This is a genomic window from Streptomyces sp. NPDC046727 (assembly GCF_040645635.1).
Lineage (GTDB): Bacteria > Actinomycetota > Actinomycetes > Streptomycetales > Streptomycetaceae > Streptomyces.
Window position 1 is genome coordinate 170,096 of sequence record NZ_JBEYYR010000012.1, and the last position, 57,091, is coordinate 227,186.

53 protein-coding genes, 1 tRNA gene and 1 pseudogene (1 of these 55 only partly in view) are annotated in these 57,091 nt (G+C 71.5%); 47 read left to right on the forward strand and 8 right to left on the reverse strand.

The window, feature by feature from the left end; translation table 11 throughout:
• From ABZ937_RS17745 to ABZ937_RS17765, 5 genes and pseudogenes are all read left to right on the forward strand, one after another.
• Nucleotides 1-453, forward strand: the 3' portion of a protein-coding gene (locus tag ABZ937_RS17745) for a Tat pathway signal sequence domain protein (RefSeq protein ID WP_361692757.1). Its footprint begins 2,292 nt before the window's first position; 453 of the gene's 2,745 nt are visible here — the last part of the coding sequence; its start codon lies off the left edge, out of view; the stop codon is at nt 451-453.
• A gap of 118 nt (nt 454-571) precedes the next feature.
• Complete coding sequence (locus ABZ937_RS17750) at nt 572-1,018, forward strand: SRPBCC family protein (RefSeq protein WP_361692760.1); 447 nt, start codon at nt 572-574, stop codon at nt 1,016-1,018.
• A 39-nt stretch (nt 1,019-1,057) separates the two neighbouring features.
• A tRNA-Val gene (locus ABZ937_RS17755) sits at nt 1,058-1,129 on the forward strand.
• Between the two features lie 247 nt (nt 1,130-1,376).
• A pseudogene (locus ABZ937_RS17760) lies at nt 1,377-1,901 on the forward strand (DUF2207 domain-containing protein); the annotation flags it as partial.
• An 82-nt stretch (nt 1,902-1,983) separates the two neighbouring features.
• A complete protein-coding gene (locus tag ABZ937_RS17765; protein WP_361692762.1) occupies nt 1,984-2,934 on the forward strand; it encodes a hypothetical protein in 951 nt (316 codons plus the stop codon).
• Nucleotides 2,935-2,988: 54 nt separating this feature from the next.
• Here ABZ937_RS17765 and ABZ937_RS17770 read toward each other — a convergent pair whose 3' ends face one another.
• Nucleotides 2,989-3,714, reverse strand: coding sequence for a 3'-5' exonuclease (locus ABZ937_RS17770; protein WP_361692765.1), 726 nt, complete (start codon nt 3,712-3,714; stop codon nt 2,989-2,991).
• Nucleotides 3,715-3,882: 168 nt separating this feature from the next.
• Between ABZ937_RS17770 and ABZ937_RS17775 the strand changes: the two genes are divergently transcribed.
• The 3 genes from ABZ937_RS17775 to thrS all read left to right on the forward strand — a co-directional run bounded on the left by ABZ937_RS17775 (nt 3,883) and on the right by thrS (nt 7,754).
• Nucleotides 3,883-4,449 carry a DUF4365 domain-containing protein gene (locus ABZ937_RS17775; RefSeq protein WP_361692768.1) on the forward strand — a complete coding sequence of 189 codons (567 nt, stop codon included), beginning with the start codon at nt 3,883-3,885 and terminating at the stop codon, nt 4,447-4,449.
• Nucleotides 4,446-5,678, forward strand: a complete 1,233-nt coding sequence (locus tag ABZ937_RS17780) for a hypothetical protein (RefSeq protein ID WP_361692771.1) — start codon at nt 4,446-4,448, stop codon at nt 5,676-5,678. Before ABZ937_RS17775 ends, ABZ937_RS17780 begins: the two co-directional genes overlap by 4 nt.
• Before the next feature lie 99 nt (nt 5,679-5,777).
• Nucleotides 5,778-7,754 carry a threonine--tRNA ligase gene (gene thrS, locus ABZ937_RS17785; protein WP_361692774.1) on the forward strand — a complete coding sequence of 659 codons (1,977 nt, stop codon included), beginning with the start codon at nt 5,778-5,780 and terminating at the stop codon, nt 7,752-7,754.
• Nucleotides 7,755-7,781: 27 nt separating this feature from the next.
• Here the strand turns inward: thrS and ABZ937_RS17790 are convergent, their stop codons facing one another.
• Nucleotides 7,782-8,444, reverse strand: a complete 663-nt coding sequence (locus ABZ937_RS17790) for an ion channel (RefSeq protein ID WP_361692777.1) — start codon at nt 8,442-8,444, stop codon at nt 7,782-7,784.
• Between the two features lie 67 nt (nt 8,445-8,511).
• Here ABZ937_RS17790 and ABZ937_RS17795 point away from each other — a divergent pair, with 67 nt between their 5' ends.
• Nucleotides 8,512-9,069 (forward strand): HIT domain-containing protein, encoded by a 558-nt coding sequence (locus ABZ937_RS17795; RefSeq protein ID WP_361692780.1) that lies wholly within the window; start codon nt 8,512-8,514, stop codon nt 9,067-9,069.
• A gap of 33 nt (nt 9,070-9,102) precedes the next feature.
• On the opposite strand, the gene ABZ937_RS17800 is transcribed toward ABZ937_RS17795, so the two are convergent.
• Both ABZ937_RS17800 and ABZ937_RS17805 read right to left on the reverse strand, forming a co-directional pair.
• Nucleotides 9,103-10,749: a hypothetical protein gene (locus ABZ937_RS17800; protein ID WP_361692783.1), complete on the reverse strand. Its 1,647-nt coding sequence runs from the start codon at nt 10,747-10,749 to the stop codon at nt 9,103-9,105.
• Nucleotides 10,750-10,960: 211 nt separating this feature from the next.
• Nucleotides 10,961-13,162 carry an elongation factor G-like protein EF-G2 gene (locus ABZ937_RS17805; RefSeq protein ID WP_361692786.1) on the reverse strand — a complete coding sequence of 734 codons (2,202 nt, stop codon included), beginning with the start codon at nt 13,160-13,162 and terminating at the stop codon, nt 10,961-10,963.
• A 264-nt stretch (nt 13,163-13,426) separates the two neighbouring features.
• Here ABZ937_RS17805 and pgsA point away from each other — a divergent pair, with 264 nt between their 5' ends.
• The 18 genes from pgsA (at nt 13,427) to ABZ937_RS17895 (ending at nt 31,640) form a co-directional block, all read left to right on the forward strand.
• The gene (gene pgsA / locus ABZ937_RS17810) at nt 13,427-14,146 is read left to right on the forward strand and encodes a phosphatidylinositol phosphate synthase (RefSeq protein WP_361692883.1); all 720 of its coding nucleotides are present in this window, start codon (nt 13,427-13,429) and stop codon (nt 14,144-14,146) included.
• Complete coding sequence (locus tag ABZ937_RS17815; RefSeq protein ID WP_361692789.1) at nt 14,143-15,051, forward strand: phosphatidylinositol mannoside acyltransferase; 909 nt, start codon at nt 14,143-14,145, stop codon at nt 15,049-15,051. Before pgsA ends, ABZ937_RS17815 begins: the two co-directional genes overlap by 4 nt.
• On the forward strand, nt 15,048-16,211 hold the full coding sequence (locus tag ABZ937_RS17820; protein WP_361692792.1) for a glycosyltransferase family 4 protein: 1,164 nt from the start codon (nt 15,048-15,050) through the stop codon (nt 16,209-16,211). Before ABZ937_RS17815 ends, ABZ937_RS17820 begins: the two co-directional genes overlap by 4 nt.
• A 59-nt stretch (nt 16,212-16,270) precedes the next feature.
• Nucleotides 16,271-16,813, forward strand: coding sequence for a hypothetical protein (locus ABZ937_RS17825; protein WP_361692795.1), 543 nt, complete (start codon nt 16,271-16,273; stop codon nt 16,811-16,813).
• A 118-nt stretch (nt 16,814-16,931) separates the two neighbouring features.
• Complete coding sequence (gene pdxS, locus ABZ937_RS17830; RefSeq protein WP_361692798.1) at nt 16,932-17,837, forward strand: pyridoxal 5'-phosphate synthase lyase subunit PdxS; 906 nt, start codon at nt 16,932-16,934, stop codon at nt 17,835-17,837.
• 13 nt (nt 17,838-17,850) lie between these two features.
• Nucleotides 17,851-18,456, forward strand: coding sequence for a pyridoxal 5'-phosphate synthase glutaminase subunit PdxT (gene pdxT, locus ABZ937_RS17835; protein WP_361692801.1), 606 nt, complete (start codon nt 17,851-17,853; stop codon nt 18,454-18,456).
• 48 nt (nt 18,457-18,504) lie between these two features.
• Entirely contained in the window at nt 18,505-19,257 is a 753-nt protein-coding gene (locus ABZ937_RS17840; protein WP_361692804.1) for a YebC/PmpR family DNA-binding transcriptional regulator, read from the forward strand.
• 148 nt (nt 19,258-19,405) lie between these two features.
• Complete coding sequence (gene ruvC, locus ABZ937_RS17845) at nt 19,406-19,945, forward strand: crossover junction endodeoxyribonuclease RuvC (protein ID WP_059248256.1); 540 nt, start codon at nt 19,406-19,408, stop codon at nt 19,943-19,945.
• A complete protein-coding gene (gene ruvA / locus ABZ937_RS17850) occupies nt 19,942-20,547 on the forward strand; it encodes a Holliday junction branch migration protein RuvA (protein WP_361692807.1) in 606 nt (201 codons plus the stop codon). Before ruvC ends, ruvA begins: the two co-directional genes overlap by 4 nt.
• 27 nt (nt 20,548-20,574) lie before the next feature.
• Nucleotides 20,575-21,645: a Holliday junction branch migration DNA helicase RuvB gene (gene ruvB, locus ABZ937_RS17855; protein WP_361692810.1), complete on the forward strand. Its 1,071-nt coding sequence runs from the start codon at nt 20,575-20,577 to the stop codon at nt 21,643-21,645.
• Between the two features lie 175 nt (nt 21,646-21,820).
• Complete coding sequence (gene yajC / locus ABZ937_RS17860) at nt 21,821-22,321, forward strand: preprotein translocase subunit YajC (protein ID WP_361692813.1); 501 nt, start codon at nt 21,821-21,823, stop codon at nt 22,319-22,321.
• Nucleotides 22,322-22,463: 142 nt separating this feature from the next.
• Nucleotides 22,464-24,254 carry a protein translocase subunit SecD gene (secD, locus tag ABZ937_RS17865; RefSeq protein WP_361692816.1) on the forward strand — a complete coding sequence of 597 codons (1,791 nt, stop codon included), beginning with the start codon at nt 22,464-22,466 and terminating at the stop codon, nt 24,252-24,254.
• 3 nt (nt 24,255-24,257) lie between these two features.
• Complete coding sequence (gene secF, locus ABZ937_RS17870; protein ID WP_361692818.1) at nt 24,258-25,367, forward strand: protein translocase subunit SecF; 1,110 nt, start codon at nt 24,258-24,260, stop codon at nt 25,365-25,367.
• Nucleotides 25,364-25,903: an adenine phosphoribosyltransferase gene (locus ABZ937_RS17875; protein ID WP_361692820.1), complete on the forward strand. Its 540-nt coding sequence runs from the start codon at nt 25,364-25,366 to the stop codon at nt 25,901-25,903. The genes secF and ABZ937_RS17875 overlap by 4 nt, the downstream gene beginning before the upstream one ends.
• A gap of 261 nt (nt 25,904-26,164) precedes the next feature.
• The gene (locus tag ABZ937_RS17880) at nt 26,165-28,702 is read left to right on the forward strand and encodes a bifunctional (p)ppGpp synthetase/guanosine-3',5'-bis(diphosphate) 3'-pyrophosphohydrolase (protein WP_361692822.1); all 2,538 of its coding nucleotides are present in this window, start codon (nt 26,165-26,167) and stop codon (nt 28,700-28,702) included.
• Between the two features lie 26 nt (nt 28,703-28,728).
• Nucleotides 28,729-30,081: a serine/threonine-protein kinase gene (locus ABZ937_RS17885; RefSeq protein ID WP_361692824.1), complete on the forward strand. Its 1,353-nt coding sequence runs from the start codon at nt 28,729-28,731 to the stop codon at nt 30,079-30,081.
• Nucleotides 30,074-30,520, forward strand: a complete 447-nt coding sequence (locus ABZ937_RS17890; protein WP_361692826.1) for a hypothetical protein — start codon at nt 30,074-30,076, stop codon at nt 30,518-30,520. Before ABZ937_RS17885 ends, ABZ937_RS17890 begins: the two co-directional genes overlap by 8 nt.
• Nucleotides 30,504-31,640, forward strand: a complete 1,137-nt coding sequence (locus tag ABZ937_RS17895) for a caspase family protein (RefSeq protein ID WP_361692828.1) — start codon at nt 30,504-30,506, stop codon at nt 31,638-31,640. Before ABZ937_RS17890 ends, ABZ937_RS17895 begins: the two co-directional genes overlap by 17 nt.
• Nucleotides 31,641-31,732: 92 nt before the next feature.
• Here the strand turns inward: ABZ937_RS17895 and ABZ937_RS17900 are convergent, their stop codons facing one another.
• Both ABZ937_RS17900 and ABZ937_RS17905 read right to left on the reverse strand, forming a co-directional pair.
• Nucleotides 31,733-32,962, reverse strand: a complete 1,230-nt coding sequence (locus ABZ937_RS17900; RefSeq protein WP_361692830.1) for a DUF349 domain-containing protein — start codon at nt 32,960-32,962, stop codon at nt 31,733-31,735.
• Nucleotides 32,963-33,165: 203 nt separating this feature from the next.
• The gene (locus ABZ937_RS17905; protein WP_361692832.1) at nt 33,166-33,990 is read right to left on the reverse strand and encodes a peptidylprolyl isomerase; all 825 of its coding nucleotides are present in this window, start codon (nt 33,988-33,990) and stop codon (nt 33,166-33,168) included.
• A 179-nt stretch (nt 33,991-34,169) separates the two neighbouring features.
• Here ABZ937_RS17905 and ABZ937_RS17910 point away from each other — a divergent pair, with 179 nt between their 5' ends.
• From ABZ937_RS17910 to rpsD, 5 genes are all read left to right on the forward strand, one after another.
• The gene (locus ABZ937_RS17910) at nt 34,170-34,877 is read left to right on the forward strand and encodes an MBL fold metallo-hydrolase (RefSeq protein ID WP_361692833.1); all 708 of its coding nucleotides are present in this window, start codon (nt 34,170-34,172) and stop codon (nt 34,875-34,877) included.
• A 13-nt stretch (nt 34,878-34,890) separates the two neighbouring features.
• On the forward strand, nt 34,891-36,153 hold the full coding sequence (hisS, locus tag ABZ937_RS17915) for a histidine--tRNA ligase (RefSeq protein WP_361692835.1): 1,263 nt from the start codon (nt 34,891-34,893) through the stop codon (nt 36,151-36,153).
• Nucleotides 36,154-36,349: 196 nt separating this feature from the next.
• Nucleotides 36,350-37,006 (forward strand): vitamin K epoxide reductase family protein, encoded by a 657-nt coding sequence (locus tag ABZ937_RS17920; RefSeq protein WP_361692837.1) that lies wholly within the window; start codon nt 36,350-36,352, stop codon nt 37,004-37,006.
• Between the two features lie 43 nt (nt 37,007-37,049).
• Entirely contained in the window at nt 37,050-38,405 is a 1,356-nt protein-coding gene (locus ABZ937_RS17925) for a replication-associated recombination protein A (protein WP_361692839.1), read from the forward strand.
• A gap of 294 nt (nt 38,406-38,699) precedes the next feature.
• Nucleotides 38,700-39,314 carry a 30S ribosomal protein S4 gene (gene rpsD, locus ABZ937_RS17930; protein ID WP_055705441.1) on the forward strand — a complete coding sequence of 205 codons (615 nt, stop codon included), beginning with the start codon at nt 38,700-38,702 and terminating at the stop codon, nt 39,312-39,314.
• Between the two features lie 21 nt (nt 39,315-39,335).
• On the opposite strand, the gene ABZ937_RS17935 is transcribed toward rpsD, so the two are convergent.
• Nucleotides 39,336-41,558 carry a regulator gene (locus tag ABZ937_RS17935; RefSeq protein ID WP_361692841.1) on the reverse strand — a complete coding sequence of 741 codons (2,223 nt, stop codon included), beginning with the start codon at nt 41,556-41,558 and terminating at the stop codon, nt 39,336-39,338.
• A 153-nt stretch (nt 41,559-41,711) separates the two neighbouring features.
• On the opposite strand from ABZ937_RS17935, the gene ABZ937_RS17940 reads away from it, so the two are divergent.
• From ABZ937_RS17940 to nusB, 13 genes are all read left to right on the forward strand, one after another.
• Nucleotides 41,712-42,170 (forward strand): DUF948 domain-containing protein, encoded by a 459-nt coding sequence (locus ABZ937_RS17940; protein WP_361692843.1) that lies wholly within the window; start codon nt 41,712-41,714, stop codon nt 42,168-42,170.
• Between the two features lie 14 nt (nt 42,171-42,184).
• Nucleotides 42,185-42,532, forward strand: a complete 348-nt coding sequence (locus ABZ937_RS17945; protein ID WP_361692845.1) for a hypothetical protein — start codon at nt 42,185-42,187, stop codon at nt 42,530-42,532.
• Nucleotides 42,532-45,204 carry an alanine--tRNA ligase gene (gene alaS, locus ABZ937_RS17950; protein WP_361692847.1) on the forward strand — a complete coding sequence of 891 codons (2,673 nt, stop codon included), beginning with the start codon at nt 42,532-42,534 and terminating at the stop codon, nt 45,202-45,204. The genes ABZ937_RS17945 and alaS overlap by 1 nt, the downstream gene beginning before the upstream one ends.
• Nucleotides 45,205-45,213: 9 nt before the next feature.
• Nucleotides 45,214-45,678, forward strand: coding sequence for a Holliday junction resolvase RuvX (gene ruvX / locus ABZ937_RS17955; protein WP_361692849.1), 465 nt, complete (start codon nt 45,214-45,216; stop codon nt 45,676-45,678).
• Between the two features lie 122 nt (nt 45,679-45,800).
• Nucleotides 45,801-47,459, forward strand: coding sequence for an endolytic transglycosylase MltG (gene mltG, locus ABZ937_RS17960; protein ID WP_361692851.1), 1,659 nt, complete (start codon nt 45,801-45,803; stop codon nt 47,457-47,459).
• Nucleotides 47,440-48,279: a shikimate dehydrogenase gene (locus tag ABZ937_RS17965; protein WP_361692853.1), complete on the forward strand. Its 840-nt coding sequence runs from the start codon at nt 47,440-47,442 to the stop codon at nt 48,277-48,279. The genes mltG and ABZ937_RS17965 overlap by 20 nt, the downstream gene beginning before the upstream one ends.
• Before the next feature lie 163 nt (nt 48,280-48,442).
• A complete protein-coding gene (gene aroC, locus ABZ937_RS17970) occupies nt 48,443-49,627 on the forward strand; it encodes a chorismate synthase (RefSeq protein WP_361692855.1) in 1,185 nt (394 codons plus the stop codon).
• A 32-nt stretch (nt 49,628-49,659) separates the two neighbouring features.
• The gene (locus ABZ937_RS17975; protein WP_361692885.1) at nt 49,660-50,142 is read left to right on the forward strand and encodes a shikimate kinase; all 483 of its coding nucleotides are present in this window, start codon (nt 49,660-49,662) and stop codon (nt 50,140-50,142) included.
• A complete protein-coding gene (aroB, locus tag ABZ937_RS17980) occupies nt 50,139-51,230 on the forward strand; it encodes a 3-dehydroquinate synthase (RefSeq protein WP_361692857.1) in 1,092 nt (363 codons plus the stop codon). Before ABZ937_RS17975 ends, aroB begins: the two co-directional genes overlap by 4 nt.
• A gap of 163 nt (nt 51,231-51,393) precedes the next feature.
• Complete coding sequence (locus tag ABZ937_RS17985) at nt 51,394-52,296, forward strand: Pro-rich N-terminal domain-containing protein (RefSeq protein WP_361692859.1); 903 nt, start codon at nt 51,394-51,396, stop codon at nt 52,294-52,296.
• Between the two features lie 79 nt (nt 52,297-52,375).
• A complete protein-coding gene (locus ABZ937_RS17990; protein WP_361692861.1) occupies nt 52,376-53,482 on the forward strand; it encodes an aminopeptidase P family protein in 1,107 nt (368 codons plus the stop codon).
• A gap of 49 nt (nt 53,483-53,531) precedes the next feature.
• On the forward strand, nt 53,532-54,098 hold the full coding sequence (efp, locus tag ABZ937_RS17995) for an elongation factor P (protein WP_067312407.1): 567 nt from the start codon (nt 53,532-53,534) through the stop codon (nt 54,096-54,098).
• Between the two features lie 2 nt (nt 54,099-54,100).
• Nucleotides 54,101-54,532 carry a transcription antitermination factor NusB gene (gene nusB / locus ABZ937_RS18000; protein ID WP_361692863.1) on the forward strand — a complete coding sequence of 144 codons (432 nt, stop codon included), beginning with the start codon at nt 54,101-54,103 and terminating at the stop codon, nt 54,530-54,532.
• A gap of 154 nt (nt 54,533-54,686) precedes the next feature.
• On the opposite strand, the gene bldD is transcribed toward nusB, so the two are convergent.
• Nucleotides 54,687-55,190, reverse strand: a complete 504-nt coding sequence (bldD, locus tag ABZ937_RS18005) for a transcriptional regulator BldD (RefSeq protein ID WP_014671524.1) — start codon at nt 55,188-55,190, stop codon at nt 54,687-54,689.
• Between the two features lie 252 nt (nt 55,191-55,442).
• Between bldD and pyrR the strand changes: the two genes are divergently transcribed.
• Nucleotides 55,443-56,024, forward strand: a complete 582-nt coding sequence (gene pyrR, locus ABZ937_RS18010; protein ID WP_361692865.1) for a bifunctional pyr operon transcriptional regulator/uracil phosphoribosyltransferase PyrR — start codon at nt 55,443-55,445, stop codon at nt 56,022-56,024.
• Between the two features lie 92 nt (nt 56,025-56,116).
• Nucleotides 56,117-57,088, forward strand: a complete 972-nt coding sequence (locus tag ABZ937_RS18015; RefSeq protein ID WP_361692867.1) for an aspartate carbamoyltransferase catalytic subunit — start codon at nt 56,117-56,119, stop codon at nt 57,086-57,088.
• Nucleotides 57,089-57,091: the final 3 nt, after the last annotated feature.

The window sequence follows — 57,091 nt, forward strand, 5'->3', positions numbered from 1 at the left end:
GACAAGCCCGTGGTGTCCGTCTCCCACCTCTCGGCCGTCTTCGGCCTGAACGAGCTGTGCGCCGAGCTGATCCACCTCGTGGACATGCCGAAGTTCAAGGAGGCCTACCTCGACTACTGCCGCTACTTCAACGCCACCAAGGCCGAACAGGCCGCCCGCTACGGCTCCCACTTCGGCACGCTGCTGCTCTTCCAGGGCCACTCGCGTCTCGACGCCTACGCCGCCGTACAGACCGGGGACGCGGCCCTCGCCAAGCGCGCCTGGGCCAAGTTCTACAGCTCCGACGGCTACACCGAGTCCTCGCCGTGGAAGACCGAGAAGCTGACCGGTCCGGCCACCCTGGTCGAGGGCAGCGAGGCGACCTGGGTGTCCACCAACGACACCGCCCTCTACGGGCTCGCCGCCATCGAGAACCTGGCCCTGCTCGGCGACAGGATGCCCGGCCAGCGGTGATGGGGGAGCGCCGTCGCACGGGCGGCGGCGCTCGTCCCCCGAGTCTGACCCGGGTGACCGCCCGGCGCATGAGTACGCGTACTCAGATTTATGCACGTGTTCGCGCCACACTCGGTGCATGGACCGCAACCACTACCGCTTCCGCAGCGTGTGGTCCCTGCCCGCCCCGCCGGCCGCCGTGTACGCGGCACTGGCCCGGGCCGAGGACTATCCGCGCTGGTGGCCACAGGTGCGGGCGGTGACCCGCCTGGACGACGACACCGGCGTGATCACCATCCGCTCCCTGCTGCCCTACGGCCTCACGTGCACCGTGCGCCGGACCCTCCGGGACCCGGCCGCCGGCGTCCTCGAAGCCGAGCTCTCCGGCGACATCGACGGCTGGGCCCGCTGGACGGTCACCGCCGACGGCCCCGGCACGCTCGCCCGGTACGACCAGGAAGTCGAGGTCACCAAGGCGCTGCTCCGACTGCTCGCCGTACCCGGACGGCCCCTCTTCCGTCTCAACCACCGCCTGATGATGCGGGCCGGGCGGCGCGGACTGCTGCGCCGTCTGCGAGCGGTTTGAACGAACGGCGCCCGGACCTGTATTGTTCAGTGCGTTCCCGGGCGATTAGCTCAGTGGGAGAGCGCTTCGTTCACACCGAAGAGGTCACTGGTTCGAACCCAGTATCGCCCACCGGGAGAGAGCCGGTCCGCACAGCGGACCGGCTCTTTTGACATACCTGCTCATGTGACGCAGCGGCTGTTGTGATGCCACGGGGGGTGCCGTGACCGGAACAGGAAGCAAGGCGAGACAGGCAGTTGGCGCATGGCTGCGCCGGCGCGGGGTGCGGAGCCTGGCCGGGCTGCTCGCCCTCGTGCTGCTGCTGGGCTGCGCCGTGGCGAAGGCCCGCACCGACGGCAACGAGGAACGGGTCACCCGCATGTGGGTCGGCGCCCGGATCTCCGCCGCCGGCACCGCCCAGGTCACCGAGGTCATCGACTACGACTTCGGACACCCCGGCACCGCCCGGCACGGCATCTACCGCGACCTGCCCGACCTGCCCTTCGACGCGGACGAGGCCGAGGTCGCCGTCACCCTGGACGGCCACCGCGTCCCCTGGGAACTCACCGCCGGCGACCACTACCTCGAACCGGACGGCCGCCGGGAGATCGCCACCCGCATCAAGGTGGGCGACCCCGACCGGACCGTCACCGGGCTGCACCGCTACCGGATCCGGTACACGCTGGAAGGCGTCGTGAAGAAGGGCCGGCTGGCCTGGGACGCGGTGGGCACCGGCTGGCAGGTCGACCGCTCCCACGTCGAGATCCACGCCGTCGCCCCCTACCGTCTCACCGGGCAGCGCTGCGTCCAGGGCACCGAGGGCACCCGCGGCAGCTGCACGGTCGGCCGGCCCGAGGCAGGCCACCTCACGATCCGGGCCGACCGGCTGGGGGGCAGGGAAGGCCTCACCGTCTTCGCCTCCCGCGACCCGGGCCCGGCCGTGGCGCGGCCCGCCCTGCCGGCCCCGCCCACCGGGAAGGCCGCCGGTGCCACCGTGGCCCGCCCGGCGCCGGCTCACCGCCGGCCTCACCCCGAGCCCCACACCGCCCGACGGGCTGACCCCCGCCCAGGGCGGCGTCCTGCTCGCCGAGCGGGTCGAGCCGCACCACCAGATCGCCTGGCTGCTCGGCGCCGCCGCCGACCGTCACCTCGCCGTCTACGGCTCGGAGCAGCAGCCCACCGTCCGCCGCTCGCGCAACGCCCCCACCGCGCCCGACCCGGCCACCAAGGACGTCCTGCACACCATGTTCGCGGGCCGCTCCGAACTCCGGCTCGGCGGCTCCTACGACCCGAGGTTCCGCGCCGGCTGGGACAAGCTCGCCGGCCACCTCAAGGCATGGCGGGCCGACAGCGGGCTGTGGACCGAGGGCTCCGGCAAGCGCGTCCGCGCGGTGCGACTGGCCGGCCTCGCCGTCACCGTGCTCGGGCTCGTCGGGGCCGTGGCGGGCGCTCTTCTCGGCGCCGGCCACGACCCCGCCGGCGACCCCGTCCTCACCGCGGGCGCGCTCGCCACCGGCGTCGGCGCCGCGCTCGCCTGCTACGGCTGGGAGCTGCACTCCCGCACGCCCCGGGGCACCGCCCACTGGCTGCGCACCGAAGCCTTCCGGCGCTACCTCGCCGACCCCTCCACCGTCCCGGACGCCGAACCGCTCGACGACCGGGAGGTCCAGCGGTACACGGCGTGGGCGGTGGCCTTCGGCATGGCCGGCCGCTGGCAGCGGGCCCTGGAAGCGGCCACCGTGCCCGTCCGGCACCCCAACTCCCAGGCGGTACGCCTCGGTACCGCCATGGCCGCCGGACTCTTCGTCGCCTCGGCGGCCTCCCGCCGGAGCCCGGCCTCCAGCGGCTCCACCAGCTCCGGCGGCAGCTCGTCCGGCGGCGGCTTCTCGGACAGCGTCGGCGGCGGAGCGGGCGGCGGCGGAGGCGGCTCCTGGTGACCGGCGCGCCGCCGGACACCGCCGAGCCGCGTCCGGCACCGGCGCGCCCCGCCGCTACGCCGCCGCGGGCAGCTCCGGGCGCAGCGGCCACTCCGTGCTGACGACCTCCTCCGAGCCACTGCGCGCGAACCACGCCTGCAGCCCCCGCGCCTGCGCCGCATGCCAGTTCGCCTGCAGCGTGTGCAGCTCGGCGGGGGAGAGGCGCTCCAGCCGGGTCGCGAAACGGCGGCCCAGCGCCCGTACGACATCCATCGCGGCCAGCGCGTCCTCCGCCGCGTCGTGCGCGCCCTGCAGCGTCACGCCGTAGTGCGTGCACAGGTCCGTCAGCGTGCGCCGGCCCTTGCGGTATCGGTCCAGGTGCTTGTCCAGCACCCGCGGGTCCAGCACCCGCAGCGGCACCGACTCGAACCAGCGGTCCAGCGAGGACGCCCGGTGCCGGCGCAACTCCCGGTCCAGCAGCGTCAGATCGAACGGCGCGTTCATCACCACCAGCGGACGGCCCAGCGCCGCGTGCTCCGCCAGCTGCTCCGCTATCTCGTACATCACCGGAGCCGGCCAGCGCCCGTTGTGCTGCAGGTGCTCCTCGGTCAGCCCGTGCACCTCCGTCGCCGCCTCCGGCACCGGCACACCCGGGTTCACCAGCCACCGGGTGACCCGAGGCCGGGTCCCCGGCGCATCCTGGACGACGACGGCGGCCGACACGATCCGGTCGGTCTCGACGTCGACGCCCGTCGTCTCCGTGTCGAAGGCGGCCAGTGGCCCCTCGTACCAGGTCGTCATCCGCACCCAACTCCTTGTTCACCCATGGCAGGTGACGTTCCGTCTTCTGCCCGTTTGGTGATACCCGGGCCGTTTGCGCCGTACGCCGCGAGGAGACAACAGGAGTACGGGTCTTTGCAGTTCAGCGGCCCGCAGCGGGGAAACACTTGCCTGGGAAGGCTGTTGGTCATGGCCATAGCGCAGCCCGAGCGGGGCGGGCTGCTGCCCGATCGTCCGGGCACCCTTCGCGGCACGCTCGCCACCACCGCCTGCATGGAGACACTGCAGGTCGGCTATCTGCACGCGGTCGCCGCCGCGGCCGGCTGCTCGCTGTCGCAGCCCTTTCCGGACAACGGCATCGACTGGCACGTCAGCCACAGCGCGCCCGGACACACCGTCGACGACGAGGTCACCATCAAGGTGCAGCTCAAGGCCACCTACCAGGTCGCGCCGAACCCCCCGGGCCGCTCCTTCTCCTTCACCCTCGACAACGACCACCTGCGCAAGCTCGCCCGCAGCCCCGTCTCGGTGCACAAGATCCTGGTCGTCATGCTCGTGCCGCGCTCCCAGGACGACTGGCTGCGCGCCAGCCACGACCGCCTCGACCTGAGGCACTGCTGCTACTGGGTCAACCTCGCCGGCCACCCCGTGACCGGCCGGCACCGGACCACCGTGCGGATACCGACCTCGCGCATCTTCGACGACCGGGCCCTCTGCGAGATCATGACGCGGGTCGGGACGGGAGGCAGGCCATGAGGAACCGTCCCTACGACGAGCCGGTACGGCAGGTCCGGCCGCACCCCGACGACCTGCCGTGGAACCGGCCGCCGCGGCCCGCCGACGTCGACCCCGCCGTGCTCGGCGCCCTGCTGCGCCGACACGGCTGGCAGCGGCGCGGCGGAGCCCCGGGCCGGTACGGCCGCTGGACCCCGCCCGGCCCGGGCGGCGGCGGAACCAGCCTGCTCGTCCCCGAGAACCGCGCCTTCCCCGACAGCGACGACCTGCTCGGCGAGGCCCTCGACGCCCTCACCCGCAGCCACACCCCCGCCGCGCGCGAGGTGCTGATCTCCCTCGCCGTCCCCAGCGACGAGATCCGCTGGTGGCGCGACACCCTGAGCGGACCCGCCGGCGCCGCCCCCTGGGCCGCCGACGACCACCTGCGCGGCGCCGCCCGGCAGATGCTGCTCGCCGCCGCGCTCGCCACACGCGCGCGGGCCGGCTACTACGGCGCCCGCCACCGCCGGGCCGCCGGCGACCTCATACGGGACGTCCTCGTCGGCCCCGCCACCGAGGGCCGCACCCTCACGGCCTTCGCGCCCGTGCCCGCCGGCCGGCCCCTCGCCGTCCGCCTCCACCAGGCCCTCCACGCCGCCCGCGAGGCCATCGACTACCAGCGGGCCACCGGGGGCATGGACGCCTTCGACGGCGCCGTGGAGGCCGGCGTCAGCCGCGAGCTGACCGAGGCGCTCAGCGCGCTCGTCCGGGGCACCGAGGGCGCCCGCGTCGCCGTCGCCTGGGCACCCGGCGCCGGCGTCCCCGAGGGCTGCGCCCCCTCCGCCGAACCCGTCGAGTTCTCACCCGGCGACCTGCCCGTGCTCCGCGAGGCCGCCGCCCGCTACCTCCGCGAGGAACCCTCCGTCCCGGTCCGCGTCACCGGCGCCGTCGTCCGCATGCGCCGCTCCGGGCCCGGCGGCGAGGGCACCGTACGCCTGCGCGTCCTCGCCGGCGCCGAGGTCACGCACGTCCGCGTCACCCTGGACGAGGAGGACTACCGCATCGCCGGCCACGCCCACCTCGTCGGCCTCCCCGTCCGTGTGCACGGCAGGCTGGAGCGCCGGGGCGGCTTCCGCAGGCTCACCGGCGCCTCCGGAGTCGTACCCGTGCAGGTGGACGACGCCGAGCGCGACCGGCTGATGAAGTCCCTCCAGGAGAACCTCGACTTCTTCGAGGAGGCGTGCGGGGAAGCGTACGGGGACGAGGACTGAGGGTGACCGTTTCGCGGTCGGTGCCGTCGGGTCGGTACGATCGCCTGTGCGCGCGCTCCTGGTATGGCGCCGCACCCCACCTTCAGTCAGGAGAGACCGGTGTCAGACGTCCGTGTGATCATCCAACGCGATTCCGAGCGGGAAGAACGCGTGGTGACGACGGGCACTACGGCCGCCGACCTCTTCGCGGGCGAGCGCTCGATCATCGCCGCACGCGTGGGCGGCGAGCTGAAGGACCTCACGTACGCACTGTCCGACGGCGACGAGGTCGAGGGCGTCGAGATCTCGTCCGAGGACGGCCTGAACATCCTGCGCCACTCCACCGCGCACGTCATGGCGCAGGCCGTGCAGGAGCTGTTCCCCGAGGCCAAGCTGGGCATCGGCCCGCCCGTCAAGGACGGCTTCTACTACGACTTCGACGTCGAGAAGCCGTTCACGCCCGAGGATCTCAAGGCCATCGAGAAGAAGATGCAGGAGATCCAGAAGCGGGGGCAGAAGTTCTCCCGCCGTGTCGTCACCGACGAGGCCGCCCGTGCGGAGCTGGCCTCCGAGCCGTACAAGCTGGAGCTGATCGGCCTCAAGGGCTCGGCCTCCCACGACGACGGCGCGGACGTCGAGGTCGGCGCCGGCGAGCTGACGATCTACGACAACCTGGACGCCAAGACCGGCGACCTGTGCTGGAAGGACCTCTGCCGCGGTCCGCACCTGCCCTCCACCCGCCTCATCCCGGCGTTCAAGCTGATGCGCAACGCCGCCGCCTACTGGCGCGGCAGCGAGAAGAACCCGATGCTCCAGCGCATCTACGGCACCGCCTGGCCGTCCAAGGACGAGCTGAAGGCGTACCTGGACTTCCTCGCCGAGGCCGAGAAGCGCGACCACCGCAAGCTCGGCAACGAGCTGGACCTCTTCTCGATCCCCGAGCAGATCGGCTCCGGCCTCGCCGTCTTCCACCCCAAGGGCGGCATCGTCCGCCGGGTCATGGAGGACTACTCGCGCCGCCGGCACGAGGAAGAGGGCTACGAGTTCGTCTACACCCCGCACGCCACGAAGGGGAAGCTCTTCGAGACGTCCGGCCACCTGGACTGGTACGCCGAGGGCATGTACCCGCCCATGCAGCTCGACGAGGGCGTGGACTACTACCTCAAGCCCATGAACTGCCCGATGCACAACCTGATCTTCGACGCGCGCGGCCGGTCGTACCGTGAACTGCCGCTGCGCCTCTTCGAGTTCGGGACCGTGTACCGGTACGAGAAGTCGGGCGTCGTGCACGGCCTGACCCGCGCCCGGGGCTTCACGCAGGACGACGCGCACATCTACTGCACCCGTGAGCAGATGTCCGAGGAGCTGGACAAGACGCTCACCTTCGTCCTCGGCCTGCTGCGGGACTACGGCCTGACCGACTTCTACCTGGAGCTGTCCACCAAGGACCCGGAGAAGTTCGTCGGCTCCGACGAGGTCTGGGAGGAGGCGACCGAGACCCTGCGCCAGGTCGCCGAGAAGCAGGGCCTGCCCCTCGTGCCCGACCCGGGCGGCGCCGCCTTCTACGGCCCGAAGATCTCCGTCCAGGCCAAGGACGCGATCGGCCGGACCTGGCAGATGTCGACCATCCAGCTCGACTTCAACCTGCCCGAGCGCTTCAACCTGGAGTACACCGGCCCGGACGGCTCCAAGCAGCGCCCGGTCATGATCCACCGTGCCCTGTTCGGCTCGATCGAGCGCTTCTTCGCGGTGCTCCTGGAGCACTACGCGGGCGCCTTCCCGGCGTGGCTCGCCCCGGTCCAGGCGCTCGGCATCCCGATCGGCGACGCGCACGTCGAGTACCTGGAGAAGTTCGCTGCGGCGGCCCGCAAGAAGGGCCTGCGCGTCGAGGTGGACTCCTCCTCGGACCGTATGCAGAAGAAGATCAGGAACGCGCAGAAGCAGAAGGTGCCGTTCATGGTCATCGCGGGCGACGAGGACATGTCGAACGGCTCGGTGTCCTTCCGCTACCGCGACGGCTCGCAGGAGAACGGCATCCCGTTCGACGAGGCCATCGCGAAGATCGCGCAGGTCGTGGAGGAGCGGACCCAGGTCTGAACAGCCTGAGCCGAGCGGCCCCCGGGATCACCGTCCCGGGGGCCGCTTCTCGTCGCTCGCGAGGGAGAACGTCTGGATCAGCCAGGCCGAGAACGCTCCCGTCACCGCGCCGAGCAGGGCGAGACCGCAGGCCATCATCGCGATCGCGATCGTCCGGCCGAGCGTGGTCACCGGGGTGACGTCGCCGTAGCCGACCGTGGTGAGGGTCGACGCGGCCCACCACACGGCGTCACCGAACGAGTGCATGGTGGCGCCGGGCGCCCCGCGCTCCTGCTGGTACACCGCGAGGGCGCCGGCGAACCCGAGCAGCAGGGTCGACAGGCTCGCGTAGGCGATCACACGGGCGTGCACGGAGAGCCGGGGTCCTCCCTGCCGGCTCTGGACGACGTCGTAGAGCGGAACGATCCGCAGCGGGCGCAGCAGCGGCAGGACGACCACAAGGGTGTGCAGGAAGTGCGTGGCGGCGAAGCGCGGGAAGCGCTGCCCGCCCAGTCGCCAGCGCACCACGTAGTCCGCGGCGAACACCACCCACAGGCCGAGCATCGCGAACGCGCACAGGTCCCGCCAGACGTCCGGCAGGCTCACGGCCAGGACTCGGGTGGCGTAGGCGGCGATGAAGACCAGCGACGCCAGGTAGAGCGGGATCTCGGTGCGCCGCTGCCAGCGAGCCGCGCGACTTTCGTCGTCCACCGGCCAAGCTTGGCCGGAGAATACCGGCGGGGCGCCCCGGCGACACGCCGGGAGGGGGTGAAGCCATATGCTGCCTAGCATGACGAGTGAGCCGGAGCAGCAGATCGGAGTGGGGACCCAGGACGCGTTCCAGCGTCTGTGGACGCCCCACCGGATGGCCTACATCCAGGGCGAGAACAAGCCGACCGGTCCGGGGGCCGACGACGGCTGCCCCTTCTGCTCGATCCCGGCCAAGTCCGACGAGGACGGGCTGATCGTCCGGCGCGGTGAGCATGTGTACGCCGTCCTGAACCTGTACCCGTACAACGGCGGCCATCTGATGACCGTGCCGTACCGGCATGTGGCCGACTACACCGACCTCACCGGGCCGGAGACCGCCGAGCTGGCGGAGCTGACCAAGCAGGCCATGACGGCCCTGCGCACCGCGTCCGGCGCGCACGGGTTCAACATCGGCATGAACCAGGGCGGGGTCGCGGGCGCCGGTATCGCCGCCCATCTGCACCAGCACATCGTGCCGCGCTGGGGCGGCGACACGAACTTCATGCCGGTCGTGGGGCACACGAGAGTGCTGCCGCAGCTGCTGGCGGACACCCGGAAGATGCTGGCCGAGGCCTGGCCGGCGTAGCTCGCCGCCGGTGCCCTCCGCCGAGGGCACCGCTCACGCGTCGTACAGGTCGGCCTTCCGCGGCGAGGGATCCTGGACGTTGCCGCTGAGGAACGCCGAGCGGGCGCCGAACTTCTCCGTGTTCACGCCGTTCTCCTCCAGGACCCTGATCGCGGCCGAGTGCACCACGCGCAGCACCGGTGTGGCCGCGCGCAGCGCGTCGTCGGCCATGAAACGGTGCCGCCACGGCTGGTCGGCCCAGGCGTGCCGCAGGCCGAACGGCTCGGGCAGGCCCAGTGAGCCGCCGAGCCAGTTCAGCAACGGCGGGTACCAGGTCAGCGGGGCGCGCACGGCGAGCCGGACCACCTCGTCGGTGCTGACGAGCGGCAGCTTGATCGTGCGGTTCTCCCAGGGCTTGAGGGACTTGGCGACCTCCTTGGTCGGCGCCTCCGGCTTGCTGGTGAACAGCGAGTTCACCGGCCCCAGCGCGTGCCCGGTGACCTCGATGCGCAGGGTCTCGTGCAGCACGGTGACGGTGATGAGCATGGTGATGACCAGCTGGCCGTCCCACAGGGTCCACTGGACGCCCAGGTAGTGCCGGTCGCCGCTGCCGAACTGCTGCTTGTTGCAGATGTCCTGTATGGCGTGCGGCTTGACCTGGAAGGCCTCGACCTCGGTGCCCTCGGGCCGGGACACCGCCGTGGCCTTCTCGCCGATCGGGGTGACGATCCAGTGCCGTACCGACGGCTTGGGGAAGCCGCCGGTGTTGAGCGGACCGCGCTCCAGCAGGGCCAGCTGGTCGTGGATCGCGCGTATGACGTCCCAGCTGCGGAAGGGGTGGATCTCCCGGCCGGGGTCGGCGGGCACCAGGTCCTCGGCGAGCTGCCAGGCGCCCCAGCGGGTGCCCATGCCGAGTATGCCCTTGGGGCCGGCGTAGAAGACGGAGTTGGACTGCTGCTCGGCGCTGAGCCGGGCCAGTGACTGGCGCAGCGTCTCGGCGGCGGTCTCGCCGGGGCCGCGCGGCACGGCCTCCGGGACCTTGGCGCCGACGCTGGTGCCGGAGAGCAGGCCGTCCCAGCGGGCCCGCAGGTCCTTGGCGGTGCGCTCGCAGATCTGCTTGGCCCAGAGCCAGCCGAGCACGGGGACGACGACGGCCGCACGGGCGTACCACGCCCAGAAGCCGGTGAACGGCATCTTGATCAGGAACAGCGCGGCGAGCACGCCGACGCCCAGGAGCAGGGCCGTGGCCAGCGCGCCGGCGCGCTTGTCGTCACGCTTGGCGACGAAGGTGCGCAGCTGGAAGACGAGCAGCCAGCCGAGCATGCCGGGCAGGAAGAGCAGGCCGCACACCACGGTGATGGCGGTCAGGCGGTTGTCGCGCTCCCGGCGGATGTTGTTGGCGGCCAGGGCGTGCTCCACCACGAACTGCGGTTCGGAGCCGAAGGACTGGATGAGCGGCTTGCGGCCGGGGGCGAGCATCCGGTCGACGAGAGCCCGGGAGAACGCCTCGCCGAGATTGGGCCGGAACAGCTTGATCCGGCCGGGCTTGACGGTCGACTGGTGCCACTCGTTGTCGGCCTTCTTGATCTCGTCGATCGGGCTGTCCCGGTACGCCGCGGAGGCCAGCGCGGAGGTCGCCGCCTGCCCCTCGTCGCCCGAGACGGGTACCTGGGGCCCGTCCCACTCCGTTCCAAACGACATTCCCGCCCCCATCGCCGCCGGTGCCGTTCCTGCGGCCTTCCCGACTTCCCTGCTGCGCACACCTGTTGGACCGGTCGCCGTGCCGATACCGGACGACCGCCGGACGGGTGCGGCACGACGTGATCAGGTGATCAGCGTATCCGCCGGCACCGACAGCGCGTGGGCGGACGGCCGAAGCCGCCCGCCCGTGCGCCGGGCCTGTGCCCTCGTACTACCCCTCGTCCCCGGCCTGTTCGCGGATGCGTTCGGCGATCTGCGGCGGCATCGGCTCGTGCCGGGCGTAGCTCCGGTCGAAACGGGCCGTGCCGTGGGAGAGCGAGCGCAGGTCGACGGCGTACCGGCCGATCTCGAACTCGGGGACCTCGGCACGGATCAACGTCCGTCCGGAGCCCACCTGTTCGGTGCCGAGCAGCCGGCCGCGGCGGCCGGACAGGTCGCTCATCACGGGCCCCACGTAGTCGTCGCCGACGAGGACGCTCACCTCGGCGACCGGCTCCAGCAGATGGATCTTCGCGTCCGCCGCGGCCTCGCGCAGGGCGAGGGCGCCCGCCGTCTGGAAGGCGGCGTCGGAGGAGTCCACCGAGTGCGCCTTGCCGTCCAGCAGCGTGATCCGCACGTCCACCAGGGGGTAGCCGGCGGCGACGCCCTTGGCGGCCTGGGCCCGTACGCCCTTCTCGACGGACGGGATGAACTGGCGGGGCACCGCGCCGCCGACCACCTTGTCCACGAACTCGATGCCCGAGCCGCCCGGCAGCGGCTCCACCTCGATCTCGCAGATGGCGTACTGGCCGTGGCCGCCGGACTGTTTGACGTGCCGGCCGCGCCCGGTGGCCTTGTTCGCGAACGTCTCCCGGAGGGAGACCTTGTGCGGCACGACGTCGACCTGGACGCCGTAGCGGCTGCGCAGCCGTTCCAGGGCGACGTCGGCGTGGGCCTCGCCCAGGCACCACAGGACGACCTGGTGGGTGTCCTGGTTCTGCTCCAGGCGCATCGTCGGGTCCTCGGCGACCAGCCGGGCCAGGCCCTGCGAGAGCTTGTCCTCGTCGGCCTTGCTGTGCGCGTGGATGGCGAGCGGCAGCAGCGGGTCGGGCATCTGCCAGGGCTCCATCAGGAGCGGGTCGTCCTTGGCGGAGAGGGTGTCGCCGGTCTCGGCGCGGCTCAGCTTGGCCACGCAGACCAGGTCGCCGGCGACGGCACGGGTCACCGGGCGCTGCTGCTTGCCGAAGGGCATGGTCAGAGCGGCGATCTTCTCGTCGACGTCGTGGTCCTCGTGCCCGCGGTCGGCGAGGCCGTGCCCGGAGACGTGCACGGTCTGGTCGGGGCGGAGGGTGCCGGAGAAGAGGCGGACCAGGGAGATCCGGCCGACATAGGGGTCGGAGGAGGTCTTGACGACCTCGGCGACCAGCGGGCCGTCCGTGTCGCACGGCTTCAGCTCGCGCGGCTTGCCGTCGATCGTGGTGACGCCGGGCAGCGGGTGCTCGAACGGGGTCGGGAAGCCGCCGGTGACCAGCTCCAGCAGCTCGACCGTGCCGAGGCCCTGCCTGGCGCCGTCGGCGGCGGGGGCGGCGGCCAGCACCGGGAAGAACGCGCCGCGCGCCACGGCCCGCTCCAGGTCCTCGACGAGCGTCTTGACGTCGACCTGCTCGCCGCCCAGATAGCGGTCCATGAGGGTCTCGTCCTCGCTCTCCGCGATGATCCCCTCGATGAGCCGGTTGCGGGCCTCCTCGATGTCCGGCAGCTGGTCCTCGCCCGGTTCGGACTCCTTGCGCTCCCCGGTCGAGTAGTCGAACAGCTTCTGCGACAGCAGTCCGACCAGGCCCGTCACGGGCGCGTGCCCGTCGGGACCCTCGGGGCCGCGCAGCGGCAGGTACAGCGGCAGGACGGCGTCGGGGTCGTCACCGCCGAAGGCCTCGGCGCAGGTCCGGGTCATCTCCTCGAAGTCCGCGCGGGCGGCCTCCAGGTGGGTGATCACGATCGCGCGGGGCATGCCGACGGCCGCGCACTCCTCCCACACCATGCGGGTGGAGCCGTCCACGCCGTCCGAGGCCGAGACGACGAAGAGGGCCGCGTCCGCCGCCCGCAGACCGGCCCTCAGCTCCCCGACGAAGTCGGCGTACCCGGGGGTGTCCAGAAGGTTGATCTTGATGCCGTCCCATTCGACCGGCGCGAGGGAGAGCTGCACGGAGCGCTGCTGCCGGTGCTCGATGTCGTCGTAGTCGGAGACGGTGCCGCCGTCCTCGACGCGGCCCGCCCGGTTGACCGCCCCCGCGGTCAGCGCGAGGGCCTCCACCAGAGTCGTCTTGCCCGAACCGGAGTGGCCGACCAGTACCACGTTCCGTACGGACGCGGGCCGGTCGGCCTCCAGAGCCCTGCCGGCGGCCCCGGGGTGGTGTGTCTGTGCCTTGTCGCCCATGATCCTGCCTCCCGTGCACGGTGAGGTCACTGTGGGCGCGGACACGCAGGATCCTCCCCCAGAGGGGGCTCCCCCAGGCGGCTCCGGCGACGCCCGCGGTTATTCGAGCTTTCCACTCCCGTCATGCCGCGTCCATACGAAGGACCACGAACGGTACGGATGGGGCACCGATCGCGTCCCGCACCACACGCGCGCCGTGGCGCGCGCCGGTTCCCGGCGCGGCTGCGGGTGCCCGCCCGCCGCGCACACGCGCGCGTGGCTACGATGGGCCAGCCGGCGGCCACCAGGGCCGCGGCGTCACCGACCGTCGGGAAGGCCATGCTGAACAAGTACGCGCGTGCATTCTTCACGCGTGTCCTCACACCGTTCGCCGCGTTTCTCATCCGCCGGGGCGTGAGCCCCGACACGGTCACGCTCATCGGCACGGCCGGTGTGGTCGCGGGAGCGCTGGTCTTCTACCCCAGGGGCGAGTTCTTCTGGGGCACGGTCGTGATCACCCTGTTCGTCTTCTCCGACCTGGTCGACGGCAACATGGCCCGCCAGCTGGGCCGCTCCAGCCGCTGGGGCGCCTTCCTGGACTCCACCCTGGACCGGGTCGCCGACGGCGCCATCTTCGGCGGCTTCGCGCTCTGGTACGCGGGCCATGGCAACGACAACGTGCTGTGCGCGGTGTCGATCTTCTGCCTGGCCAGCGGGCAGGTGGTGTCCTACACCAAGGCGCGCGGCGAGTCGATCGGGCTGCCGGTCGCCGTCAACGGACTCGTCGAGCGTGCCGAGCGGCTGGTGATCTCGCTGGTCGCGGCCGGTTTCGCCGGCCTGCACAGGTTCGGTGTGCCGGGCATCCAGTGGCTGCTGCCGATCGCGCTGTGGATCGTCGCCGCCGGCAGCCTCGTCACGCTGATCCAGCGGGTCGTCACCGTCCGCCGCGAGTCCGCGGAGGCGGAGGCCGCCGCTCGGCAGAGTCCCAGTGAGGCCGCGCAGTGAGCGCCGCCGAACGGCTCACCGACGCGCTGTACGGCGTCGGCTGGAGCACCGTCAAGAAGCTGCCCGAGCCCGCCGCCGTGCGCCTCGGCCAGACCATCGCCGACCTCGCCTGGAAGCGGCGCGGCAAGGGCGTGCAGCGCCTTGAGGCCAACTACGCGCGCGTGGTGCCCGACGCCACTCCGGAGCGGCTCGCCGAGCTGTCCCGCGCGGGCATGCGCTCGTACCTGCGCTACTGGATGGAGTCCTTCCGGCTGCCGGCCTGGAGCGCCGAGCGCGTGCGCACGGGTTTCGACCCGAAGGACGTGCACCACCTGACCGACGGCCTCGCCTCCGACCGGGGCGTGATCCTCGCCCTGCCCCACCTGGCCAACTGGGACCTGGCCGGCGCCTGGGTCACCACCAAGCTGGAGACGCCGTTCACGACGGTCGCCGAACGCCTGAAGCCCGAGTCGCTGTACGACCGCTTCGTCGCCTACCGCGAGGGCCTCGGCATGGAGGTGCTGCCGCACAGCGGCGGCTCCGCCTTCGGCACCCTGGCCCGCAGGCTGCGCGACGGCGGCCTGGTCTGCCTGGTCGCCGACCGCGATCTGTCCGCCTCCGGCGTCGAGGTCGACTTCTTCGGCGAGACGGCCCGCATGCCGGCCGGACCTGCCCTGCTCGCCCAGCAGACCGGCGCGCTGCTGCTGCCCGTCACCCTCCGGTACGACGACTCGCCGGTCATGAAGGGCCAGGTGCATCCGCCGGTGGAGGTACCCGAGTCAGGTACCCGGGCCGAGAAGACGTCTGTCATGACACAGGCACTGGCCGACGCCTTCGCCACCGGGATCGCCGAGCACCCGGAGGACTGGCACATGCTCCAGCGGCTGTGGCTCGCCGACCTCGACCCCGCGAAGGGACCCGCGTGAGAATCGGGATCGTCTGCCCGTACTCCTGGGACGTGCCCGGTGGCGTCCAGTTCCACATCCGCGACCTCGCCGAGTACTTCCTCCGGCTCGGACACGAGGTCTCCGTCCTCGCCCCGGCCGACGACGACACCCCGCTGCCGCCGTACGTCGTCTCGGCCGGCCGCGCGGTCCCGGTGCCGTACAACGGCTCGGTGGCCCGGCTGAACTTCGGGTTCCTGTCGGCCGCGCGGGTGCGGCGCTGGCTGCACGAGGGCGCATTCGACGTGGTCCACATCCACGAGCCGACCTCCCCGTCCCTCGGCCTGCTGACCTGCTGGGCCGCCCAGGGCCCCATCGTGGCCACCTTCCACACCTCCAACCCGCGCTCGCGCGCGATGATCGCCGCGTACGCGATCCTGCAGGCCGCCCTGGAGAAGATCAGCGCACGGATCGCGGTGAGCGAGTACGCCCGCCGCACGCTGGTCGAGCACCTCGGCGGGGACGCGGTGGTCATCCCCAACGGCGTCGACGTGGACTTCTTCGCCAAGGCCGAGCCCGAACCGGAGTGGCAGGGCGACACGATCGGCTTCATCGGCCGCATCGACGAGCCCCGCAAGGGCCTGCCCGTCCTCATGAAGGCCCTGCCGAAGATCCTGGCCGCCCGCCCGCAGACCCGCCTGCTGGTCGCGGGCCGCGGCGACGAGCAGGCGGCCGTGGCGGACCTGCCGAAGGAGCTGCGCCCGCGCGTGGAGTTCCTCGGCATGATCAGCGACGAGGACAAGGCGCGCCTGCTGCGCAGCGTCGACCTGTACATCGCGCCCAACACCGGCGGCGAGAGCTTCGGCATCATCCTGGTCGAGGCGATGTCCGCGGGCGCCCCCGTGCTCGCCTCCGACCTGGACGCGTTCGTGCAGGTCCTCGACCAGGGCGAGGCCGGCGAGGTGTTCGCCAACGAGGACGCCGACGCGCTGGCCGAGGCGGCCGTACGGCTCCTGGAGGACCCGGCACGCCGCACCGAGCTGCGCGAACGCGGCAGCGCCCATGTCCGGCGGTTCGACTGGTCGACGGTCGGCGCGGACATCCTGTCCGTCTACGAGACGGTGACGACCGGCGCGGCAGCGGTCGCCGCGGACGAACGGACAACGGGCCTACGGGCCCGCTTCGGCCTGGCACGGGACTGAGCCGGGGCGTGATGCCGGCGGCGTCCGGGCGGACTGCGGCACCCCGATAGCCTTCGGCCGTGACCGCAACCCTCATTTGGATCCTCGTCGCGCTTGTCGCCATCGGTGTGTACCTCAGCTGGACCGCCGGGCGGCTGGACCGGCTGCACGTGCGGATGGACGCCGCGCGGGCCGCGCTCGACGCCCAGCTGCTGCGGCGGGCGTCCGTGGCGCAGGAACTGGCGACCTCGGGCGTGCTGGATCCCGCCGCCTCGATCGTGCTCTACGAGGCCGCGCACGCGGCCCGGCAGGCCGAGGAGGAGCAACGGGAGGTCGCCGAGAGCGAGCTGAGCCAGGCGCTGCGCGCGGTCTTCGAGGATCCGGCGCAGGTGGAGGCCGTACGCGAGGCCCCGGGCGGCGAGGAGGCGGCCCGTGAGCTGGCCGAGGCCGTCCGCCGGGTGCCCATGGCCCGCCGCTTCCACAACGACGCCGTGGGGGCCGCCCGCAGACTCCGCGAGCACCGCAAGGTCCGCTGGTTCCGGCTGGCCGGCCACGCCCCCTTCCCGCTGGCCTTCGAGATGGACGACGAGCCGCCCGCCGCCCTGGTCGAGCGGGTCTCCTGAACACCTCGTGGACCAAAAGGATCCACCGGCTTGCCATTGGCCCTTGCTGTGGCCTGGTCCACTCACGTTTCCTCTCTGGAGCAGTAACCCGCTTTCTCCCCTTTCAGTGAGGTCACCCGTGTCCACCACCGAGAACCAGGCTCCCGAGACCGGCACCGCCCGCGTGAAGCGCGGCATGGCCGAGCAGCTCAAGGGCGGCGTGATCATGGACGTCGTCACGCCGGAGCAGGCGAAGATCGCCGAGGACGCGGGCGCCGTCGCCGTCATGGCCCTGGAGCGGGTCCCGGCCGACATCCGCAAGGACGGCGGCGTGGCCCGCATGTCCGACCCGGACATGATCGAGGGCATCATCAACGCCGTCTCCATCCCGGTCATGGCCAAGTCCCGCATCGGCCACTTCGTCGAGGCCCAGGTGCTCCAGTCCCTCGGCGTCGACTACATCGACGAGTCCGAGGTCCTCACCCCGGCCGACGAGGTCAACCACTCCGACAAGTGGGCCTTCACCACCCCCTTCGTGTGTGGTGCCACCAACCTGGGCGAGGCCCTGCGCCGCATCGCCGAGGGCGCCGCGATGATCCGCTCCAAGGGCGAGGCCGGCACCGGCAACGTCGTCGAGGCCGTCCGCCACCTGCGCCAGATCAAGGGCGAGATCGCCAAGCTGCGCGGCTGCGACAACAACGAGATCTACGCCGCCGCCAAGGAGCTGCGCGCCCCGTTCGAGCTGGTCAAGGAGGTCGCCGAGCTCGGCAAGCTCCCGGTGGTGCTGTTCTCCGCCGGTGGTGTGGCCACCCCCGCCGACGCCGCGCTCATGCGTCAGCTCGGCGCCGAGGGCGTCTTCGTCGGCTCCGGCATCTTCAAGTCCGGCGACCCGGCCAAGCGCGCCGCCGCCATCGTGAAGGCCACCACCTTCTACGACGACCCGAAGATCATCGCGGACGCCTCCCGCAACCTGGGCGAGGCCATGGTCGGCATCAACTGCGACACCCTCCCCGAGGCCGAGCGCTACGCGAACCGCGGCTGGTAAGGCACCGGAACCCATGAACACCCCCGTGATAGGCGTCCTGGCCCTCCAGGGCGACGTACGGGAGCACCTCATCGCCCTGGCCGCGGCCGACGCCGTGGCCAGGCCGGTGCGGCGCCCCGAGGAACTCGCCGAGGTCGACGGCCTCGTGCTGCCCGGCGGCGAGTCCACCACCATCTCCAAGCTGGCCATCCTGTTCGGCGTGATGGAGCCGCTCCGCGCGCGCGTGCGCGCGGGCATGCCCGTCTACGGCACCTGCGCGGGCATGATCATGCTCGCCGACAAGATCCTCGACCCGCGCTCGGGCCAGGAGACCGTCGGCGGCATCGACATGATCGTGCGCCGCAACGCCTTCGGCCGCCAGAACGAGTCGTTCGAGGCCGCGGTCGACGTGAAGGGCATCGCGGGCGATCCTGTGGAGGGCGTCTTCATCCGCGCCCCCTGGGTGGAGTCCGTGGGCGCCGCCGCCGAGGTGCTCGCCGAGCACGAAGGCCACATCGTCGCCGTACGCCAGGGCAACGTGCTCGCCACCTCGTTCCACCCGGAACTGACCGGCGACCACCGCGTGCACTCCCTGTTCGTCGACATGGTGCGCGCCAACCGGACACCGGAGTCCTTGTAGGATCTCTGGCGTTCATACAGAGATGGGTTACGCGAAGGAGACAGGCAGATGTCCGGCCACTCTAAATGGGCCACGACGAAGCACAAGAAGGCCGTGATCGATGCCAAGCGCGGCAAGCTCTTCGCGAAGCTGATCAAGAACATCGAGGTCGCGGCGCGCATGGGCGGCGTCGACCTCGACGGCAACCCGACCCTCTACGACGCCGTCCAGAAGGCCAAGAAGCAGTCGGTCCCGAACAAGAACATCGACTCCGCGATCAAGCGCGGCGGTGGTCTTGAGGCCGGCGGTGCCGACTACGAGACGATCATGTACGAGGGCTACGGCCCCAACGGTGTCGCGGTGCTCATCGAGTGCCTCACCGACAACCGCAACCGCGCCGCCTCCGACGTGCGCGTCGCCATGACCCGCAACGGCGGCAACATGGCGGACCCGGGCTCGGTGTCGTACATGTTCAGCCGCAAGGGTGTCGTCATCGTCCCCAAGGGTGAGCTGTCCGAGGACGACGTGCTCGGTGCCGTCCTGGACGCGGGCGCCGAGGAGGTCAACGACCTCGGTGAGACCTTCGAGGTCATCAGCGAGGCCACCGACCTGGTCGCGGTCCGCACGGCCCTCCAGGAGGCCGGCATCGACTACGACTCCGCCGAGTCCAGCTTCGTGCCGTCCGTCCAGGTCGAGCTGGACGAGGAGGGCGCCAAGAAGATCTTCAAGCTCATCGACGCGCTGGAGGACAGCGACGACGTGCAGAACGTCTTCGCCAACTTCGACGTGAGCGACGAGATCATGGAGAAGGTCGACGCGTAGCGCTGCCGCGGGCTTCGCAGGTTCTCACGGGCCGACGGGACACACCCCGTCGGCCCGTCGCTGTACCGGGCGCCGGTGCACGGCGTTGTCAGTGGCACCCGATAGCCTGCACGAATAGCTGATCGAGCCGGCGACAGAAGGGGGCACGGTGCGGGTACTGGGGGTGGACCCGGGGCTGACCCGGTGTGGTGTCGGCGTCGTCGAAGGCGTCGCGGGCCGCCCGCTCACCATGCTCGGCGTCGGTGTCGTCCGCACGCCCGCGGACGCCGACCTCAGCCACCGGCTGCTCGCCGTCGAGCAGGGCATCGAGCAGTGGCTGGACGAGCACCGGCCCGAGTTCGTCGCCGTGGAGCGCGTCTTCAGTCAGCACAACGTGCGCACCGTGATGGGCACCGCCCAGGCCAGCGCCGTCGCCATGCTGTGCGCCGCCCGGCGCGGCATCCCGGTCGCCCTGCACACCCCCAGCGAGGTCAAGGCCGCCGTCACCGGCAGCGGGCGCGCCGACAAGGCGCAGGTCGGGGCCATGGTGACCCGGCTGCTCCGGCTCGCCGCGCCACCGAAGCCGGCCGACGCCGCCGACGCCCTCGCGCTCGCCATCTGCCACATCTGGCGAGCCCCCGCCCAGAACCGACTCCAGCAGGCCGTGGCCCGGCACGCGGTCCACGCAACGAAAGGCCGTACGGCATGATCGCCTTCGTCAGCGGCACGGTCGCCGCGCTCGCCCCCGACACAGCGGTCGTCGAGGTCGGCGGCGTCGGCATGGCCGTCCAGTGCACGCCGAACACGCTGTCGACGCTCCGCATCGGCCAGCCGGCCAAGCTGCACACCTCCCTCGTCGTCCGCGAGGACTCGCTCACCCTGTACGGCTTCGCGGACGACGACGAACGCCAGGTCTTCGAGCTGCTGCAGACCGCGAGCGGTGTCGGCCCGCGCCTCGCGCAGGCGATGCTCGCCGTGCACACCCCGGACGCGCTGCGCCGCGCGGTCGCCACCGGTGACGAGAAGGCCCTCACCGCCGTCCCCGGCATCGGCAAGAAGGGCGCCCAGAAACTGCTGCTGGAGCTGAAGGACCGGCTCGGCGAGCCCGTCGGCGCCCCCGCCGTCGGCGCACCCGTCAGCCAGGGCTGGCGCGACCAGCTGCACGCGGCCCTGATCGGCCTGGGCTACGCCACCCGCGAGGCCGACGAGGCGGTGGCCGCCGTGGCACCCCAGGCCGAGGCCGCCGCCGGCACCCCGCAGGTCGGCCAGCTGCTGCGGGCCGCCCTGCAGACCCTGAACCGCGCCCGCTGACCTGCGTCACCCCGCTAGGAGAACTTCGTGAACTGGGACGACACGACCGACACCCCCGCCCCCGAGCGGCTCGTCGGTGCGTCCGCCGACCGGGAGGACCAGGCCGTCGAGGCCGCCCTGCGCCCCAAGGACCTCGGCGAGTTCATCGGCCAGGAGAAGGTCCGCGAACAGCTCGACCTGGTCCTGCGCGCCGCACGCGCGCGCGGGGCCACCGCCGACCACGTGCTGCTCTCCGGCGCACCCGGCCTCGGCAAGACCACCCTGTCGATGATCATCGCGGCCGAGATGGGCGCCCCCATCCGCATCACCTCGGGCCCCGCCATCCAGCACGCCGGGGACCTCGCCGCGATCCTCTCCTCCCTCCAGGAGGGCGAGGTCCTCTTCCTGGACGAGATCCACCGCATGTCCCGGCCCGCCGAGGAGATGCTGTACATGGCGATGGAGGACTTCCGCGTCGACGTCATCGTCGGCAAGGGCCCCGGCGCCACCGCGATCCCGCTGGAGCTGCCCCCCTTCACCCTGGTCGGCGCCACCACGCGCGCGGGCCTGCTGCCGCCGCCGCTGCGCGACCGCTTCGGCTTCACCGCGCACATGGAGTTCTACGAGCCGCACGAGCTGGAGCGCGTCGTCCATCGCTCGGCCAGCCTGCTGGACGTCGAGATCGAGCCGGACGGCGCCGCCGAGATCGCCGGCCGCTCCCGGGGCACGCCCCGTATCGCCAACCGCCTGCTGCGTCGCGTCCGGGACTACGCGCAGGTCAAGGCCGACGGGCTGATCACCCGCGAGATCGCCGCCGCCGCCCTCGCCGTCTACGAGGTCGACGCGCGCGGCCTCGACCGGCTCGACCGGGCGGTCCTGGAGGCCCTGCTGAAGCTGTTCGGCGGCGGACCGGTCGGCCTGTCGACGCTCGCCGTCGCGGTGGGGGAGGAGCGGGAGACCGTGGAGGAGGTCGCCGAACCGTTCCTGGTCCGGGAGGGCCTGCTCGCCCGCACCCCGCGCGGCCGGGTCGCCACCCCCGCCGCCTGGGCGCACCTCGGCCTCACGCCGCCGCGCTCGTCGGGTACCGGAAACGGACAACAGGACCTGTTCGGGGCCTGATGGCAGTTGCGCGGCGAGGGCGATGGCCCAGCAGGAACCCAGGTGCCATGCTGAGCGTTGTTCCATGCGAGCGGACTCGCTTAGACTCCGCCGATGCCGCCCTTGCGGGCGGCGCCGACCCACCCCCATCCAACAGGCCGCTCACCGCGCGGTCGCGCGAAGGAATTTCCGTCCCGTGAATGCCTATACCCTTCTCCCGTTCATCGTGCTCATCGCGGCCATGTTCCTGATGACGCGCTCGGCCAAGAAGAAGCAGCAGCAGGCCGCCCAGATGCGGAACGAGATGCAGCCCGGCTCCGGTGTCCGCACGATCGGGGGTATGTACGCGACGGTCAAGGAGGTCAACGAGGACACGGTCCTCCTCGACGCCGGACCGGGCGTCGACCTCCTCTTCGCCAAGAACGCCATCGGCGCCGTCCTCTCGGACGACGAGTACAACCGCATCGTCCACGGCATCGAGCACGACCTGAAGTCCGACGTCGTCCCGGACGACGCCTCCTCCCTCACCGAGACCGACGAGACCGACGGATCCGCCGCCGCTGCCGCCGCCTCCGACGACAAGATCGACCTCGGTAAGAAGGACGCCGCCGAGGACGGCACCGACGCCGCCGAGGCCCCGGAGGCCAAGGCTGACGACGAGCCGAAGAAGACCGACGGCGACTCCGACGCGAAGTAGTCACGCCCCGGGACACGCGGCGGCGGCATGATGGCGCCCCGCGTATCCCGGGCGCGTCTGTTTCCCGCACGGGAGCCCGACACCATGTCATGGCCGACCGCGCCGACCGGGCGCGGGGCGGCCCGAGAGGGAGTACGAGAAGGTGGCAGCACCTAAGAGGGGCCGAAGCGCGAGCGCCCAGAGCAAGCCGGGGCGCTCGCTGGCCCTCATCCTGATCGCCATCGTGGCGCTCACCGGAGGGATGTTCCTCTCCGGGCACACCACTCCGCGTCTCGGTATCGACCTCGCCGGTGGCACGAGCATCACGCTCAAGGCGAAGGCCGACCAGGGGTCCGCGATCAACAAGGCCAACATGGACACCGCGGTCGACATCATGAACCGCCGTGTCAACGGCCTGGGCGTCTCCGAGGCGGAGGTGCAGACCCAGGGGACCGACAACATCATCGTCAACATCCCCAAGGGCACCAACTCCAAGGAGGCCCAGCAGCAGGTCGGCACCACCGCCAAGCTGTACTTCCGGCCGGTCCTGGCCAGCGAGCCCAGCGGCCCCGCGACGCAGAGCCCCTCGCCGAGCGCGTCCTCCAGCGGCAGCTCCTCGCCGAAGCCGGGCACGAGCCCGTCGTCGAGCGCCTCCTCGAAGGAGAAGGCGTCCTCGTCCGGCTCCGCGTCCCCCACGGCCACGGCCACCTCGCAGGGCCGCGCCGTCAGCGACGCCCTGAAGGCCGACTCCACCCCCTCGCCGGGCACCTCCGCCTCCGGCAGCGGCAAGCCCTCGGCCACCCCCTCGGCCTCCCCGAGCGGCGGCGCGAAGAGCGACTCCAAGCTCCAGGCGCAGTACGCGGCCCTGAACTGCACCAAGGCCACCGACCGCGCCAAGGCCGGCAAGAAGGCCAAGCCGAGCGAGACGACCGTGGCCTGCGGCGAGGTCGACGGGGCCTGGTACAAGTACCTCCTCGGCCCGGCCGCCGTGGACGGCACCGAGGTGAAGAAGGCCGCGGCGGTCTTCGACACCACGGGCGCCTCCGGCTGGCAGGTCCAGATGACCTTCACCAAGAGCGGCGCCGACAAGTTCGCGGACATCACCGGCGAGCTGGCCAAGAACCAGCGGCCGCAGAACGAGTTCGGCATCGTCCTGGACGGCGAGGTCGTCTCCAGCCCCTTCGTGCAGCAGGCCATCACCGGCGGCCAGGCGGAGATCTCCGGCAGCTTCAAGCAGGAGGAGGCGCAGAGCCTCGCCAACATGCTGTCGTACGGCGCCCTGCCGCTGTCCTTCCAGGAGCAGTCCGTCACCACCGTCACCGCCGCGCTCGGCGGTGAGCAGCTGCACGCCGGTCTGCTCGCCGGCGCGATCGGTCTCGCCCTGGTCGTGATCTACCTGGTGGTCTACTACCGCGGCCTGTCCGTCGTGGCCATGGCCTCGCTGCTGGTCTCCGCGATCCTCACCTACGTGATCATGTCGCTGCTCGGCCCGGCCATCGGCTTCGCGCTGAACCTGCCGGCCGTCTGCGGCGCCATCGTCGCGATCGGCATCACCGCGGACTCGTTCATCGTGTACTTCGAACGCATAAGGGACGAGATCCGCGAGGGCCGCTCGCTGCGCCCCGCCGTCGAGCGGGCCTGGCCGCGTGCCCGGCGCACCATCCTGGTCTCCGACTTCGTGTCGTTCCTCGCCGCCGCGGTGCTGTTCGTCGTGACCGTCGGCAAGGTGCAGGGCTTCGCCTTCACGCTGGGCCTCACCACCCTGCTCGACGTGGTCGTCGTCTTCCTCTTCACCAAGCCGCTGATGACGCTGCTCGCCCGCCGCAAGTTCTTCGCGAACGGCCACAAGTGGTCCGGACTCGACCCGAAGAGCCTGGGTGCCAAGCCGCCGCTGCGCCGCACCCGCCGTCCCGCCGGTCCCGTCTCCGGCCCTGTCGACCCGAAGGAGGCGTGAGCGATGTCGAAACTCGGCAACCTCGGCGCTCGGCTGCACCGCGGCGAGATCAGCTACGACTTCGTCGGCAAGCGCAAGATCTGGTACGGCGTCTCGATCCTGATCACCATCACGGCCATCGTCGGCCTGGCGGTGCGCGGCCTCAACATGGGCATCGAGTTCCAGGGCGGCGCGGTCTTCACGACGCCCACGAAGATGAGCACGTCGGTGGCGCAGGCGGAGGAGTACGCCGACGCCGCCTCCGGCCATCAGGCGGTCGTGCAGAAGCTGGGCAACGGCAGCCTGCGCATCCAGATCGCCGGCATCGACACCGGCCAGTCCGACAGGATCAAGCAGGAGCTGGCCAAGGACCTGAACCTCGACCCCGAGAAGCTCGCCGCCGACCTGGTCGGCCCGAGCTGGGGCGAGCAGATCGCCAACAAGGCCTGGGAGGGCCTGGCGATCTTCATGGTCCTCGTGGTGATCTACCTCGCGATCGCCTTCGAGTGGCGCATGGCCATCGCGGCGCTCGTCGCGCTGATCCACGACATCACCATCACGACCGGCATCTACGCCCTGGTCGGCTTCGAGGTCACGCCCGGCACGGTCATCGGTCTGCTGACCATCCTCGGTTACTCGCTCTACGACACGGTCGTCGTCTTCGACAGCCTCAAGGAGCAGACCAAGGACATCACCAAGCAGAGCCGGTTCACCTACAGCGACATCGCCAACCGGTCGATCAACGGCACACTGGTCCGCTCGATCAACACCACGGTCGTCGCCCTGCTGCCGGTCGCCGGTCTGCTCTTCATCGGCGGCGGCTTCCTCGGCGCGGGCACGCTCAACGACATCTCGCTGTCGCTGTTCGTCGGCCTCGCGGCCGGTGCCTACTCGTCGATCTTCATCGCCACGCCGCTCGTCGCCGACCTCAAGGAGCGCGAGCCGGCGATGAAGGCCCTCACCAAGCGGGTCCTGGCCAAGCGCGCCCAGACCGGCGCGGACGAGGAACATCCGGAGGCCCGCGCCACCGCCGGTGACGACGTCGACGACGCCGCCCCCGCCGTGGTGGGCCCGCGCAATCAGTCCGCGCCCCGCAACCGGGGCCGCGGCCGGACCTCGGGGAAGCGCCGATGACCGACATCCAGGAGCTGCTGCTCAGCCGCATCCGTGACGTCGCGGACTACCCGGAGCCGGGCGTGATGTTCAAGGACATCACCCCGCTGCTGGCCGACCCGGCGGCGTTCACCGCGCTCACCGACGCACTGGCCGAGATCGCCGCCGACACCGGCGCGACCAAGGTCGTCGGTCTGGAGGCCCGGGGCTTCATCCTCGGCGCCCCGGTCGCCGTCCGCGCGGGCCTGGGCTTCATCCCGGTCCGCAAGGCGGGCAAGCTGCCCGGAGCCACCCTGCGCCAGGCCTACGACCTGGAGTACGGCTCGGCGGAGATCGAGGTGCACGCCGAGGACCTGGCCGCCGACGACCGCGTCCTGATCGTGGACGACGTCCTGGCCACCGGCGGCACCGCCGAGGCCGCGATCCAGCTGATCCAGCGCGCGGGCGCCGAGGTCTGCGGCCTCGCGGTCCTGATGGAGCTGGGCTTCCTGGGCGGCAGGGCCCGCCTGGAGCCGGCCCTGGGCGGGGCGCGGCTGGAGGCCCTCCTCCAGGTCTGACGGATCATCCGAGCGGCAGGACAGCCGCCGCACGGCACCACGGCCGCCCCGGGAGCACCGGGGCGGCCGTCGCCGTACGGACATGCGCCGCACACCCGCACAACCCCCCGAGGTCACCTCCCGGAATCCCGCGACGGCCTCGTGCGTTGCAGCAGTAGACGGTCCTCACAGCCGCCTGGAGGCGATGGCCTGGCTCAGGATCGCTACCATGGGTTCTCCGGAGCCTGACCGGGGGACCCGGATCGCGCACGAGGAGTCCTCTTGCCAGACGAGGCCCAGCCACTGACCGCCGCCAAGCCCGAGCCCGCCTCGGCCCCCGCGGCGAAGCCCGCGCCGAGCGCTTCCCACGTGAAGAACGACACCCGTGGGACGGTCGAGCACGCCCAGTCCGCGCCCGTCGAGAAGAGCGCCGAGTCCTCGCGCCCCAAGCCGGCCCCTCCGGAGCGCCCGGCGCAGCCGCCCGTGGTGCGCCAGCCCGCCGCGCAGCCCACCCGTACCGGTTCCTCCAACCGCGTCCGGGCCCGGCTCGCCCGCCTCGGCGTCCAGCGCGCGAACCCGTACAACCCGGTCCTGGAGCCGCTGCTGCGGATAGTGCGCAGCAACGACCCGAAGATCGAGAACTCCACGCTGCGGCAGATCGAGCGCGCCTACCAGGTCGCCGAGCGCTGGCACCGCGGCCAGAAGCGCAAGAGCGGCGACCCGTACATCACGCACCCGCTCGCCGTCACCACCATCCTCGCCGAGCTGGGCATGGATCCGGCGACCCTGATGGCGGGGCTGCTGCACGACACCGTCGAGGACACCGAGTACGGCCTCGACCAGCTGCGCCGCGACTTCGGCGACACCGTCGCCCTGCTCGTCGACGGCGTCACCAAGCTGGACAAGGTCAAGTTCGGCGAGGCCGCGCAGGCCGAGACCGTGCGAAAGATGGTCGTCGCCATGGCCAAGGACCCCCGGGTCCTGGTCATCAAGCTCGCCGACCGCCTGCACAACATGCGCACCATGCGCTACCTCAAGCGCGAGAAGCAGGAGAAGAAGGCGCGCGAGACGCTGGAGATCTACGCGCCGCTCGCCCACCGTCTCGGCATGAACACCATCAAGTGGGAGCTGGAGGACCTCGCGTTCGCGATCCTCTACCCCAAGATGTACGACGAGATCGTACGGCTGGTGGCCGAGCGGGCACCGAAGCGTGACGAGTACCTGGCCATAGTGACCGACGAGGTCCAGGCCGACCTCCGCGCCGCCCGCATCAAGGCGACCGTCACCGGTCGCCCGAAGCACTACTACAGCGTCTACCAGAAGATGATCGTGCGAGGCCGCGACTTCGCCGAGATCTACGACCTGGTGGGCATCCGCGTCCTCGTCGACACGGTCCGCGACTGCTACGCCGCCCTCGGCACGGTGCACGCGCGATGGAACCCGGTCCCCGGCCGGTTCAAGGACTACATCGCGATGCCCAAGTTCAACATGTACCAGTCGCTGCACACGACGGTCATCGGCCCCAACGGCAAGCCGGTCGAGCTGCAGATCCGCACGTTCGACATGCACCGCCGCGCCGAGTACGGCATCGCCGCGCACTGGAAGTACAAGCAGGAGGCCGTCGCCGGCGCCTCCAAGGTCCGCACCGACGTGCCGAAGGCGTCCGGCAAGGACAAGGACGCCATCAACGACATGGCGTGGCTGCGGCAGCTGCTGGACTGGCAGAAGGAGACCGAGGACCCCAGCGAGTTCCTGGAGTCCCTGCGCTTCGACCTGTCCCGCAACGAGGTCTTCGTCTTCACCCCCAAGGGTGACGTCATCGCGCTCCCGGCCGGCGCCACCCCGGTGGACTTCGCGTACGCCGTCCACACCGAGGTCGGCCACCGCACCATAGGGGCGCGGGTCAACGGCCGGCTGGTACCGCTCGAGTCCACCCTGGACAACGGCGACCTGGTCGAGGTCTTCACCTCCAAGGCGCCCGGCGCCGGCCCGTCCCGGGACTGGCTGGGCTTCGTCAAGTCGCCGCGGGCGCGCAACAAGATCCGCGCCTGGTTCTCCAAGGAGCGCCGGGACGAGGCGATAGAGCAGGGCAAGGACGCCATCGTGCGGGCCATGCGCAAGCAGAACCTGCCGATCCAGCGGATCCTCACCGGCGACTCGCTCGTCACGCTCGCGCACGAGATGCGCTACTCGGACATCTCCGCGCTGTACGCGGCGATCGGCGAGGGGCACGTCTCCGCGCAGAACATCGTGCAGAAGCTCGTCCAGGCCCTCGGCGGCGAGGAGGCGGCCACCGAGGAGATCGACGAGGCGGTCCCGCCGTCCCGCACCCGCGGTCGCAAGCGCCGCTCCAGCGCCGACCCGGGCGTCGTGGTCAAGGGCGTCGACGACGTGTGGGTCAAGCTGGCCCGCTGCTGCACGCCCGTCCCCGGCGACCCGATCATCGGCTTCGTCACGCGCGGTAGCGGCGTATCGGTTCACCGCAGCGACTGCGTCAACGTCGAGTCACTGTCCCGCGAGCCGGAGCGCATCCTGGACGTCGAGTGGGCGCCCACCCAGTCCTCGGTCTTCCTGGTCGCCATCCAGGTCGAGGCCCTGGACCGCTCCCGCCTGCTCTCGGACGTCACCCGCGTCCTGTCCGACCAGCACGTCAACATCCTCTCGGCGGCCGTCCAGACCTCCCGCGACCGGGTGGCCACGTCCCGCTTCACCTTCGAGATGGGCGACCCGAAGCACCTCGGCCACGTCCTGAAGGCCGTACGGGGCGTGGAGGGCGTGTACGACGTCTACCGTGTGACATCGGGACGCAGCCGGTCGTAGGAGCGTCCGGAACGGGGGGGAGCGGCATGAGCGGGCAGGACCACGGCGGACCGGCCGCCGCGCAAACGGACGGCCCGGCCGAGCTCGTCGCCGGACGCTACCGCCTGTTACGCCGGCTCGGACGGGGCGGCATGGGCGTGGTGCACGAGGCCGAGGACGTCCAGCTGGGCCGCCGCGTCGCCGTGAAGATGCTGACGGCCGTCGAAGGGCTCGCCGCGGAGGACGTGGCCTGGGAACGCTTCCAGCGCGAGATCCGCGCGCTGGCCCGGATCGAGCACCCGGGTGTCGTCACGCTGTACGACAGCGGCGTCCACGAGGGCGTTCCGTACCTCGTGATGCAGGTTCTCGACGGTGCGAGCCTGGCCGACCTGGTCGTCGCCACCGGCCCGCTGCCCGCCTCCGCCGCCTGCACGGTCGCGCTGGGCATCACCGACGCCCTGGAGGCGGTGCACGCGACCGGGGTGGTCCACCGCGACGTCAAGCCGTCCAACGTGGGCGTCACCGGCAACGGGCGGGTGGTGCTGCAGGACTTCGGGCTGGCCCGGCTGGCCGGCGAGTCCGCGATCACCCGCACCGGTGCCCTCGTCGGCACCCCGCAGTTCATGGCCCCGGAAGCCATGACCGGTGGCCCGCGCGAGGCCGCGGCGGACTGGTACGGCCTCGGCGCCTGCCTGTACCTGATGCTGACCGGAGAGCTTCCCTTCGGCCGGACCACCGACGTCGGCGCCATCATGGAGCGCGCGCTCGACGAGGGCATCCGGCCGCTCACCGCGAGCGACGCCGTCCCGCGGCCCCTGGCCCACCTCGTCAGGGAACTGTGCCGACAGGACCCCGTGCTGCGCCTGACGGACGCCTCCGTCGTACGGGAGACCCTCGTCCCCCTGATGTACGGCGGCACCCAGGACCTCGCCGACCTCGTGACCCGGCACGTGCGCGCCGAAGCCGTGGACGCCGTACGCGCTACCGCGGTGGCCGCCCGCGGGGCGTCCGCGGTCGCGGAGGAACCCGAGTACGAGTGGGACCAGTCAGGCTCGCTCCCCGGGGTGGCGGACCTCATGAGTCCCGTCACCCTCAGCGACACCACCCGGCGCATCGTGCTCGGCAGCATGACGCCGCAGGGCGCGCTGTCCCGGCAGCGCGAGGCCGTCGGCCTGGTGCAGCGCGGACAGGTGCGGGAGGCGGCGCGGATGCTGGCGGTCGTCGTCCAGGTCTGCCTGTCCAAGCTGGGCCCCGACCACCCCACCACGCTCACCGGCCAGTACTGGCAGGCCGTGTGCCTGGCCAGGCTCGACGCCGGGGACAAGGCACTGGAGATGCTGTCCCGGGTGAACAGACGGGTCGCCGGACGAGCAGACCGAACGGACGGAACCGATGACTGACTTCGTCGTGGCCATCCCGGCACCGCCAGGGACCCCGGGGCCCGCGGACGGGCACTCAGCTGCCGAGGACGACCTGCGGTCCCTGCTGCGCTGGCTGCGTGCCGACGAGACGCTCGCCGTGCGCGCGCGGGCCGGCAGCGGATCACCGCCCGACCCGGGCGGCATGGGAGCCGGCTTCGACATCCTCCAACTGGCCCTCGGCACCGGCCTGTCCGCCGGCTCGCTCGTCGTCTCCGTCCTCCAGTGGCAGGCGGCCCGGCGCCACGCACCGGCCGTCACCCTCCGCCGCGGCGACGTGGAGGTCCTCCTGACCTCGCGGGCCGCACGGGACGAGGAGACCGTCAGACGCATCGTCGAGCTGCTCGACGGCACCTCGCCGAACGGCGGCCTCCCGCACCCCAGGAGCGAGGAGCCCGGAGGCGATGACCCCACTGCCTGACCCGGTGCACTCGCGGGCCGTCCTCGTCGGCACCGCCTCCTACCGCCATCTGCCGCAACTCCCCGCCGTCGAGGCCAACGTGGTGGACCTCGCGGCGGAGCTCTGCGACCCGACCGTGTGGGGCCTGCCCGTACGGCACTGCGCGGTCGTCACGGACCCGCTCAGCCCGCAGACCGTCCTGGACCCGGTGTACCAGGCCGGCGAGGAGGCCACGGACACCCTCTTCGTGTACTTCTCCGGCCACGGCATGCGCGACACCGACTCCGCCGACCTGTACCTCGCGCTGGGCGACTCCCGCGAGCACCTGGGCTACACCGCCGTCGCCTACCAGCACCTGCGCACCGCGCTGCGCTCCTCCCGCGCCCGGCGCAAGATCGTCGTGCTCGACTGCTGCTTCAGCGGCCGCGCCGCCCGGGCGCTCACCGGCGGGGACGTGCTCGCCGCCGAGGCCGCCGTCGACGGCGCCTACGTGCTGACCGCCTCGCCCGGTGACCGCATCGCCCTCGCTCCCGACGGCGAGCGGAACACCGCGTTCACCGCCGAGCTGCTGCGCGTCCTGCGCGAGGGCGTCACCGAGGGACCCGAGCTGATCGACCTGGACACGCTCTACCGGGTCCTGGAAGAACGCCTGCGCGCCAAGAACCGCCCCCTGCCGCAGCGCTCCCAGGAGAACGGCGTCGGACGGCTCCCGCTGGCCCGCAACAAGGCCCGCGCCGGCCGCCGCACCCTGGCCGGCCCGGTGCTGGCCACCGAGGTGCGCGCCGCCGTCGTCGCCACCGGCCTCGCCCTCGCCCGGCTGCTGCGCGCCACCGGCAACACCCGCGACGCCCTGCCGGTGCTGCGGCTCGCGCTCCAGGAGCAGCAGTCCGCGGGAGCGCGGGGCGACATGGTCGCCGTACAGCTGGAGCTGTCGGAGCTGCTCGCGGAGACCGGCCAGGTGGGGGAGGCGATCGAGGTACTGGAGCTGGCCTTCCAGCAGGTGCACAAGGGATACGGTCCGGAAGCCGTGCTCGTCTGCCGGCGGCTGGCCGAACTGCTCCAGGAGTCCGGCAACCATCTGCAGGCCTGCGAGGTGCTCAAGCACGCCCTGGACATCAGCGAGCACGCCGGACCCGCCTGAAGGCGCCTCGAAGGCGCCCGGCAGGGCACCCGCCGGAAACGACGGGGCGGCCCGGGGTGGAGCACCACCGGGCCGCCTCGGCGTCGCCTCGATCAGCCGCCGAACTCCTGCAGGCCCTTCAGAGCCTGGTCCAGGAGCGCCTGGCGGCCCTCCAGCTCACGCTCCAGCTTGTCCGCCTTGGAGTTGTTGCCCTGGGCGCGCGCCTGCTCGATCTGCGCCCTCAGCTTGTCCACGGCGGCCTGCAGCTGACCGGTCAGACCCTCGGCACGCGCGCGTGCCTCCGGGTTCGTCCGGCGCCACTCGGCCTCCTCGGCCTCCTGGATCGCCCGCTCGACGGAGTGCATCCGGCCCTCGACCTTCGGCCGCGCGTCCCGCGGGACGTGACCGATGGCCTCCCAGCGCTCGTTGATCGAGCGGAAGGCGGCCCGCGCGGACTTCAGGTCGGTGATCGGCAGGAGCTTCTCGGCCTCCTCGGCCAGCTCCTCCTTGAGCTTCAGGTTCTCCGACTGCTCCGCGTCCCGCTCGGCGAACACCGAGCTGCGGGCGGCGAAGAACACGTCCTGGGCGCCGCGGAAGCGGTTCCACAGGTCGTCCTCGTGCTCGCGCTGAGCGCGGCCCGCGGCCTTCCACTCCGCCATCAGCTCGCGGTACCGGGCGGCCGTCGGACCCCAGTCCGTCGAACCCGACAGCGCCTCGGCCTCAGCGACCAGCCGCTCCTTGGTCCGGCGGGCCTCCTCGCGCTGTGCGTCCAGCTGCGCGAAGTGCGCCTTGCGGCGCTTGGAGAACGCCGACCGGGCGTGCGAGAAGCGGTGCCACATCTCGTCGTCCGACTTGCGGTCCAGCCGCGGCAGACCCTTCCAGGTGTCCACCAGCGCCCGCAGCCGCTCACCGGCGGCCCGCCACTGGTCGGACTGCGCCAGCTGCTCGGCCTCCGCGACCAGGTCCTCCTTGGCCTTGCGGGCCTCGTCGGACTGCTTGGCCCGCTGCGCCTTGCGCTCCTCGCGGCGGGCCTCGACGGTCGCCACGAGCTTGTCCAGCCGGCCCCGCAGCGCGTCCAGGTCGCCGACCGCGTGGTGCGCGTCCACCTGCTCGCGCAGATGGCCGATGGCCACCTGGGCGTCCTTCGCCGACAGGTCGGTGGTCTGCACTCGCTTCTCGAGGAGGCCGATCTCGACAACCAGGCCCTCGTACTTGCGCTCGAAGTAGGCCAGCGCCTCCTCGGGGGAGCCGGCCTGCCAGGAACCGACGACCTGCTCGCCGTCGGCCGTACGCACGTACACGGTCCCCGTCTCGTCGACGCGGCCCCACGGGTCGCTGCTCACAGCGCCTCCTCCACATGATGCCTGCGAGGGGCCTCAGCGCCCCGGGCATCGTCCACAGTTTCGTCACGGCCAACATAGGCGACCAGCGGGTTGCCTGTCCGCATCCAGCGCGACCGAAATTCCGCTACCGGCCGTGTTGACCTTCACGTCCGGTGGCCGGTCCGGGCCGCGCGGGGTCACCGCGCGCGGCCCGGGAGCCGCGGTCAGGACTTGGTGACCGTGGCCTTGTCGATCACGACCGTCGCGTTCGGCGCGCCGTCGCCGCCGCCCGTGCTCTCGCCGGCCGCGGCGATCTTGTTCAGCACCTTCATGCCCGCGGCGTCGATGGTGCCGAACGGGGTGTAGCTGGGCGGCAGCTGGCTGTCCTTGTAGACGAGGAAGAACTGGCTGCCGCCGGTGTGCTTCTGCCCGGTGTTGGCCATCGCCACGGTGCCCGCCGGGTAGATGTTGTTCTTCAGGCTCTTGTCCTTGAGGTTCTCGTCCGGGAGCGTGTAGCCCGGACCGCCCATGCCGGTGCCCTGCGGGTCGCCGCACTGCAGGACGTAGATGCCCTGGGTGGTCAGGCGGTGGCACTTGGTGTGGTCGAAGTAGCCCTTGCCCGCCAGGAAGTCGAACGAGTTCACCGTGTGCGGGGCGGCCGACGTCTTCAGCGCGATGCCGATGTCGCCGCACGTCGTCGCGAGCTTGAGCGAGTACTTCGCCGACGTGTCGATCGTCATCGCCGGCTCCTTCTTCCAGCTCAGCTTCTCCACCGAGCCGGACGCCGGCTTCTTGCACGGGTCCTGGGCCTTGCCGCTCGGCGTGGGGCTCGGGGTGACCTCCGCGCCGGCGTTCGTCTTCTTGTCGTCGTCGTTCTTCAGCACCCCGGTCGTGTACAGCGCGACACTGCCGATCACGACCACGCCCAGTACCGACGCGATCACGGAGTTGCGCAGGCGGGCCTTGCGCCGCGCCTCGGTGCGCCGCTGCTGCTGCCGCAAGAACTTCTCCCGGGCGAGCTGACGCCGCCGCTGCTCCTGGCTGACCACCGGGTTCTCTCCTCATGCGTGTCGTGTGTCGGGCGGTACGCCTGCGTGCTCGTGAACCGACCGCTGCGTGTAGCCCCGTACCGTATATGGGTTCGCTGAGGAAACGGCAGCGCCGGTAGGCTCTGACAGCAGCTGAAGCTGCCTGTAGCCGCCTGTAGTCGACACCACGAAGGACGATCGTGCTCATTGCCGGGTTCCCCGCCGGGGCCTGGGGGACGAACTGTTATCTCGTCGCCCCCGCCGCCGGTGAGGAGTGCGTGATCATCGACCCCGGCCACCAGGCCGCCCAAGGCGTCGAGGAAGCGCTGAAGAAGCATCGGCTCAAGCCCGTCGCCGTCGTCCTCACCCACGGCCACATCGACCACGTGGCCTCGGTCGTCCCCGTCTGCGGGGCGCACGACGTGCCGGCCTGGATCCACCCCGAGGACCGGTACATGATGAGCGACCCCGAGAAGGCGATCGGCCGGTCCATCGGCATGCCGCTGATGGGCGAGCTGACCGTGGGCGAGCCGGACGACGTCAAGGAGCTGACCGACGGCGCGAGGCTGGAGCTGGCCGGGCTGGAACTCTCCGTCGCGCACGCGCCCGGCCATACCAAGGGGTCGGTGACCTTCGGCCTGCCCGAGGCGGCGGACATCCCGCCGATCCTGTTCTCGGGCGACCTGCTGTTCGCCGGCTCCATCGGCCGCACCGACCTGCCCGGTGGCTCCATGGAGGACATGCTCGACTCGCTGGCCCGCGTGTGCCTGCCGCTCGACGACTCCACCGTGGTGCTGCCCGGTCACAACGAGCACACGACCATCGGCCGTGAGCGCGCCACCAACCCCTATCTGCGGCAGGTGGCGGCCGGCCAGGGAGCCTCCCCGGCTCCCCGACGAGGAATGTGACGAGAGACCTTCCGTGAGCACCTTCAAGGCCCCCAAGGGCACCTACGACCTGATCCCGCCGGACTCGGCCACGTACCTGGCGGTCCGCGAGGCGATCGCCGCTCCGCTGCGCAACTCCGGCTACGGCTACATCGAGACCCCCGGCTTCGAGAACGTCGAACTCTTCGCGCGCGGTGTCGGCGAGTCCACCGACATCGTGACCAAGGAGATGTACGCCTTCGAGACCAAGGGCGGCGACAGGCTGGCCCTGCGCCCCGAGGGCACCGCGTCCGTGCTGCGCGCGGCCCTGGAGGCCAACCTGCACAAGGCGGGCAACCTCCCGGTCAAGCTCTGGTACTCCGGCTCGTACTACCGCTACGAGCGCCCCCAGAAGGGCCGCTACAGGCACTTCTCCCAGGTCGGCGCCGAGGCGATCGGCGCCGAGGACCCGGCGCTGGACGCCGAGCTGATCATCCTGGCCGACCAGGCGTACCGCTCGCTGGGGCTCAGCGACTTCCGCATCCTGCTGAACAGCCTGGGCGACAAGGAGTGCCGCCCGGTCTACCGCGCCGCCCTGCAGGAGTTCCTGCGCGGCCTCGACCTGGACGAGGACACGCGCCGCCGGGTCGACATCAACCCGCTGCGCGTCCTGGACGACAAGCGCGAGTCGGTCCAGAAGCAGCTGACCGGCGCGCCGCTGCTGCGCGACTACCTGTGCGACGCCTGCAAGGCGTACCACGAGGAGGTCCGCGAGCTGATCACCGCCGCGGGTGTCTCCTTCGAGGACGACCCGAAGCTGGTCCGCGGCCTGGACTACTACACGCGGACGACCTTCGAGTTCGTGCACGACGGCCTGGGCTCCCAGTCCGCGGTGGGCGGCGGCGGCCGGTACGACGGCCTGTCCGAGATGATCGGCGGCCCCGCGCTGCCGTCCGTCGGCTGGGCCCTGGGCGTCGACCGCACGGTCCTCGCGCTGGAGGCGGAGGGAGTCGAACTGGACATCCCGTCGGCGACCAGCGTGTACGCGGTCCCGCTCGGCGAGGAGGCCCGCCGGGTGCTGTTCGCGAAGGTCACCGAGCTGCGCAAGGTGGGCATCGCGGCGGACTTCTCCTACGGCTCCAAGGGCCTGAAGGGCGCCATGAAGAACGCCAACCGCTCGGGCGCCCGCTACACCGTCGTCGCCGGCGAGCGCGACCTCGCCGAGGGCGTCGTCCAGCTCAAGGACATGGAGTCCGGCGAGCAGACGGCGATCGGCGTGAACGAGATCGTGGCGGAGCTGGAGGCACGCCTCGGCTAGTCCGCAGCGCACCGGAAGGGCGCCGGGAGGTTCTCCCGGCGCCCTTCGTCACACCACGTGAACCGCGGCCGGAACCGAACGATCCGGGGCCACCGTGCGTACCTCCTTATGCCCATCGAACGGTGGAGGCACAGGCGCGTGCGGCACAATGACCCATGCCCGAAGATGGTCCAACTCTCAAGTGACGGATCGGCAGATGAGCAAGACGACAGTGAACGAGGTCTCCGCGGAGCCCGGTCCGGAGCGCGCCGTCGACGCCCCGCGCGCGGTGGGCGGCAGCCGGGCCTTCGCCATCCTGCTGGTGATCACCGGCGCGGCCGGACTGCTCGCCGCCTGGGTCATCACGATCGACAAGTTCAAGCTGCTGGAAGCCAAGGTCGCCGGCAAGACGTTCACCCCCGGGTGCAGCCTCAACCCGGTGGTCTCCTGCGGCAGCGTCATGGAGAGCAAGCAGGCCGCCGCCTTCGGCTTCCCCAACCCGATGCTCGGCCTGGTCTGCTACGGCATCGTCATCTGCGTCGGCATGAGCCTGCTGGCCCGCGCCCGGTTCCCGCGCTGGTACTGGCTGACCTTCAACTTCGGCACCCTGTTCGGCGTGGCCTTCTGCACCTGGCTGCAGTTCCAGTCCCTGTACCGGATCAACGCGCTGTGCCTGTGGTGCTCGCTGGCCTGGGTCGCCACGATCACCATGTTCTGGTACGTCACGTCGTTCAACATCCGCAACGACTTCCTGCCGTCCCCGCGCTGGCTGAAGTCCTTCTTCGGCGAGTTCACCTGGGTGCTGCCGGTCCTGCACGTCGGCATCATCGGCATGCTCGTCCTGACCCGCTGGTGGGATTTCTGGACCAGCTGACGGCCCGGAGAGGATTGTCAGTGCGGTGTCTTAGGGTTTCAGCGTGGAACCCGACCTCTTCACCGCCGCAGCGGAAGAACGCCAGGAGAAGGACCCGGCAGGCAGCCCCCTGGCGGTGCGCATGCGCCCGCGCACGCTCGACGAGGTCGTGGGCCAGCAGCATCTGCTGAAGCCCGGCTCGCCCCTGCGCCGCCTGGTCGGCGAGGGCTCCGGCGGCCCCGCCGGACCGTCCTCGGTGATCCTCTGGGGCCCGCCCGGCACCGGCAAGACCACCCTGGCGTACGTGGTGTCGAAGGCGACCGACAAGCGGTTCGTGGAGCTGTCCGCGATCACCGCGGGCGTCAAGGAGGTCCGCGCGGTCATCGACGGCGCCCGCCGCGCCACCGGCGGCTTCGGCAAGGAGACCGTCCTCTTCCTGGACGAGATCCACCGCTTCAGCAAGGCCCAGCAGGACTCCCTGCTCCCGGCCGTGGAGAACCGCTGGGTGACCCTGATCGCGGCCACCACGGAGAACCCGTACTTCTCGGTCATCTCCCCGCTGCTCTCCCGCTCCCTGCTGCTCACCCTCGAACCCCTCACCGACGACGACATCCGGGGTCTGCTGCGGCGCGCGCTCGCCGACGAGCGCGGCCTGAAGGACGCCGTCACGCTCCCCGAGGACACCGAGGAACACCTGCTGCGGATCGCCGGCGGCGACGCCCGCCGCGCCCTGACCGCCCTGGAGGCCGCCGCCGGGGCCGCCCTGGACCAGGGCGAGAGCGAGATCAGCCTCCAGACGCTGGAGCAGACCGTCGACCGGGCCGCCGTGAAGTACGACCGCGACGGCGACCAGCACTACGACGTCGCCAGCGCCCTCATCAAGTCCATCCGCGGCTCCGACGTCGACGCGGCCCTGCACTACCTGGCCCGCATGATCGAGGCCGGCGAGGACCCCCGGTTCATCGCCCGCCGCCTGATGATCTCCGCCAGCGAGGACATCGGCCTGGCCGACCCGAACGCCCTGCCGATCGCGGTCGCCGCCGCCCAGGCCGTCGCCATGATCGGCTTCCCGGAGGCCGCCCTCACCCTCAGCCACGCCACGATCGCCCTGGCGCTCGCCCCCAAGTCCAACGCGGCGACGACCGCGATCGGCGCCGCCATGGAGGACGTGCGCAAGGGCCTGGCCGGCCCGGTGCCGCCGCATCTGCGCGACGGGCACTACCAGGGCGCCGCCAAGCTCGGCCACGCCCAGGGGTACGTGTACCCGCACGACCTGCCCGAGGGCATCGCCCAGCAGCAGTACGCCCCGGACGCCCTGAAGGACCGCGAGTACTACACGCCGAGCCGGCACGGCGCCGAGGCCAGATACGCGGACGCCGTGGAATGGACCCGCAAGCACCTCGGTCGCAAGCGGTCCTGAGCACCCTGTAGACTGCTCCGAAGTGCTGAGTCCCGTGCTGTCAGAACGGGACAGACAGCCGGAACCCCCAGCGGGTTCCAGGAGCGTCGCGCACCGTCGAACGGTGTCGCGGGCAGCCCACCACCACCCGAACTCCCGGGGACGGTCGGTGGGCCACTCGCGTGCTGCACGTATGTGCCCAGATCAGGGAAGCGGCTGCCCGACAGGTCCCCAGCGGACCCGACGGGTCTTCCCGGCTGCGGATGCGACCTCCCTAACCCTGACAAGCCGGAAACCTAGGAAAGAGACAAACAAGTGGCGAACCAGTCCCGCCCCAAGGTCAAGAAGTCGCGTGCCCTCGGCATCGCGCTGACGCCGAAGGCCGTCAAGTACTTCGAGGCCCGCCCCTACCCGCCGGGTGAGCACGGCCGTGGCCGCAAGCAGAACTCGGACTACAAGGTCCGTCTGCTGGAGAAGCAGCGCCTGCGCGCTCAGTACGACATCTCCGAGCGTCAGCTGGTCCGCGCCTACGAGCGTGCCTCCAAGGTGCAGGGCAAGACCGGTGAGGCCCTGATCGTCGAGCTGGAGCGCCGCCTCGACGCGCTGGTCCTGCGTTCGGGCATCGCCCGCACGATCTACCAGGCCCGCCAGATGGTCGTCCACGGCCACATCCAGGTCAACGGCCAGAAGGTCGACAAGCCGTCCTTCCGTGTCCGCCCGGACGACGTCGTGCAGGTCCGCGACCGCTCCAAGGACAAGACGCTCTTCACGATCGCCCGTGAGGGTGGCTTCGCCCCCGAGGGCGAGACCCCGCGCTACCTCCAGGTGAACCTCAAGGCCCTGGCGTTCCGCCTGGACCGCGAGCCGAACCGCAAGGAGATCCCGGTGATCTGCGACGAGCAGCTCGTCGTCGAGTACTACGCCCGCTGACCCCAGCCCCGGCGCAGCACCTCAGCCCGCCGTCTCCCCGCCCTTCCGGGTGGGCGAGGCGGCGGGTTCGCGTTTCCCGGGCTCCGTCTGCTTCCCGGCCTCGCCCCGCGTCCCGGGCTCGCCGTCACCGGGCACCGGCCCGCGCGGCGCCGGCAGCCCGCCCAGCGCCCGTACCTCCCGGTGCCGCAGCGCCCGGGCCACCGCCGCCTCCCGGTCCAGCCCGGCCCCCTCCCGCACGCACTCCGCGTACCGGGCGTCACCGAGCGCCTGCCGCGCGGCGGCCTCGCACTGCTCGTGCGGGGCGTTGTAGTACGCCGAACCGAACAGCGGCAGCCCGACCGAGGGCCACAGCCGCCCGGCGGCGCCCTGCAGCACCGCGGCCTCCACCGGATCGCCCTGCGTCACCGTCACCAGCGCCAGCAGCTCGATCGACAGCACCGAACCCAGCAGGTCGTGGAAGGCGTGCGCGTTGCCCAGACAGTCCGCCAGCAGCTCCCGCGCGCCGGCGGGATCCCCGTCGAGCCAGGCCGCGTACGCCAGCACGTACAGCGCGTACGACCGCGCCCACCGTTCCCCGTGGTCCTCGCAGACCCGGCGCACGTCCTCGCACAGCCGCACCGCGTCCGGCACATCCCCCTGGAACGCCCGCGTCATCGCCAGCTCCACCTGGCCCATCAGGACGTTGCTGTTCAGCTCGCCGATCTCCTGATAGCGCTCCAGCGCCGACCGCAGCAGCGTTTCTGCGCGGGCCATGTCATCCGTGACGAGCGCCAGACAGCCGGTGCGGTGCTCGGCGTACGCCAGCGCCGTCGCGTCGGCCGACCGTTCCGCCTGCTCCCGGCACGCCTGCAGCGCCTGCAGCGCCGGTACGGTGTCGCCCTGGAGGATCGCCACATAGCCGAGCACCCACAGCGCCTTCAGCCGGGACTGCTCGTACCCCGACTCCAGCTCCACGCTGCGCTCCAGCCAGCGCCGCCCCTCCGAGAGCCGGCCGCAGCCCACCCAGCAGAACCACAGCGAACCGGCCAGATGCTGGCCGAGGTGCGCCTCCTCCGGCTCGGTCAGACAGGACTCCAGCGCGGTCCGCAGATTGGGCAGCTCGGCGTCCACGCGCGCGGCCACCTCCCGCTGCCGGGGCGAGAACCATTCCAGCTCGCACCAGGTCGCCAGGCCCAGGTACCAGTCCCGGTGCCGTCGGCGCAGCCGGCCCGCGTCCCCGGTCGCCTCCAGCCAGTCGGCGCCGTAGGCCCGGACGGTGTCCAGCATCCGGTAGCGGGGGCCCGTCGGCGTCTCCTCGCGGGAGATCACCGACTGGGCGAGCAGCTCGGACAGCACGTCCAGGACGTCCTCGGCGGCCATCCCCTCCCCGCTGCACACGTACTCGGCCGCCTCCAGGTCGAAGGACCCCGCGAACACGGACAGCCGCGCCCACAGCAGCCGCTCGGCGGGTGTGCACAGCTCATGGCTCCAGCCGATCGCCGTGCGCAGCGTCCGGTGCCGGGGGAGGGCGTCCCGGCCACCGCCGGTCAGCAGCCGGAACCGGTCGTCGAGGCGCTGCAGCAGCTGCCCCGGGGACAGCGCCCGCAGCCGCCCGGCCGCCAGCTCCAGCGCCAGCGGGATCCCCTCAAGACGGCGGCACAGCTCCCGCACCTCGGCGGTGTCGGCCACCGGCACGCCCTGTGTCCGGGCCCGGTCCGCGAACAGCTCCACCGCCTCGTCCCCGCCGAGCGGCGCCAGCGGGAACAGCCGTTCGCCCGCCAGGCCCAGCGGGCGCCGGCCCGTGGCCAGTACCCGCAGCTCCGGCAGCTTGCGCAGCAGCTCCGCCACCAGCTCGGCGCAGGCCGCCACCAGGTGCTCGAACCCGTCGACCACCAGCAGGGCCCGGCGGCCGGCCAGATGCTCCAGCAGCGTCTCCCGGGGCAGGCGGGTGGTGTGGTCGGTCAGCGCCAGCGCCTCCACGACCGCGTACTCCACGAACTGCGGATCGCGCACCGGCGCCAGCTCGACCCGCCCCCAGCCCGCGGCGGGTGTGCCACGCGCGAGGTCACCGGACGCCCACCGCGCCGCCGCCCGCACGGCCAGCCGGGACTTGCCGACCCCGCCCACCCCGGTCACGGTCACCAGCCGGGACTGGCCGAGCGCCGTCGTCAGCCCGGCCAGCTCGGCCGAGCGCCCGACGAAAGCGGTGAGTTCGAGGGGCGGATCGCCGTCCGTCCAAGGACCGGCGCTGTGAGGACCTCGCATGGGACACGGAGCGTACTGAACCGTGTTCATTCCGTACAATCGCTTCCCGCAACTCCACCCCTCGCGTGCGGTAATCCGGTGCGGAGCCTCCGCCTCGGCGCGATAGGCTCGGGGCACGACATTTTCGATGCTCAGGCACGTTTCAGGGAGCGGGTGCGCACAGTGTCCGGTGGAGAGGTGGCCGGGATCCTGGTGGCCGTCTTCTGGGCGATCCTGGTCTCCTTCCTCGCGGTGGCACTGGCGAGGCTGGCCCAGACGCTCAAGGCGACCACCAAGCTCGTCGCGGACGTGACCGACCAGGCGGTCCCGTTGCTCGCCGACGCCTCCCAGGCGGTGCGCTCCGCGCAGACCCAGATCGACCGGGTCGACGCGATCGCCTCCGACGTCCAGGAAGTCACGTCGAACGCCTCCGCCCTGTCGACCACCGTCGCCTCCACCTTCGGCGGCCCGCTGGTCAAGGTCGCGGCCTTCGGCTACGGCGTCCGCCGGGCGCTGGGCGGCCGCAAGGAGGAGGACGTGCCCGCCAAGTCCCCCCGGCGTACGGTGATCGTGGGCCGTACGGTACCGGCCGCGCGACGGAGCAAGCGGAACCGCGGGAACACCGGAAAGTAGGAGCGCCAGGTCAGATGTTCCGCCGTACCTTCTGGTTCACCACCGGTGTCGCCGCCGGTGTGTGGGCCACCACCAAGGTCAACCGCAAGCTCAAGCAGCTGACCCCGGAGAGCCTGGCCGCGACCGCGGCGAACAAGGCCCTGGAGACCGGTCAGCGGCTCAAGGACCGCGCGGTCGGCTTCGCGCTCGACGTCCGCGACAACATGGCGCAGCGGGAGGCCGAGCTGGGCGAGGCCCTCGGGATCCACGAGAACCCCGAACTCCCCGCACCCCGGCGGTACGCCGCCATCGAGAACAACCGAAGCACACCGAAGTACATCGAATCCCCGATGCACTCGTACGACCGGAATGAGGACCACTGATGGAGTCGGCCGAGATTCGCCGCCGCTGGTTGAGCTTCTTCGAGGAGCGCGGGCACACCGTCGTCCCTTCGGCGTCGCTCATCGCGGACGACCCGACTCTGCTGCTCGTCCCGGCCGGCATGGTGCCCTTCAAGCCCTACTTCCTGGGTGAGGTCAAGCCGCCCTTCCCGCGCGCCACCAGCGTGCAGAAGTGCGTGCGCACGCCCGACATCGAAGAGGTCGGCAAGACCACGCGCCACGGCACGTTCTTCCAGATGTGCGGCAACTTCTCCTTCGGCGACTACTTCAAGGAAGGCGCCATCAAGCTCGCCTGGGAGCTGCTCACCGGCGCCCAGGACAAGGGCGGTTACGGCCTCGACCCCGAGCGCCTGTGGATCACCGTCTACCAGGACGACGACGAGGCCGAGCAGATCTGGCACGAGGTCGTCGGCGTGCCCAAGGAGCGCATCCAGCGCCTGGGTATGAAGGACAACTTCTGGTCCATGGGCGTCCCCGGCCCCTGCGGCCCCTGCTCCGAGATCAACTACGACCGCGGCCCCGAGTTCGGCGTCGAGGGCGGCCCCGCCGTCAACGACGAGCGGTACGTGGAGATCTGGAACCTCGTCTTCATGCAGTACGAGCGCGGCGAGGGCACCGGCAAGGACAACTTCGAGATCCTCGGTGACCTGCCGAGCAAGAACATCGACACGGGCCTCGGCCTGGAGCGGCTCGCCATGATTCTGCAGGGCGTGCAGAACATGTACGAGATCGACACCTCCATGGCCGTCATCGACAAGGCCACCGAGCTGACCGGCGTCCGCTACGGCGACTCCCACGCCTCGGACGTCTCCCTGCGCGTCGTGACCGACCACATGCGTACGGCCACCATGCTCATCGGCGACGGCGTCACCCCCGGCAACGAGGGCCGTGGCTACGTCCTGCGCCGCATCATGCGCCGCGCCATCCGCAACATGCGGCTCCTGGGGGCCACCGGTCCGGTCGTGCTCGACCTGGTCGACACCGTGATCCGGATGATGGGCCAGCAGTACCCCGAGCTGCTCACCGACCGCGAGCGCATCGAGAAGGTCGCCCTCGCCGAGGAGAACGCCTTCCTCAAGACGCTGAAGGCCGGCACCAACATCCTCGACACGGCCGTCACCGAGACCAAGCAGGCCGGCTCCACGATCCTGCCCGGCGACAAGGCGTTCCTGCTCCACGACACCTGGGGCTTCCCGATCGACCTCACCCTGGAGATGGCCGCCGAGCAGGGCCTCTCCGTGGACGAGGAGGGCTTCCGCCGCCTGATGAAGGAGCAGCGGGAGCGCGCCAAGGCCGACGCCCAGGCCAAGAAGACCGGCCACGCCGACATGGGCGCCTACCGCGAGATCGCCGACACCGCCGGCGAGACCGACTTCATCGGCTACACCGACACCGAGGGCGAGACCACGATCGTCGGCATCCTGGTCGACGGCGTCTCCTCCCCGGCCGCCACCGAGGGCGACGAGGTCGAGATCGTGCTCGACCGCACCCCGTTCTACGCCGAGGGCGGCGGCCAGATCGGCGACACCGGCCGCATCAAGGTGGACTCCGGTGCCGTCATCGAGGTCCGCGACTGCCAGAAGCCGGTCCCGGGCGTGTACGTCCACAAGGGCGTCGTCCAGGTCGGCGAGGTGACCGTCGGTGCCAAGGCCCACGCCTCCATCGACGCCCGCCGCCGCACGGCCATCGCCCGCGCCCACTCGGCCACCCACCTGACCCACCAGGCCCTGCGTGACGCCCTCGGCCCGACGGCCGCCCAGGCCGGTTCCGAGAACCAGCCCGGCCGCTTCCGCTTCGACTTCGGCTCCCCGGCCGCCGTGCCGACGGCCGTGATGACCGACGTCGAGCAGAAGATCAACGAGGTGCTCTCCCGCGACCTCTCCGTGCACGCCGAGGTCATGGGCATCGACGAGGCCAAGAAGCAGGGCGCCATCGCCGAGTTCGGCGAGAAGTACGGCGAGCGGGTCCGCGTGGTGACCATCGGCGACTTCTCCAAGGAGCTGTGCGGTGGCACGCACGTGCACAACACCTCCCAGCTGGGCCTGGTGAAGCTGCTCGGCGAGTCCTCCATCGGCTCGGGTGTCCGCCGTATCGAGGCCCTGGTCGGCGTGGACGCCTACAACTTCCTCGCCCGCGAGCACACGGTCGTCAACCAGCTGACCGAGCTGCTCAAGGGCCGCCCGGAGGAGCTGCCCGAGAAGGTCTCCTCGATGCTCGGCAAGCTGAAGGACGCCGAGAAGGAGATCGAGAAGTTCCGCGCCGAGAAGGTGCTCCAGGCCGCCGCCGGCCTCGCCGAGTCCGCCAAGGACGTCCGTGGCGTGGCCGTCGTCACCGGCCAGGTCCCGGACGGCACCACGCCGGACGACCTGCGCAAGCTGGTCCTCGACGTGCGCGGCCGCATCCAGGGCGGCCGGGCCGCCGTCGTGGCCCTCTTCACCGTCAACAACGGCAAGCCGCTCACGGTCATCGCCACCAACGAGGCCGCCCGCGAGCGCGGCCTGAAGGCCGGTGACCTGGTCCGTACGGCCGCCAAGACGCTCGGCGGCGGCGGTGGCGGCAAGCCGGACGTCGCCCAGGGCGGCGGCCAGAACCCGGCCGCCGTCGGTGAGGCCGTCGAGGCCGTCGAGCGGCTCGTCGCCGAGACGGCGAAGTAGGTCGTAGCGATGCGCAGAGGACGTCGGCTCGCGATCGACGTCGGGGACGCCCGGATCGGGGTCGCCTCGTGCGACCCCGACGGGATCCTCGCCACCCCGGTGGAGACCGTCCCCGGCCGGGACATCCCCGCCGCTCACCGCCGGTTGCGCCAACTGGTGGAGGAGTACGAACCGATCGAGGTCGTCGTCGGTCTCCCTCGCTCCCTCAAGGGGGGCGAGGGCCCGGCCGCGGCCAAGGTCCGCGCCTTCGCCCGGGAGCTGGCCAAGGGCATCGCCCCGGTGCCGGTGCGCCTGGTCGACGAGCGGATGACGACGGTGACGGCCAGTCAGGGGCTGCGCGCCTCGGGCGTGAAGTCGAAGAAGGGCCGCGCGGTCATCGACCAGGCGGCGGCCGTCATCATTCTGCAGCAGGCCCTCGAATCCGAACGGGTGTCAGGTAAAGCACCCGGCGAGGGCGTCGAAGTGGTCATCTGATCGCGATACGGTAACGTTCCGCGCGATGCGCCGGTGTTCGAACAGCCGGCGCACAGCAAGAGGCGGAACGGAAGCCGGCCCACCGGCCGCGCGCCCGTCGGCCTCGCGGCTCTAGGGGATCGATGACTGAGTATGGCCGGGGCCAAGGCTCCGAACCGTGGCATCCGGAGGACCCGTTGCACGGGGACGGCGGATGGGAAGGACAGCAGGCCCAGGCGGGTCAGCAGTCCCCTTACGGCGGCCGGTCACAGCACTATCCGCAGGCGTCGCAGTACGGCGACTGGAGCCAGGAGCAGCAGCCCGGGTACGGCGGGCAGCAGCCCCCGTACTACGACGGAACCGGTCAGCCCCCGTTCGGTCAGCAGTTCGCCGGTCACACCCAGCAGCAGGTCCACCAGGGCGGCTGGGACGCGACCGGCACCCACGGCCATGTGCCGTACGCCGCCGACCCCGGCGATCCGTACGGCCAGCAGCCCGTCGCCTACGGCGCGGAGCAGCCCGACTTCTACGGCACCGAGGACGCCTACCCGCCGCCGGAGCCGCCCGGCCGCAGGCGGCCCGAACCGGAGCCGGAGCCGCAGGCGCCGGACGAGGAGGAGAACGCCTTCCTCACGCAGGGCGGCGACGAGGACGACGAGGAGCACGAGCTCCAGAGCCGCCGTGAGCGGCGCGGCAAGGGCAAGAAGCCCGTCAAGAGCAAGAAGCGGCGCACCGGCTGTGCCTGCATGGTGGTCGTCCTGGTCTTCGGCGGCGGCCTCGCCGGAGTCGGATATTTTGGCTACACGTTCTACCAAAATCGTTTCGGCACGGCTCCGGACTACGCGGGCGACGGCACCAGCCAGTCGGTGACCGTCGAGATCCCCAAGGGCGCGGGCGGCTGGGAGATCGGCCGCCGCCTGAAGGAGGCCGGGGTCGTCAAGAGCGCCGAGGCGTTCGTGCACGCGCAGGGCGTGAACCCCAAGGGCGACCAGATCCAGGCCGGGGCGTATCTCCTGAAGAAGGAGATGTCCGCCGCCAGCGCCGTGACCCTGATGCTCGACCCGCAGAGCCAGAGCAATGTCCTCGTCAAACCGGGCGAGCGCAATGCCCTGGTCTACCAGGCCATCGACAAACAACTCGGTCTTCCCGCCGGCGCCACCAAGAAGGTCGCCAAGGCGGAATACAAGAGCCTCGGTGTGCCGAGCTGGGCGCAGAACAGCGGCGACATCCAGGACCCGCTGGAGGGCTTCCTCTGGCCGGCCACGTATCCGGCCGCCAAGGGCATGAAGCCCGAAGCCGTCCTCAAGCAGATGGTCACCCAGGCCAAGCAGAGGTACACCGCCTACGGCCTCGACGGCAAGGCCAAGGCGCTCGGCCTGAAGAACGCGTTCGAGCTCGTCACGGTCGCGAGCCTGGTCCAGGCCGAGGGCAAGACGCACGACGACTTCCGGAAGATGGCGGAGGTGGTCTACAACCGCCTCAAGCCCACCAACACCGAGACCAACCGGCTGCTGCAGTTCGACTCGACCTACAACTACCTCAAGGGCACGAGCAACATCCACATCTCCGAGAAGGAGATCAACAGCAACCAGAGCCCGTACAACACGTACACCCACAAGGGACTTCCGCCCGGCCCGATCGGCAACCCCGGCGAGGACGCGCTGAAGGCGACGCTGAATCCGACGCACGACGGCTGGATCTACTTCGTGGCGACCGACGGCACCAGCAACACCGAGTTCGCCAAGACCTACGCCGAATTCCAAGAGCTCAAGGACAAGTTCAATGCCAGCTCGGGCAACTGACGCCCGCCGTGCCGCCGTGCTCGGTTCGCCGATCGCCCACTCCCTCTCCCCGGTGCTGCACCGCGCCGCGTACGAGGCGGCCGGGCTCACCGACTGGTCGTACGACAGCTTCGACGTCGACGAGGCCGCCCTGCCCGGCTTCCTGGACAAGCTCGGGCCACAGTGGGCGGGGCTGTCGCTGACCATGCCGCTGAAGCGGGCGGTCATCCCGCTGCTGGACGAGATCAGCGACACGGCCGCCTCGGTCGACGCCGTCAACACGCTCGTCCTCACCGAGGACGGACGCCGGATCGGCGACAACACCGACATCCCGGGCATGGTGGCCGCGCTGCGCGAGCACGGCATCGAGCAGGTCGACTCCGCCGCCGTCCTCGGCGCCGGAGCCACCGCCTCCTCCGCGCTCGCCGCGCTGGCCCGGGTCTGCTCCGGGGAGGTCGTCGCCTACGTCCGCAGCGAGGCCCGCGCCGCCGAGATGCGGCAGTGGGGCGAACGGCTCGACGTGGAGGTCCGTACCGCGGACTGGGCCGATGCCGCCCAGGCGCTGCGCGCCCCGCTGGTGATCGCCACCACGCCCGCCGGCACGACCGACGCCCTCGCCGCCGCCGTACCCGAACGCCCCGCCACCCTCTTCGACGTGCTCTACGACCCCTGGCCCACCGAGCTGGCCGCCCGCTGGTCCATGTTCGGCGGCGCCGTGGTCAGCGGCCTCGACCTGCTCGTCCACCAGGCAGTGCTCCAGTTCGAGCAGATGACCGGTCACGCCCCGGGACCGCTCGACGCCATGCGCCACGCCGGCGAGAAGGCGCTCGCGGCCCGCTGACGCCCCGCGCGCGTCCGCCTGCTGGACCGGCGGCCGGATCTCGCCCCCGGACGTGGGAGGATCGGAGGTGGCGTACCGGGGTCGCGCACCCGGTGACGCCGTCGCCGTACGCGAGGACGCGCGTACGCAGGGCAGTACCGGGCGCGAGCACTGAGGAGCACCGTTGAGCAGGCTGCGTTGGCTGACCGCGGGGGAGTCCCACGGTCCCGCACTTGTCGCGACGCTGGAGGGTCTTCCCGCCGGCGTGCCGATCACCACGGAGATGGTGGCGGATCACCTGGCGCGGCGGCGGCTCGGCTATGGCCGCGGTGCGCGGATGAAGTTCGAGCAGGACGAGGTCACGTTCCTGGGCGGTGTCCGGCACGGTCTGACCCTGGGCTCTCCGGTGGCGGTCATGGTGGGCAACACCGAGTGGCCGAAGTGGGAGCAGGTCATGGCGGCCGACCCGGTGGATCCCGAGATCCTCGCCGGCCTGGCTCGTAACGCGCCGCTGACCCGCCCGCGCCCCGGGCACGCCGACCTGGCGGGCATGCAGAAGTACGGCTTCGACGAGGCCCGCCCGATCCTGGAGCGCGCCTCGGCCCGCGAGACCGCCGCCCGGGTGGCGCTCGGCGCGGTCGCCCGGTCGTACCTGAAGGAGACGACCGGCATCGAGATCGTCTCGCACGTCGTCGAGCTGTGCTCCGTGAAGGCCCCGCAGGGGGTGTACCCCACCCCGGCCGACGTCGAGAAGCTGGACGCCGACCCGCTGCGCTGCCTCGACGCGGACACGTCGAAGGCGATGGTCGCGGAGGTCGACCAGGCGCACAAGGACGGCGACACGCTCGGCGGTGTGGTCGAGGTCCTCGCCTACGGCGTCCCCGTCGGCCTCGGATCGCACGTGCACTGGGACCGCAAGCTGGACGCCCGGCTGGCCGGTGCCCTCATGGGCATCCAGGCGATCAAGGGCGTCGAGATCGGCGACGGCTTCGAGCTGGCCCGGGTGCCCGGCTCCCAGGCGCACGACGAGATCATCGGCACGCCCGAGGGCATCCGGCGCGTCTCCGGCCGCTCCGGCGGCACCGAGGGCGGCCTGACCACGGGCGAGCTGCTGCGCGTGCGGGCCGCGATGAAGCCGATCGCGACCGTCCCGAAGGCCCTCAAGACCGTGGACGTCGCGACGGGAGAGCCGGCCCAGGCCCACCACCAGCGCTCCGACGTGTCCGCCGTGCCGGCCGCCGGCATCGTGGCCGAGGCCATGGTGGCGCTCGTCCTCGCGGACGCCGTCGCCGAGAAGTTCGGCGGCGACTCGGTGGCCGAGACCCGGCGCAACGTGCGGTCGTACCTCGACAACCTGGCGATCAGGTGAGCGTCGTGCCGGCCGTCGTCCTGGTCGGCCCGATGGGGGTGGGCAAGTCCACCGTCGGGCGACTGCTCGCCGAGCACCTGGGCGTCGGCTACCGGGACACCGACGAGGACATCGTGGCCGCCGAGGGCCGCACCATCGCCGAGATCTTCGTGGACGAGGGCGAGCCCGCGTTCCGCGCGAAGGAGAAGGCCGCCGTGCGGGCCGCGCTGGCCGAGCACGCGGGCGTCGTCGCGCTGGGCGGCGGGGCGGTGCTGGACGCCGAGACGCGGGAGCTGCTGGCCGGGCAGCGGGTGGTCTACCTGTCGATGGAGGTCGAGGAGGCCGTCAGGCGCACCGGTCTGAACGTGGCCCGCCCGCTGCTCGCGGTCAATCCGCGCAAGCAGTGGCGCGAGCTGATGGAGGCGCGCCGGCATCTCTACGAGGAGGTCGCCACCGCCGTCGTGGCGACGGACGGGCGCACCCCCGAAGAGGTCACGCAGGCGGCGCTGGACGCACTGGAGTTGAAGCAAGGATGAGCGAGGCAGTCACCCGGATCCAGGTCGCCGGCACCGCGGGCACCGACCCGTACGAGGTGCTGGTCGGCCGGCAGCTGTTGGGTGAGTTGGGCGGGTTGATCGGGTCGCGGGCCCGGCGGGTCGCGGTGATCCATCCGGAGGCGCTGGCCGAGACCGGTGAGGCGTTGCGCGCGGATCTGGGCGGGCAGGGCTACGAGGCCGTGGCGATCCAGGTGCCCAACGCGGAGGAGGCCAAGACCGCCGAGGTCGCCGCGTACTGCTGGAAGGCGCTGGGCCAGTCCGGGTTCACCCGCACCGATGTCATCGTCGGGGTCGGCGGCGGCTCGACCACGGACCTGGCCGGGTTCGTCGCGGCGACCTGGCTGCGCGGGGTGCGCTGGATCGCGATCCCGACCACCGTGCTGGCCATGGTGGACGCGGCGGTCGGCGGCAAGACCGGCATCAACACGGCCGAGGGCAAGAACCTGGTCGGTTCCTTCCACCCGCCGGCCGGGGTGCTGTGCGACCTGGCCGCGCTGGACTCCCTCCCCGTGCACGACTACGTCTCCGGGCTCGCGGAGGTCATCAAGGCCGGGTTCATCGCGGACCCGGTGATCCTGGACCTGATCGAGGCCGACCCGGCCGCGGCGCGCACGCCGGAAGGCCCGCACACCGCCGAGCTGATCGAGCGGTCGATCCGGGTCAAGGCCGGGGTGGTCTCCTCGGACCTGAAGGAGTCCGGGCTGCGGGAGATCCTCAACTACGGCCACACGCTCGGCCACGCGATCGAGAAGAACGAGCGGTACAAGTGGCGGCACGGTGCCGCGGTCGCGGTCGGCATGCACTTCGCCGCCGAACTCGGCCGGCTCGCGGGCCGCCTGGACGACGCGACGGCCGACCGGCACCGCAGCATCCTCGAATCCGTCGGCCTGCCGCTGCACTACCGCTACGACCAGTGGCCCCGGCTGCTGGAGACGATGAAGGTCGACAAGAAGTCCCGCGGGGACCTGCTGCGCTTCATCGTGCTGGACGGTCTGGCCAAGCCGACCGTCCTGGAAGGCCCGGACCCGGCCGTCCTCCTCGCCGCCTACGGCGAAGTCGGCCAGTAAGTCCAGGACTGCTCCGCACGTCCGATTTCCCTTGCCGACCGGGCACTTCGGACCGCCCCCGGCCGTTTCACCAAACGACGGCCGGGGACGGTACCGTTCGGTAGCGAGCGGGCCAGGCCCCGCCGCCAGCGCGAACAGTCTGTACGAGACGGAGTGGCAACGGATGCAGCACGCAGTGGGGTCTCCGCTGCCGCCGCCCCACCAGCCGGGGCAGGGGCCGCACGCCGGCTGGGCGTCGGCCGCACACCACCCGGGCCCGCACCCGGGCGCTTCCCACGGGCCCGCCCCCGTTCCCCCGGCCCCCGGTTTCCCGGCCCCGTCGGGCCCCGTGCCGCCGGCCCCGCAGCAGCCCCCGGCCGCCTCCGGCCCGCTGCCGCCACCCCCGCCCCCGCAGCACACCTCCGGCCCGCCGGCCCCCGATATCACCGGGCACGTGCCGCTGCCACCCGGCGGCCCCGTCGGCGCGCCCGCGGCACAGCCCGCCGCGATCACGGTCCCGGACCCGACGGCCACCACCCTCGCCGTCCTCCTCATCGGCCCGGCGGGCGCGGGCAAGACCAGCGTCGCCAAGTACTGGGCGGACCACCGTCGCGTCCCCACGGCCCACATCAGCCTGGACGACGTCCGCGAATGGGTCCGCTCGGGCTTCGCCGACCCCCAGTCCGGCTGGAACGACAGCTCGGAGGCCCAGTACCGCCTGGCCCGCCGCACCTGCGGCTTCGCCGCCCGCAACTTCCTGGCCAACGGCATCTCCTGCATCCTGGACGACGCCGTCTTCCCGGACCGCCCGGCCGTGGGCCTCGGCGGCTGGAAGCGGCACGTGGGCCCCGGACTGCTCCCGGTGGTCCTGCTCCCGGGCCTGGACATCGTCCTGCAGCGCAACGCCGAACGCACCGGCAACCGCCGCCTCACCGACGAGGAGGTGGCCCGCATCCACGGCCGCATGGCCGGGTGGTACGGCTCGGGCCTCCCGATCGTCGACAACTCCCAGCTGGACGTCCCCGGGACGGCGAGGGTCCTGGACGAGGTTCTGGCGAGGGCGATAGCGAGCCCCCCGAGCTGGTGACCGGGGCCCGTGGGCCCCACAGACCCCACTCGGCCCCCACAAAACGGCACAATCGGCACAAACCTCCTACGCTCATCTCATGTCAGAGGTGTACGCGAACCGCCGATCCCGGCTGAAAGAACACTTCAACGCGGCCGGCACCGCGGCAGCGCTCGTCACCCGCCCCGCCAACGTGCGCTACCTCGCCGCCGCAGCCCCTCGGGGCTCCGTCCTGCTCCTCGGCAAGCGCGAGGACGTGCTCGTCTGTGCCGGCTCGCCCGAGGACCGTCCGCACGAGGGCCGACCCGACGAGAACCTGCGCCTGCACGTCCTGCCCGCACCCGGTGGCGACCCCGCGGTCGCCGCGGCCGGCCTCGGCGCGGCCCAGGGTGCCGACTCCCTGGCCGTCGAGGAGCACCACCTCACCGTGGCCCGCCACCGAGCCCTCGGCTCCGTCGCCCCGAGGCTCCGCCTCGCCGACCTCGGGGGAGCCGTCGAGCAGCTCAGGGTGGTCAAGGACGAGGAGGAGATCTCCTGCCTCCGCATCGGCGCCGAGATCGCCGACCAGGCCCTCGGTGAGCTGCTGGAGTCCATCCTGGTGGGCCGCACCGAACGGCACCTCGCGCTGGAACTGGAGCGCCGCCTGGTCGACCACGGGGCCGACGGCCCGGCGTTCCCCACCTCCGTGGCCACCGGACCGCACGCCGGCCGCCGCGGCCACCGCCCCACCGACCGGCGCGTGGAGGAGGGCGACTTCCTCTCCGTCTGCCTGGGCGCCACCTACCGCGGCTACCGCTGCGAGATCGGCCGTACCTTCGTCATCGGCACCTCGCCCGCCGACTGGCAGATCGAGCTGTACGACCTGGTCTTCGCCGCCCAGCGCGCCGGACGCGAGTTCCTGGCACCCGGCGCCGCCTACCGTGACGTCGACCGCGCGGCACGTCAGGTGCTGGACTCCGCGGGCTATGCGGAAGCCCTGCAACCGCTCACCGGACACGGTGTCGGACTCGAAATCGACGAGGACCCGCAGTTGGCGCCCGCGGCCATGGGTAAACTGGACGCTTGCGTGCCGGTCACCGTCGAACCGGGGGTCCACCTCCCGGGCCGGGGCGGTGTCCGGATCGATGACACGCTCGTCGTGCGCCCCGAGGCGGACGGCGGACCCGAGCTACTCACCATCACGACCAAGGAGCTGCTCGCCCTCTAGGCAGTGGCGTGCACCGGGGTCGTACGTCAGTCCAGGAGATTCCGCAACCGTGGCTTCCACGAACGACCTCAAGAACGGCATGGTGCTCAAGCTCGAAGGCGGCCAGCTCTGGTCCGTCGTCGAGTTCCAGCACGTCAAGCCCGGCAAGGGCCCGGCCTTCGTGCGCACCAAGCTGAAGAACGTGCTGTCCGGCAAGGTGGTCGACAAGACCTTCAACGCCGGCGTCAAGGTCGAGACCGCCACTGTCGACAAGCGCGACATGCAGTTCTCGTACATGGACGGCGAGTACTTCGTCTTCATGGACATGGAGACCTACGACCAGCTGCACATCGACCGGAAGACCGTCGGCGACGCCGCGAACTTCCTGATCGAGGGCTTCGAGGCCACCGTTGCCCGGCACGAGGGCGAGGTGCTCTTCGTCGAGCTGCCGGCCGCCGTCGAGCTGACCATCCAGGAGACCGAGCCGGGTGTCCAGGGCGACCGCTCCACCGGTGGCACCAAGCCCGCCACCCTGGAGACCGGCCACCAGATCCAGGTCCCGCTCTTCATCACCACCGGTGAGAAGATCAAGGTCGACACCCGTACCAGCGACTACCTCGGCCGGGTGAACAGCTAACCGTGGCTGCCCGCAACACGGCCCGCAAGCGCGCCTTCCAGATCCTCTTCGAGGGCGACCAGCGCGGCGCCGACGTCCTGACGGTCCTCGCGGACTGGATCCGGCTGTCCCGGTCCGACACGCGCCAGCCGCCGGTCAGCGAGTACACGATGCAGCTGGTCGAGGGCTACGCCGAGCACGCGACGCGGATCGACGAGCTGATCGCCCAGTACGCGGTGGGGTGGACGCTCGACCGTATGCCGGTCGTCGACCGCAACATCCTGCGGCTGGGCGCGTACGAGCTGATCTGGGTCGACGAGACCCCGGACGCCGTCGTCCTGGACGAGATGGTGCAGCTGGCGAAGGAGTTCTCGACCGACGAGTCGCCGTCGTTCGTGAACGGTCTGCTCGGTCGGCTCAAGGAGCTGAAGCCGACGCTGCGCCGCGAGGCGTAAGCCGGTACGACACACGCCGGAGAGCCCGCAGCATGCCTGTGCTGCGGGCTCTCCGGCGTTCTCGCGTGCACCGCTGAAAACACCGCCGGGGTGGCCGGAACCCGTACAGGTCCGGCCACCCCGGCGGCACGTTTCTGCTGAGGCTGTGAGGCGGTTACGCCTCTTCGTGCGTGGCCACCGCGCGGCGCGCGTCGGCGTCCAGGACGCCCCAGCTGATCAGCTGCTCGGTGAGGACCGAGGGGGACTGGTCGTAGATGACGGCGAGCGTGCGCAGGTCGTCCTGGCGGATGGAGAGGACCTTGCCGTTGTAGTCACCGCGCTGGGACTGGATCGTCGCCGCGTAGCGCTGCAGGGGGCCCGCCTTCTCGGCCGGCACCGTGGCCAGCCGCTCCAGGTCCAGGACCAGCTTCGGCGGCGGCTCGGCGGCGCCGCCCGGGGTGGTGCCCGGCAGCAGCTCCTGCACAGGAACGCCATAGAAATCGGCCAGCTCGGCCAGACGCTGCACGGTCACGGCTCGGTCGCCACGCTCGTACGAACCGACCACCACGGCCTTCCAGCGACCCTGGGACTTCTCCTCGACACCGTGGAGGGAAAGGCCCTGCTGGGTGCGGATGGCCCGGAGCTTGGCCCCGAGCTGTTTGGCGTATTCGCTGGACATATAGCTCCCCGGACACTGTGTCGACGCGGCCGGCTGTCTTCCCGCCGCGCGGCTGGTAACTCACTGTGAGGTTACGCAGCGTGACTCTTGTGCGTCAAGCCGAATGGTCCACACCGACTCTTCCGTGGTAGCGATGGCCGACTGCGCCAAGGGGGTGACAGGGGCCCGCCCGGTGACCTGCTACGGTGGATGGCGCAATTCCGACGTCCTTTAAGGTCCGTCCCGTGAGGCGGAGAAGGAGGTCCGTTTCGTATGGACAAGCACGACACGCCTGCGCGTTCGCAAGCGTCCGATGCGCGGCCCGTTCTCGAGGGCCCCGACATCGCGCGGGTACTGACCCGCATCGCCCACGAGATCGTCGAGCGCGCCAAGGGCGCCGACGACGTGGTGCTCCTCGGCATTCCGACCCGGGGCGTCTTCCTCGCCCAGCGGCTCGCCGTCAAGCTGGAGCAGATCACCGACCGCAAGGTCCCCGTCGGCTCGCTCGACATCACCATGTACCGCGACGACCTGCGCATGCACCCGCCGCGTGCGCTGGCCCGCACCGACATCCCCGGTGACGGCATCGACGGCCGGCTGGTCGTCCTCGTCGACGACGTGCTCTTCTCCGGGCGCACCATCCGCGCCGCCCTCGACGCCCTGAACGACATCGGGCGCCCGCGCGCGGTGCAGCTCGCGGTCCTGGTCGACCGCGGCCACCGCGAACTGCCCATCCGTGCCGACTATGTCGGCAAGAACCTCCCCACGTCGCTGCGGGAGACGGTCAAGGTCCAGCTCGCCGAGGAGGACGGTCGCGACACCGTGCTGCTCGGTGTGAAGCCGGCCGCTCAGTAGCAAGTCAGGCGCAAGGCCGCCCCCCGGCGTGCCACCGCATGCGCCCGTCTGCCCTAAATCTCCCGTTTGAACTGCCTTACGGAGCCTGACAGATGCAGCGTCATCTCATCTCGGCCGCCGACCTCACCCGCGACGACGCCGTCCTGATCCTCGACACCGCCGAGGAGATGTCCCGGGTCGCCGACCGGCCGATCAAGAAGCTGCCGACCCTGCGCGGCCGCACGATCGTCAACCTCTTCTTCGAGGACTCCACGCGCACGCGTATCTCCTTCGAGGCCGCCGAGAAGCGCCTGTCCGCGGACGTCATCAACTTCACCGCCAAGGGGTCGAGCGTCTCCAAGGGCGAGTCCCTGAAGGACACCGCGCAGACCCTGGAGGCCATGGGCGTCGACGCCGTCGTCATCCGGCACGGCGCCTCCGGAGCCCCGTACCGGCTCGCCAACTCCGGCTGGATCGACGCGGCCGTCATCAACGCCGGCGACGGCACCCACCAGCACCCCACCCAGGCGCTGCTGGACGCCTTCACCATGCGCCGCCGGCTGATCGGCCGCGACGCCGGGCTCGGTCAGGACCTGTCCGGCAGGCGGATCACGATCGTCGGCGACGTCCTGCACAGCCGGGTCGCCCGTTCCAACGTCGACCTGCTGCACACCCTCGGCGCCGAGGTCACCCTCGTCGCCCCGCCCACCCTGGTGCCGGTCGGCGTCGAGTCCTGGCCGTGCGCGGTCTCGTACGACCTCGACAGCACGCTGCCCAAGTGCGACGCCGTGATGATGCTCCGCGTCCAGCGCGAGCGCATGAACGCGGCCTTCTTCCCGACCGAGCGCGAGTACTCGCGGCGCTACGGCCTAGACGGCGACCGCATGGCCAAGCTGCCCGAGCACGCCATCGTGATGCACCCCGGCCCGATGGTGCGCGGCATGGAGATCACCGCCGAGGTCGCCGACTCCGACCGCTGCACCGCCGTCGAGCAGGTCGCCAACGGAGTCTCCATCCGGATGGCCGTCCTGTACCTGCTGCTCGGCGGCAACGAACCCGCCCAGACCCGCACTGAGGAGAAGTAAGAC

Excerpts from the sequence above, each read along its gene's own strand:
- ABZ937_RS17750 (WP_361692760.1), top strand. The coding sequence starts at position 572 with ATGGACCGCAACCACTACCGCTTCCGCAGCGTGTGGTCCCTGCCCGCC.
- ABZ937_RS17770 (WP_361692765.1), bottom strand. The coding sequence starts at position 3,714 with ATGACGACCTGGTACGAGGGGCCACTGGCCGCCTTCGACACGGAGACG.
- ABZ937_RS17775 (WP_361692768.1), top strand. The coding sequence starts at position 3,883 with ATGGCCATAGCGCAGCCCGAGCGGGGCGGGCTGCTGCCCGATCGTCCG.
- ABZ937_RS17780 (WP_361692771.1), top strand. The coding sequence starts at position 4,446 with ATGAGGAACCGTCCCTACGACGAGCCGGTACGGCAGGTCCGGCCGCAC.
- ABZ937_RS17795 (WP_361692780.1), top strand. The coding sequence starts at position 8,512 with ATGCTGCCTAGCATGACGAGTGAGCCGGAGCAGCAGATCGGAGTGGGG.
- ABZ937_RS17800 (WP_361692783.1), bottom strand. The coding sequence starts at position 10,749 with ATGTCGTTTGGAACGGAGTGGGACGGGCCCCAGGTACCCGTCTCGGGC.
- ABZ937_RS17805 (WP_361692786.1), bottom strand. The coding sequence starts at position 13,162 with ATGGGCGACAAGGCACAGACACACCACCCCGGGGCCGCCGGCAGGGCT.
- pgsA (WP_361692883.1), top strand. The coding sequence starts at position 13,427 with ATGGGCCAGCCGGCGGCCACCAGGGCCGCGGCGTCACCGACCGTCGGG.
- pdxT (WP_361692801.1), top strand. The coding sequence starts at position 17,851 with ATGAACACCCCCGTGATAGGCGTCCTGGCCCTCCAGGGCGACGTACGG.
- ABZ937_RS17840 (WP_361692804.1), top strand. The coding sequence starts at position 18,505 with ATGTCCGGCCACTCTAAATGGGCCACGACGAAGCACAAGAAGGCCGTG.
- ruvA (WP_361692807.1), top strand. The coding sequence starts at position 19,942 with ATGATCGCCTTCGTCAGCGGCACGGTCGCCGCGCTCGCCCCCGACACA.
- secF (WP_361692818.1), top strand. The coding sequence starts at position 24,258 with ATGTCGAAACTCGGCAACCTCGGCGCTCGGCTGCACCGCGGCGAGATC.
- ABZ937_RS17875 (WP_361692820.1), top strand. The coding sequence starts at position 25,364 with ATGACCGACATCCAGGAGCTGCTGCTCAGCCGCATCCGTGACGTCGCG.
- ABZ937_RS17885 (WP_361692824.1), top strand. The coding sequence starts at position 28,729 with ATGAGCGGGCAGGACCACGGCGGACCGGCCGCCGCGCAAACGGACGGC.
- ABZ937_RS17890 (WP_361692826.1), top strand. The coding sequence starts at position 30,074 with ATGACTGACTTCGTCGTGGCCATCCCGGCACCGCCAGGGACCCCGGGG.
- ABZ937_RS17895 (WP_361692828.1), top strand. The coding sequence starts at position 30,504 with ATGACCCCACTGCCTGACCCGGTGCACTCGCGGGCCGTCCTCGTCGGC.
- ABZ937_RS17920 (WP_361692837.1), top strand. The coding sequence starts at position 36,350 with ATGAGCAAGACGACAGTGAACGAGGTCTCCGCGGAGCCCGGTCCGGAG.
- ABZ937_RS17935 (WP_361692841.1), bottom strand. The coding sequence starts at position 41,558 with ATGCGAGGTCCTCACAGCGCCGGTCCTTGGACGGACGGCGATCCGCCC.
- ABZ937_RS17945 (WP_361692845.1), top strand. The coding sequence starts at position 42,185 with ATGTTCCGCCGTACCTTCTGGTTCACCACCGGTGTCGCCGCCGGTGTG.
- alaS (WP_361692847.1), top strand. The coding sequence starts at position 42,532 with ATGGAGTCGGCCGAGATTCGCCGCCGCTGGTTGAGCTTCTTCGAGGAG.
- ruvX (WP_361692849.1), top strand. The coding sequence starts at position 45,214 with ATGCGCAGAGGACGTCGGCTCGCGATCGACGTCGGGGACGCCCGGATC.
- mltG (WP_361692851.1), top strand. The coding sequence starts at position 45,801 with ATGACTGAGTATGGCCGGGGCCAAGGCTCCGAACCGTGGCATCCGGAG.
- ABZ937_RS17965 (WP_361692853.1), top strand. The coding sequence starts at position 47,440 with ATGCCAGCTCGGGCAACTGACGCCCGCCGTGCCGCCGTGCTCGGTTCG.
- ABZ937_RS17975 (WP_361692885.1), top strand. The coding sequence starts at position 49,660 with ATGGGGGTGGGCAAGTCCACCGTCGGGCGACTGCTCGCCGAGCACCTG.
- aroB (WP_361692857.1), top strand. The coding sequence starts at position 50,139 with ATGAGCGAGGCAGTCACCCGGATCCAGGTCGCCGGCACCGCGGGCACC.
- ABZ937_RS17985 (WP_361692859.1), top strand. The coding sequence starts at position 51,394 with ATGCAGCACGCAGTGGGGTCTCCGCTGCCGCCGCCCCACCAGCCGGGG.
- ABZ937_RS17990 (WP_361692861.1), top strand. The coding sequence starts at position 52,376 with ATGTCAGAGGTGTACGCGAACCGCCGATCCCGGCTGAAAGAACACTTC.
- bldD (WP_014671524.1), bottom strand. The coding sequence starts at position 55,190 with ATGTCCAGCGAATACGCCAAACAGCTCGGGGCCAAGCTCCGGGCCATC.
- pyrR (WP_361692865.1), top strand. The coding sequence starts at position 55,443 with ATGGACAAGCACGACACGCCTGCGCGTTCGCAAGCGTCCGATGCGCGG.
- ABZ937_RS18015 (WP_361692867.1), top strand. The coding sequence starts at position 56,117 with ATGCAGCGTCATCTCATCTCGGCCGCCGACCTCACCCGCGACGACGCC.